This window comes from Mycobacterium sp. pW045 (genome assembly GCF_041287085.1).
GTDB lineage: Bacteria > Actinomycetota > Actinomycetes > Mycobacteriales > Mycobacteriaceae > Mycobacterium > Mycobacterium algericum_A.
On record NZ_JBGGKU010000002.1, the window covers coordinates 341,433 to 399,103 of the forward strand.

A 57,671-nucleotide genomic window follows, 5' to 3' on the forward strand; every position below is an offset into this window, starting at 1 on the left:
CAGGTTGTCCTCGGTGATCACCGGCTGCGGGGGGAACGACACCACCCGCTCACGCAGGTCGATACGGGCGCGCACCCGATCGATGAACGGCACCAGCAGGGTCAACTGGCCGCTGACCGTGCGGCTGTAGCGGCCCAGGCGTTCGATCACCGCCGCCTCCGCCTGGGGAATCAGCGCCACCGATTTGGCGACCACGATCGCCGCGAAGATCACCAGTACCGCCAGCAACACCAGGCCGGTCGTAGCGCCTTCCATGAGCACTCCCCTTTCTCTACAAGACCTTGCTGACCACCGCGGTGGCCCCGTCGATGTGCATCACGGTGACCTGCTCGCCCGGCTCGAAGACCTCGCCGTCGGTCAGCGGGCGCGCCGTCCACACCTCACCGTCGAGCTTCACCTGGCCGCCGTGTTGTTCGACGCGGTCGAGCACCAGCGCGGTCCTGCCCTGCAGGGCCCGCACCCCGGTTTCAGCGCCCGCACCGGCCCACAGTCGCCGCCGCAAGGCGGGGCGCACCAGCACCAGCAGCAGCACCGAGACCACCAGGAAGACCGCGCCGTCGGTCCACAGCGGCCAGCCCGTCAACCAGCTGGCGCCGGCCGCCGACAGTGCCCCGCCGGACAGCATCAGCAGGAACATGTCGCCGGTGAGCGCCTCGGCACCGGCGAGTCCGAGTGCGAAGACCAACCAGACCAGCGCAGCCGACATGCGGCCAGGATAGCTTGAGAATCACTCGTGGCCGTGCGGACCGGGGCAGCCGGTTCCGGCAATTACACTGCCTTGCATCATGTGGTGCCCGAGTGTCTCGCTATCGGTGTGGGCCAACGCCTGGCTGGCCGGCCAGGCGGCGCCCGACGATCTGTTGGACGCACTATCGGCTTGGGCGCCAGTGCAATCGGTGGCCGCTTATGACGCGATCAGCATCGGTGAATCCGGGTGGGCCTGGTCCGGCGGGCACGAGGCAGGCGCGGTCTCCTTGCTGCAGCTGGTGCGCGGGGCCGCCGCCCCGGCGGCCGGGTCGGCCATCCAGCCGGTGTTTCCGGTCCCCGGCGACGTGCGCGGGCTGCCGGTCGGAACCGTGTTCGCCCGTGAGGCTGTGGTCGCCGGCGAGGGAGTGCTGATCGGAGGCCCGGATTCCGCAACTGCGGTCGGACTGGTGCCGCTCTACATCGAAGACGGCGACTCCCCCGGCGAACCCGTGACCGAACTGTCCTGGACCGCCTACCCGCTGACCGGGATACCGGTGCCTGAGCACCACGAGCTCGGCGAGGCCGAGTATGCGTTGCGGTCGGCGGTCCGAACGGCCGCCGAGGCGTTGGGGTCGACCGGTTCGCGCTGGGCCGACTACGGCGTCGAAGACCCCCGCCTCCGGGTCGAACAGATGCTGGAAGCCGCTGCGCTGCACCGCGTTCCAGATCACGCGCCGACGCGCGCGGTGCGGGTGCTGCAAAGCGCCGCCCATGTCGAGGCGATCATCACCGTCAGCGCCGATCTGCTCACCGCCACCGCGCACTCCTCGAGCGCGGTACTGAGCGCGGTCGACGCCGTGCGGCCGCTGGCCGCGGTGGTGCGCTCGGCGCGCAGCGCCGCGGTGACCGCGATCCTGCAGTCGGCCTGGCGGTAGCTCCGCGGCGGCGACCCGCTAGCGAACCGGGGGTGCCACGGCCACGGCGCAGTGCGCCGCCCCGCACGGCGCCCCATTGACACCGAACCCGCAGCCCAGCCCGGCCGGGCCGGCAAGGCGCTGGGGTGCGCCGCCGTCGCGCAGTTCGTCGATGAGCCCGCGCACCAGCCGGGCCAACCGTGGATTCGCGTTCGGGGTGACCGCGCGGGCGTAGGCGATGCCGGCCGCCTGCGCCTGCTCTTGCACCTCGGTGTCGAGATCCCAGAGCACCTCGATGTTGTCGCTGAGAAATCCGATGGGGCACACGATCACCGCGCGGATCCCCGATTCGGCGAGCACGGCGACATGCGCCTCGACGTCGGGCTCCAGCCAGGGCACCTGCGGCGGCCCGGAGCGTGACTGCCACACCTGGTCATAGTCGGTGTATCCGGCCGCCGCCGCCACCAGGGCGGTCGCGTGAGCGACCTGGCGGCTGTAGAGCCGCCGCCCGTAGCGTTCGTCGGCGGCCACCGGTATCGAGTGCGCGGTGAACACCAGCCGGGCAGTGTCTCGCAGGCCGGCCGGCAGCGTGGCGGCGGCGGCGGCGATCGCCTCGGCGAACATCGCCACGAACAACGGATGGTCGAAGTACTGGCGCAGTTTGATCAGTTCCGGGGCGCGCTCACCAACGGCGGCCCGTGCCCGGGCGATGTCTTGTGAGTACTGATCGCAGCCGGAATATCCGCCCCAGGCCGAGGTGGCGAACACCGCGGCGCGGCGCACCCCGTCATCGGCCATCGCCGAGACCGTGTCCTCGACGAAGGGCTCCCAGTTGCGGTTACCGAAATAGACCGGCAATTCCGGCAATTCGGCGCGCATTGCGTCGGCCAGCGCTCGGTTGATCGCATTGATCGGCGACACCCCACCGAAGTGCAGATAGTGCTGTGCGACCGCGTCGAGTCGCTCCGCCGGGATGTTTCGTCCGCGGGTGACGTTCTCCAGGAACGGCCGGACCTGCTCGGGTCCCTCGGGTCCGCCGAAGGACAGCAGCAGGACGGCGTCGAGGTCCATCCGGAATCCGTTTAGAGCAGCTGGGTGTGGGCGCCGCCGTCGGCGTAGATGACGGTGCCGGTGGTGGCGGGCAGCCAGTCCGACAGCAGTGCGCAGACGGTCTTGGCCACCGGGGTGGGATCTTTCATGTCCCAGCCGACCGGGGCACGCTGATCCCAGCCCTCTTCGAGCAGCCGGATCTGCTCGCCGGCGCCTTCGCCGAGCGCGCCGCCGACGATGGCGCTCATAGCCAGGGTGCGGATCGGGCCGGCCGCAACCAGATTCGACCGCACGCCGGCCGGCCCGGCCTCCCGCGCGACGAAGCGGTTCACCGACTCCAGCGCGCTCTTGGCCACCGTCATCCAGTTGTAGGCCGGCATCGCCCGGGTCGGGTCGAAGTCCATGCCGACGATCGACCCGCCGGGGTTCATGATCGGCAGCGTCGCCTTGGCCAGTGAGGCATAGGAATACGCCGAGATGTGGATGCCCTTGGCGACATCCTCATACGGGGCGTCGAAGAACGGGTTGACGCCCATGCCGGTCTGCGGCATGAACCCGATCGAGTGCACCACGCCGTCGAGCTTGTTGCCCTCCCCGATCACTTCGGTGACGCGTGCCGCCAGCGTGTCCAGGTGCTCCTGGTTCTGCACGTCGAGTTCCAGCAGCGGCGCCGGCTCCGGGAGCCGATCGATGATGCGCTGGATCAGCCGCAGCCGGTCGAAGCCGGTGCAGACCAGCTGCGCGCCGGCCTCCTGGGCTTGTTTGGCGATGTGGAATGCGATCGAGGAGTCGGTGATGATCCCGGTGACCAGGATCCGCTTGCCTTCGAGAATGCCTGCCATGTCAAGTCCTTTTCACTCGGGGGCGTCAGTGGCCCATGCCCATGCCGCCGTCGACGGGGATCACCGCGCCGGCGATGTAGCCGGCATCCTCCGACGCCAGGAAGCTGACCGCCCCGGCGACCTCTTCGGCGGTGCCGACGCGCTTGGCCGGGATGAACTCCAGCGCACCGGCCTGAATCCGCTCGTCGAGCGCGCGGGTCATCTCGGTGTCGATGTAGCCGGGCGCGACGACGTTGGCGGTGACGCCCGCCTTGGACAGTTCCCGCGAGATCGAGCGGGCCATGCCGATCAGACCGGCCTTCGCGGCGGCATAGTTGGCCTGGTTGCCGATGCCCCACATGCCCGACACGGAACCGATGAAGATGATCCGGCCGAACCGCTTGCGCTGCATGCTGCGGCAGGCGCGCTGGGCCACCCGGAACGCCCCGGTCAGGTTGGCGTCGATGACCTCGGTGAAGCGTTCCTCGGTCATGCGCATCAGGAAGGCGTCCTTGGAGATGCCGGCGTTGGACACCAGCACCTCCACCGGGCCCTGGTGCTCCTCGACCTCTTTGAACGCCCGGTCGACGGCCTCGTTGTCGGTGACATCGCAGACCACCCCGAACAGTCCTTCCGGCGCCCCGGAACCGCGGTGGGTCACCGCCACCTTGTGGCCGTCGGCGGCCAGCCGCTGCGCGATCGCCAATCCGATCCCCCGGTTACCGCCGGTGACCAGGACCGAACGGGACACGAACGGGGGCTTTGCTGCGGGCGTTTGGCTGTCAGTCACCGGCATAACCTATCGAATCGACCCGTTGACGCTGCGCTGAGGGCGCGGCCTACTCGCACTTTGGCGCCATGAGCGCAGCGTGAATGATGGACGACTCAGGCGGGCAGCCGCCGGTTCAGCAGCAGCGCGGCCAGCCCGGCCAGCGCCAGGATGAATGAGCCCAGCCGCAGCCAGCCGGTGCTGGCGTCGCCGCGGATGGTTTCGAAGCCGATCTGGTCCTGCAGGGTCGCGTAGACCTCTTTGAGCTGGGCCAGGCTGGAGGCGGTGTAGGCGGTGCCGCCGGACAGGTCGGCGATCTTCTTCAGCGAGTCGTCGTCGACGGGCACCGGCTGGCGCTGCTCGTTGATCTCGACGTAGCCGTAGGCGGTGCCGAACGAGATGGTCGAGACCGGGACGCCCTGGTCCTTGGCGGTACGCGCCGCGGTGAACGACCCCTTGGGGTTGTCCGGGTTGGACGGCACGGTCTCCTTGCCGTCGGACAGCAGCACGATGCGGGCCGGCGGTGGGGTGTCCCCGCCGCCGATGACCGCTCCCACGGTGGCGATCGCCTGCAGCGCGGTGAAGATGCCCTCCCCGGTCGCGGTCCGGTCGGCCAGCTGCAGCTTGTCGATCGCCGCCTTGGTGGCCTCCCGGTTGGTGGTGGGCGAGGTCAGCACGGTCGCCGTGCCGGCGTAGGCGATCAGGCCCAGGTTGATGCCGGGGGTGAGCTCGTCGGCGAACTGCTTGCCGGCCTCCTGCGCCGCAGCCAGCCGGGTCGGTTCGACGTCGGTGGCCCGCATCGACTGGGACACGTCGATCACCAGCATCACCACCGCGCGGTTGCGCGGGATCTTCACGTCGTGGGTCGGGCCGGCCATGGCGACGGTGAACAGCAGCAGCGAGCAGATCAGCAGTATCGCCGACAGGTGCCGCCAGCGCGTCGGCGATTTGGGGGCCACGCTCTCCAGCAGCTCCATGTTGGCGAACCGCAGGATCCGTCGCTGGCGCGCCACCTGCATCAGGATGTAGAGCGCGACCAGGCCCATGACGACGAACAGGAACAGGAAGAACCATGGGTGAGCGAAGCCGGACAGTGTCATCGGCCCGAGTAGCGGCAATGTCATCGCAGACCTGTCTTTTGGTCGGCGAACAGTCGCGAAAGCCCCCATTCAGTGGCTGAAATCGGGGCTTTCACGTCTGCTCGCCGGGGGAAGGTGAGCATCATGGCGCGCCCGCCAGCGCGCCGCGCCGGCGGGACTCGACGAATCGGACGATGTCGGCGATCCAGTCGCGGTCGGTGCGCAGTGACAACAACGGCGCACCACAGCTGCGCAACGCGTGCGCGACATCGGCGCGGTGGGCGGCGGCGGCCCGCGCGAAGTCGTCGCGCAGTTTGGCGTCGATGGTGAACTCGCGGGTGACGCCCGATTCGGTGTCCTGCAGCACCACGTCGCCGACGTCGGGCAGTTCGACGTCGCGCGGGTCGAGGACCTCGATACCGAGCACCTCGTGGCGGGCGGCGATCGCGCGCAGTGGTCGCATCCAGTTGATCGGCCCCAAAAAGTCGCTGATGATGACCGCCATGCCGCGCCGGCGTTCCGGCCGGCGCAGCGCGTCGATCGCCGCGGCCAGATCGCCGCGTACCCCGGCCGGGGCGCGCGGGGTGGTGGCGATGGTGCGCAGCAGCGTCTGCTCGTGGTTGCGCCCGGAGCGCGCCGGCACCCGCAGCACCTGGTCGCCGTTGGCCACCAGGGCCCCCAGCCGGTTACCGCCGCCGCTGTTGAGGTAGACGATGGCCGCGGCCGCGGCCACCGCCAGGTCGCGCTTCTCGCAGGTGGCGGTGCCGAAATCCATGCTGGCCGACATATCGACGACCAGCCAGGTCTCCAGCTCCCGGTCGGCGATCATCTGCCGGACGTGCGGATGGGTGGTTCGGGCGGTGACCGACCAGTCCATCCGGCGCACGTCGTCGCCCGGCTGGTAGGGCCGCGATTCGCCGGGCTCGGAGCCCGGGCCGGGGATCAACCCGAGGTGATCGCCGTGCAGCACGCCGTCGAGTTTGCGTTTGACGGTCAGCTCGAGGGTTCGCAGCGCGGCCGCCAGCTTGGGATCGCGGATCCCCCCGCGCAGCATCGAGGGCGGTGCGGTGCTGGTTCCCGGGTCTGGTGCTTGCTGCCCGGTGTCGGGGTCGCTCACCGACCGCTGGCCACAGCCGCCGCGGTCGGGGCACCCGGGGACGCCTGGTGCGGCTGCTGCGGAACGGCGTTCACCTGCGGCAGTGGCACCGTCTGCAGCACCCGGTTGATGACGATCTCCGAGGTGATCTCGTCGGCGAGCGCATCGTAGGACAGCACCAGCCGGTGGCGCAGCACGTCGGGGATGACCTCGATGACGTCCTGCGGGATCACGTAGTCGCGGCCGCGCACCAGGGCCAGCGCCCGCGAGGCGGCGATGATGCCCAGCGAGGCGCGCGGTGACGCACCGAAGGACAGCCAGTTCTTCACATCCGGCATGCCGAACTGCTCGGGCACCCGCGTCGCGGTGATCACCCGCACCACGTAGTCGACCAGTGCGTGGTGCACGAAGTTGTTGGCCGCCAGGCCCTGCAACCGCAGCAGGTCACCGGTGCCGAGGATCTGCTTGGGTTCCGGCGGGGTGACACCCATCCGGTAGATGATCTCGCGCTCCTCTTCCGGCGAGGGGTAGCCGACGTTGATCTTGAACAGGAAGCGGTCGCGCTGCGCCTCCGGCAGCGGGTAGACGCCCTCGTGCTCGATCGGGTTCTGGGTGGCCATCACCAGGAACGGGTTGGGCAGCGGGAAGGTCTTGCCGCCGATGGACACCTTGCGCTCCTGCATGACCTCCAGCAGCGCCGACTGCACCTTGGCCGGCGCCCGGTTGATCTCATCGGCCAGCAGGAAGTTGACCATCACCGGGCCGAGTTCGGTGTCGAACTCCTCGCGGCCCTGCCGGTAGATGCGGGTCCCGATGATGTCGGTCGGGACCAGGTCCGGGGTGAACTGGATGCGGGCGAACGACCCGCCGACCACCTTGGCGAAGGTCTCCACGGCCAGCGTCTTGGCCACCCCGGGCACGCCCTCGAGCAGCACGTGGCCCCTGGCCAGCAGTCCGACCAGGATGCGCTCGACGAGCTGATCCTGCCCGACGATGACACGCTTGACCTCGAAGATGGCCCGCTCCAGCGCGTGTACGTCGGCGGCCAGGCCTGCGCCGGCGCTGGAGGCACCCTCCGGGCCGGGGAAACCGCTGGCGCCCGCGGGCGTCCCATCCGATGACGTCATCGAGAAATCCTCCACAAAGGTCGGTCAGACACAACTGCTGGCACGGCACTCCAGCCGAGGGGCAGCGTCGTGCCCGCGTTTCACTATTCCAGGGATCACAGCATCCGTCGACGTACGGTCCCACCCGGGTGCGTCAGTACTCGATGATCCGGGTCAGATACGGCGTCATCCCGGCGGTCCGCACCGGGCTGACGACGACCTTGCCGGCACTGCCGGAGGCCTCCAGCATCTTGCCGCCACCCAGGAAGATGGCGACGTGCTGACCACCGCCGGGACCCCAGAACATCAGGTCGCCGCGGCGGGCCTGGCTAGGTGGAATGTGCCGGCCGGCGTTGTACTGGTCACCGGAGAACCGTGGGATCAGCACCCCGACACCGGCGAAGGCGTAGCGCATCAGTCCCGAGCAGTCGAAGCCGACCGTGCCCGCCCCGGAGTCGATGCCCTTACTGGGCCCGGTCAGCGAGCCGCCGCCCCAGGAGTAGGGCACCCCGCGCTGCGAGCCGGCGCGGCGGATGACGTACTCGATGGCCTGCTGGCCCCGCACCCGCCGGCCGGGTGCGACGTTGCTCACGGCCTCGTCTCCGACGTTGAAGCCGAGGCCGGACAAGAACTTTTTGCCCAGGTCCATCGTGGTCTGGGTGGCCTGGGCGGTGGCCTGTAACGACGCGTTGGCGATCGCCAGCGGGTCACCCGGCGCCCCGGCGCTGATCGTCGCCGGCAGGGTCGGGTCCCACCCGGGTTCGGCCTCGGCCGGCCCGGCCAGACTCAACATCACCGGGATCGCCATGAGCAGCACCCCGGTGACGCGGGCTAGACGTGTTGCCATCTGTCGCATTCGCTCCGCCGTCAGTACTCGATGTATCGGACTACAAAGGGCGTCATGCCGCTCTTACGCACCGGCGACACCTTCACGGGCTGCCCCACGTCGGGGGCCTCCAACATCAGGCCGTTGCCGAGATAGAGCGTCACGTGCTGGCTGCCACCCGGCCCGTAGAAGATGACGTCGCCGCGGCGCGCCATCGCCGTCGGGATCTGGCGGCCCATCTTGTACTGCGAGCCCGAGTAGTGCGGCAGCTTGATGCCCACCCCGGCGAACGCGTACAGGATCAGCCCGGAACAGTCGAATCCCACGGTGCCCGAACCGGATCCGATGCCGCGGCTCGGTCCCGCGGCGTTGCCACCGCCCCACGAGTAGGGCACGCCGCGCTGCGACATCCCGCGCCGGATCACATATTCGGAGGCCTGCCTGCCGTACACCCGCGGGATGCGGCCGTTGTTGATGCCGGAGTCCTCCGGCTTGGCCAGCCCGAGCGACTGCAGGAACTGGCGGCCGAGGTTCGAGGTCACCTGCGCCGACGTCTGGGAGATCCCGAGCACCTGGTTGATGACGGCGATCGGGTCGCCGGGGACGTTGGCACTGGGAATCATCGGCAGCGTCGGGTCCCACGGGCCGTCCCACTGGTCGGCCCGCTTGGCGGGCGCGGGGCCTGCGTCGCCGGGATTGCCCCACCGGTCACCGGACGGGGCGGAGGCGGCCGGGGACGTCTGCTGGCCGCGGGCGGCGGCGAGCTTGGCCTGGGCCTCGTTGCGCTGCGCGGCCAACCGATCGATCTCGGCCTGCTGTTCGCCGAACTTGCGCTGGGTGTCGGTGAGCGTGGCCACCGCGTCGTCCTGGCTGGCCTGCGCGTTGGCGACCGCCTGGTCGGCCTTCTGCTTGGCCAGCCGGGCGGCCGACTCCTTGTTCAGTTGCTCGGTGCGGGCCCGCTTGAGGTTGTCCAGCGCCTGTTGGGAACTGAGCACCAGCGTCTGGCCGGCGGCCGCGGTGGCGATCAGCTCCGACGGGTCGCGCGCGGTCAGGTAACTCTCCGACGGGCCATTGACGTAGGTCGACGCGGCGAAGGTGTTGAACCGCCGCTGGGCGGCGACGATCGCGGCGTCGGCATCGGCGATCGCCTGCCGGCCGGCCTCCACCTCCTGTTGGGCGGCGGTCGCGTCCTCGCGGGCGGTCTGCAGGTCCACCAGCGCCTTGTTGACGCCTTCCTTCTGTTGGGCGATCTGGGCGCCCAGATCCTGCAGCTGCTGGTTGGCCTCGGCGACGTCGGCGATCAGCCGGGCGATTCCGTCCGGGTCGGGGGTGGGTACGGCGGCCGCCAGCCCGGGCGTGCCCAGCAGCATCGCGGTCGTCAGCACCGATGCCGCGGCCGGCCGGAGCTTGACGACCCGCTCGAGGACAGTGCCATCGGAGCCACAGCGGATGCGTCTCATTCGGCTTGGATCTCCTCGGACTCTCGGCAGGCGGCGCCGCGCTTCGACCGGCGGCAAAGCACTGTTGCAACAGCTGCGCCTTTTGAACCATACGTCACATCAGTCACTGGAGAAACGTTAGTAACAAACTACGTTATTGTAATTAAGCCGGTTGTGACCAATTGGTGACCTAGCTATTTGCCGCAGCGCAAATGACAGCCGCCATCCCTCGCCCGAGACGCTGGGTTTTCGCAGCGCAAGCCGCTACTCGGTGACCTCGCCGCTGTCGAAGGCACGTTTGCTGCGCCGCTGCAGAACGCGGGTGCCGACGGCCGCGGCAGCCACCGCGATGAGCAATGCCACCGTCAGCCCCGTCCACGGCAGATCGGGGGTGGTCAATTCATGCAGGAAATTCTGCGCGGAGGTCACCGGGTCGCCGGTTTTGGCGTGGTCCTCGGCGGCCTCCAATTTCGATCGGTGGAACTGGCCGCTGTAGCTGCCGACGTAAGTGGTACTGAGCACCAGCACGGTGGAATCCGGGTAGTCGTAGCCGACCACCGTGGCGACGTCGCGCAGCGCGGTGTCCATCCCGGGGTTGCGGGCGACTTCGACGATCTTGAGGTCGATGCCGTCGCGGGCCGCATCGGCCACCACCTCGCGCAGGGCCGGTACGTCGGCGGCCGGCGCGCTCACCCCGTCGGCGGCCACGGCGACCTTCACCAGCGCCATGCAGGCATCCGGCGGGGTGGACGGGTCGAGACCGACGGCGATGCAAAGCTCGCCGGGAATGTAGGCCGGCGGATGCGGGGTGGTCACGAGCGATGACGGTATCAACCCTCACCAGGTGAGGTGAACCTTACTTTATACAGGACAACCGTACTGTTAGGGTTTGTGACGCCCGTCGGCGCGGACCCGTCGATGGAGGAGAACTCGATCTCGGGGAGTGGAAGTGACCAGCAAAGATTCGCTGAATTCGTTCGGAGCCCGCGACACCCTGACGGTAGGGGATGACGAATATCAGATCTACCGCCTCGACGCCGTCCCCGGCACCGAGAAACTCCCCTACAGCCTCAAGGTGCTGGCCGAGAACCTGCTGCGCACCGAGGACGGCGCCAACATCACCAAAGAGCACATCAACGCGATCGCCAACTGGGACCCGGCCGCCGAGCCCAGCGTCGAGATCCAGTTCACCCCCGCCCGGGTGGTCATGCAGGACTTCACCGGTGTGCCCTGCATCGTCGACCTGGCCACCATGCGCGAAGCCGTCGCGGAGCTGGGCGGTGACCCCGAGAAGGTCAACCCGCTGGCCCCGGCCGAGCTGGTGATCGACCACTCGGTGATCCTGGACGTCTTCGGGCGCGCCGACGCATTCGAGCGCAACGTGGAGCTGGAGTACCAGCGCAACGGCGAGCGCTACCAATTCCTGCGCTGGGGCCAGGGCGCCTTCGACGACTTCAAGGTGGTGCCGCCGGGCACCGGCATCGTCCACCAGGTCAACATCGAGTACCTGGCCCGCACCGTGATGGTGCGCGACGGGGTGGCGTACCCGGACACCTGTGTTGGCACCGACAGCCACACCACCATGGTCAACGGCCTCGGGGTGCTGGGCTGGGGCGTCGGCGGCATCGAGGCCGAGGCCGCCATGCTGGGCCAGCCGGTGTCGATGCTGATCCCCCGGGTGGTCGGGTTCAAGCTGACCGGTGAGATCAAGCCGGGCGTGACCGCCACCGACGTGGTGCTGACCGTCACCGACATGCTGCGCCGCCACGGCGTGGTGGGCAAGTTCGTCGAGTTCTACGGCAAGGGCGTGGCCGAGGTGCCGCTGGCCAACCGCGCCACCCTGGGCAACATGAGCCCCGAATTCGGTTCCACCGCAGCGATTTTCCCGATCGATGCCGAGACGATCAACTACCTGCGGCTGACCGGGCGCAGCGAGCAGCAACTGGCGCTGGTGGAGGCCTACGCCAAGGCGCAGGGCATGTGGCACGACCCGGCTCGCGAGCCGGCCTACTCCGAGTACATCGAGCTGGACCTGGGCACCGTCGTTCCCTCGATCGCCGGGCCGAAGCGCCCGCAGGACCGCATCGAGCTCTCCGACGCGAAAACCGCGTTCCGCAAAGACATTCACAACTACGTCGGTGAGGACAGCGACGCCCCGCACAGCCAGCTCGACGAGGCCGTGGCCGAATCGTTCCCCGCATCCGACCCCGCGGTGCTGTCGTTCGCCGACGACGACGCGGCGGTGCCGTCGGCGGCGCAGAACTGCGACGGCCGGCCCAGCAAGCCGGTCAAGGTGTCCTCGGCCGAGCACGGCGACTTCGTGCTCGACCACGGCGCCGTCGTCGTCGCCGGCATCACCTCGTGCACCAACACCTCCAACCCCGAGGTGATGCTGGGGGCCGCGCTGTTGGCCAAGAAGGCCGTCGAGAAGGGGCTGACCTCCAAGCCGTGGGTCAAGACCAACATGGCGCCGGGCTCGCAGGTGGTGACCGACTACTACAACAAGGCCGGCCTGTGGCCCTACCTGGAGAAGCTCGGCTTCTATCTGGGCGGCTACGGCTGCACCACCTGCATCGGCAACACCGGGCCGCTGCCCGATGAGATCTCGAAGGCCATCAACGACAACGACCTGTCGGTGACGGCGGTGCTGTCGGGTAACCGCAACTTCGAGGGCCGCATCCAGCCGGACGTGAAGATGAACTACCTGGCTTCACCGCCGCTGGTCATCGCCTACGCCATCGCCGGCACCATGGACTTCGACTTCGAGACCCAGCCGCTGGGGCGCGACTCCGAGGGCAACGAGGTCTTCTTGAAGGACATCTGGCCCTCCACCGCCGAGATCCAGGAGACCATCGCCTCCTCGATCGACCGCGACATGTTCACCAAGTCCTACGCCGACGTGTTCAAAGGCGACGAGCGCTGGCGCTCACTGCCGACGCCGGAGGGCAACACCTTCGCCTGGGACGAGAAGTCGACCTACGTGCGCAAGGCACCCTACTTCGACGGTATGCCCGCCGAGCCGGCGCCGGTGGCCGACATCACCGGCGCCCGAGTGCTTGCGCTGCTGGGAGATTCGGTCACCACCGACCACATCTCGCCCGCCGGCGCGATCAAGAAGGGCACCCCGGCGGCCCAGTACCTCGAGGCCAACGGCGTCAGCCCGCGCGACTACAACTCGCTGGGTTCGCGCCGCGGCAACCACGAGGTGATGATCCGCGGCACGTTCGCCAACATCCGGCTACGCAATCAGTTGCTCGACGACGTGTCCGGCGGCTACACCCGCGACTTCACCCAGTCGGATGAAAACGGGGAAAGCCCGCAGGCCTTCATCTTCGATGCCGCGCAGAACTATGCGGCGCAGAATATTCCGCTGGTCGTGCTGGGCGGCAAGGAGTACGGCTCCGGGTCCTCGCGCGACTGGGCCGCCAAGGGCACCGTGCTGTTGGGGGTGCGGGCGGTGATCACCGAGTCGTTCGAGCGCATCCACCGTTCCAACCTGATCGGTATGGGGGTGATCCCGCTGCAGTTCCCCGCCGGTGAGTCCGCGGCGTCGCTGAAGCTGGACGGCACCGAGGTCTTCGATATCACCGGCATCGAGGAGCTCAACAACGGCAAGACGCCGAAAACGGTAAAGGTCACTGCCACCAAGGCTGATGGATCTCGTACGGTGTTTGACGCGGTGGTGCGCATCGACACCCCGGGCGAGGCCGACTACTACCGCAACGGCGGCATCCTGCAGTACGTGCTGCGCAACATGCTCAGGTCGAAGTAACCGGCGTAGGCGACGGGTGAGCTGATGCCCAGGGTCAGCGAGGATCACCTGGCGGCCCGGCGCCGCCAGATCCTCGATGGCGCGCGGCGGTGCTTCGCCGCCTACGGCTACGACGGGGCCACGGTGCGCCGTCTGGAGCAGACGGTCGGGCTGTCGCGGGGGGCGATCTTCCATCACTTCCGCGACAAGGACACGTTGTTCTTCGAGCTGGCCCAAGAGGACGCCGCGCAGATGGCGGAGGTGGCCGCCCGCGAGGGCCTGATCGGCGTGATGCGGGACATGCTGGCCGCCCCCGAGCAGTACGACTGGCTGGCCACCCGGCTGGAGATCGCACGCAAACTGCGCCATGACCCGGAGTTCAGTCGCGGCTGGGCGGAGCGGTCAGCCGAATTGTCCGCTGCCACAACGGATCGGCTGAACCGGCAGAAGCAGGCCGGCCGGCTGCGCGACGACGTTCCCGCCGACGTGCTGCATACCTATCTGGACCTGGTGCTCGACGGCTTGGTGGCACGGCTGGCTTCCGGCGAGGACCCGCAACGGTTGTCCGCGGTCCTCGACCTGGTAGAGGCTTCGGTGCGGCAGCGCTGATGCGCCGCTAGCGCGACCGGGTGCGGTGATTGGGACCGCCGCGGCTGCGCATCGCGACACCCGACTCCCGCAGCATGCTGTGCACGGAGCCGTACGATCGCCCGGTGGACGCCGCCAGGCTACGGATGCTGGCCCCGCCCTCGTAGGCGTTGCGCAACTCGACCAGCTGCCGGTCGCGCAGCTTGTCCGGCTTCGTCGTCGCCACGTCCCCTCACCATCCCCTCGCTGAGTCAACGGCTTCAGCGTAAGAAGGCATCGGCGATACCGGGCGAGTTTTGCTGAAATCCCGGGGATCCGGTGCGGCACGGCCGGCGGTGGTTCAGGCCAGCTCGATCAGATCACGGTAGTCGGCCGACCAGTGGTCCTCGGTGCCGTCGGGCAGCAACACCACCCGCTGCGGGTCGAGCGCCTCGGCCGCCCCCGGATCATGGGTGACCAGCACGACGGCCCCGGTGTAGCTGCGCAGCGCGTCGAGCACCTGTTCCCGCGAGGCGGGGTCGAGGTTGTTGGTCGGCTCGTCGAGCAGCAGCACATTGGCGGCCGACGCCACCAGCCCGGCCAGCGCCAGCCGGGTCTTCTCACCGCCGGACAGCGTGCCGGCCGGCTGGTCCAGCTGCGCGCCGGTGAACATGAACGCGCCCAGCAGTCCGCGCAGATCCTGCTCGGAGGTGTCCGGTGCGGCGTGAACTGTGTTCTCCCACACCGTCGCTGCGTTGTCGATGGTGTCGTGTTCCTGGGCGAAATAGCCGATCTTGCAGCCGTGCCCGGGCTCGAGCTGACCGGCATCGGGGGTTTCCACCCCGGCCAGCACCCGCAGCAGCGTGGTCTTGCCGGCGCCGTTGAGGCCCAGCACGACCACCCGCGATCCCCGGTCGATCGCCAGGTCCACGCCGCTGAACACCTCCAGCGAGCCGTACATCTTGGTCAGCCCACTGGCCATCAGCGGCGTTTTTCCGCACGCGGCCGGCGTCGGGAACTTGATCCGGGCCACCTTGTCGGCGACGCGTTCCTCGTCCAGGGCGGCCAACATCCGATCGGCGCGGCGCAGCATGTTCTGTGCGGCAACGGCTTTGGTGGCCTTGGCGCCCAGCTTCGCCGCCTGGGTGCGCAGCGCGGCGACCTTGCGTTCGGCGTTGGCGCGCTCGCGGCGGCGGCGCTGCTCATCGGTGGCCCGGGCGTCGAGGTACTTCTGCCAGCCCATGTTGTAGATGTCGGCCTCACCGCGCACCGCGTCGAGAAACCACACCCGGTTGACCACGTCGGCCAGCAGATCCACGTCGTGACTGATCAGCACCAGTCCCCCGCTGTGGCCCTTCAAGAAGTCGCGCAGCCAGCCGATCGAATCGGCGTCGAGGTGGTTGGTCGGTTCGTCGAGCAGCAGCGTGGTGTCCGAACCGGCGCCGCCGGAACCACCCTCGCCGGCGGCGAACAGAATGCGGGCCAACTCCACCCGGCGGCGCTGGCCGCCGGACAGGGTGCGCAGCGGCTGGGTCAGCACCCGCTCCGGCAGGCCCAGACTGGTGCAGATCCGGCCCGCCTCGCTCTCGGCGGCATAGCCGCCCAGCGCGGCGAACCGCTCCTCGAGTTGGCCGTAGCGGCGGATGGCACGGTCACGCTCGGCGTCGTCGACGACTTCGGCCATCAACACCTGCTGCTTTTCCAGGTCGACCAGGATGGTGTCGAGACCGCGCGCCGACAGCACCCGATCCCGGGCCAGCACATCGAGATTGCCCTCACGCGGATCCTGCGGCAGGTAACCGACCTCACCGGTGCGGGTGATGGTGCCCGCGTAGGGCTCGCCCTCACCGGCGAGGATGCGCAGCGTGGTCGTCTTGCCGGCGCCGTTGCGGCCGACCAGCCCGATCCGGTCGCCGGGCTGCACCCGCAACACCGAGTCCACCGAGTCGAGCAGCGTGCGCGCGCCGGCGCGGACCTCCAGGCCCGTTGCGGTAATCACGCGCGTACTCCTGTTGCTATTTGTCGTCGGTGAAGACCGGTGGGCGCTTCTCGGCGCGCGCAGCGACGGCTTCCTCGAAGTTGCTGGTCAGCAGGCGCACGTAGAGCTGTCCGAGCCCCTCGGCCTGCATGTGCCCCTCCAGACTACCGGCGTCGAGTCCGCTCCATAACGTCCGCTTGGTCAGTTCGGTGCCCGGCCGGGAGAAACCGGCGATCCGCTCGGCCATGTCATAGCAGGTGTCCAGCAGCGCCGACTGCTCCACCACCTGGGAGACCAAGCCGATTCGCTCCGCCTCCGCGGCGTCGACATCACGGCCGGTGAGCATGATCTCGAAGGCCCGCGACGCCCCGATCGCACGCGGCAGCAGATAACTCAGCCCCAGTTCGCTGGCCGTGAGGCCGTTGTTGATCCCGGCCGCCCGGAAGTAGGCGCCGGTCGCGGCGACCCGGATGTCGGCTGCCAGGGCCAGGCAGAGCCCGCCGCCGATGGCCGCGCCGTTGACCGCCGCGATCACCGGCTGGTGCAGCCGCCGGAACCCCAGGATGATGTCGTCGAGCAGTTCCATCGAGCGCAGCCCGAAACTCGGCCGGGTCAGCCCGGCCACGTGCGGCACCGAACCGGCGGACTTGTGGTCGGCCCCCGAGGAGAACCCCCGGCCCGCGCCGGTGAGCACCACCACGCGCACCGAGTTGTCGTAGCCGATCTGCCCCAGCACCTCGCGCAGCGGCACCATGACGTCGAACGCCATCGAGTTCATCCGCTCCGGGCGGTTCAGCGTGATCAGGGCGACCTGCGGGCGCGGGCGGTCGACGAGGACGAATTCCGAGCCGGACTCAGCGGTAGACACGGATGCACGCTATCGCGTGCCGCGCCTCAGACCTGGTCGGGCTTGTCCTGCTGGGCCTGCGCGGCCAGCGCGGCCTCCACATCGAGGTCCTTCACCTGCTGAACCAGGTGCTCAAGTGCCGCCGGGGGCAGCGCGCCGGCCTGGTTGAACACCAGCGTGCCCTTCTTGAACGCCATCAGGGTGGGGATGGACCGGATCTGGGCGGCGGCGGCCAATTGCTGTTCGGCCTCGGTGTCCACCTTGGCGAACACCACGTCGGGGTGGTTCTCCGAGGCCGACTCGAACGTCGGCGCGAAGGCCTTGCACGGCCCGCACCAGGAGGCCCAGAAATCGACCAGCACGATGTCGTTGTCGGCGATGGTTTCTTCGAATTTCGCTGCGGTCAGGTCTTGAGTTGCCATGATGGGGCCAACGCCCGGGCCTCCCGCGGTGTTCCCGGCCACCGCCGGGAAATGGAGCACCGCTTCACAGCGGGCTCACAGCACAGAGCTAGCTTCGCGCTAACTCGACCATTGACGGTGGTAGCACGTGTCCGGCGGCACCCCGCCGCCGACGTCGACGATCGGAGAAATACTGATGCCCGCCCGCCCCAGCACTTCCGCACCGGCGATCCGCACGCTCACCGGCGCCGCCGCGCTCTTCGCCGCCGCACTGGTCCTCCCGTCCCCGGCACACGCCCAGGGCGATCGCGTCATCGGCCCGGTCACCTCGGTGTCGGGTAACACCTTCGAGGTGGGCCAGCCGGCCGGCACGGCCAAGGTCAGCTGGACCGAGGCCACCCAGGTCTTCGAGTCGGTGCCCGCGCAGCTCGGCGAGATCACCGCCGGCACCTGCGTCAAGGCCGGCGCCGCAACCGACAGCAGCCCCGCCGACAGCGGTGCGATCACCGCGAAGTTCGTGTCGATCAGCACCGCGGTCGACGGCAAGTGCCCGCAGCGGCCCGCCGCGGCGGCCGACGCCCCGGCGCCGCCGAAGCCGCACCGTGGCGTCCGCGGTGCCGTCGAGTCCGTCGCGGGCAACACGCTGACCGTCGCCGGCCCGGAGGGGCCGGTCACCGTCACCGTCACCGACGACACCGCCGTCCGGCGGAAGGTCGCGGTCAGCGCGCCGTCGATCAGCAGCGGAAAGTGTGTCGCTGCTCGCGGCGACAAGGACGCCGAGGGCGTGCTGCAGGCGACCAAGGTCACGGTGTGGAACAGCAACGGTGGTGACTGCCCGCAGCCGGGAGCGTAACGGCCGAAGCGGCGGATCAGCGATCCCCGGACGGGCAGTGCCGGTCTCGGCCAAAGCCGTGCGGGCACCTGCTCGGCCAACCGCTGTCAGCGGGGGCGGGCTACCCGGATTTTCTTCGGGCAGCCCGCCCCCTCCCAATTACCGCCTCCGGAGCGGTGCCGAAGCTCATTCACCGGCACTATGGGGAGAACGTCAACCGCTGTTGAAGACGACATCCCCCGCGAGGTGAGGCAATGATGGTCCCGGGTGTAGCCGCCGTCGTCGGTGGCATCACCGGTGGCGCGGTGCAGGTGCTGCGGGCCGGCGTGAACAGTGCCGCCGAAAGCACCTCCTGGTTACGCGACAGCGCCACCGACACGATGCAGACGATCCTCGGCCCGGTGGTCGAGACGGTCAGCCAGACCGCCGGGCGGTTGCTGGGCGACTCCGGCACCGGGACAGCGCTGCCGGTGCGCTGGCGCAGCGGGCGCCGCGTGCACCTGGACCTGGATCGGCTGCTGCCGTTCTCGCGCTGGTACGAGCACGCCGACACCGTCGAGCAGCCGGTCCGCAACATTCCCGGCGTGGCCAGCGCCCACATCGAGGGTGCGCTGGGCCGGTTGGTGGTCGACCTGGCCCCAGGCGCCGACAGCGACCGGGTGCTGGGCGCCGTCTGCGACACCGTGACCGAGGTAACCCGGGAGCTGGGCCGCCCGCGTGCGCAATCGGCACCGCGCACCGCGCCGTTCGCCGATCCGGGAAACCCGCTGGCGCTGCTGGTGCCGCTGACCGCGGCCGCGATGGACGTGGTGGCCATCGGCGCCGCGGTGACCGGCTGGGTGGGCAGGCTACCGGTCGCGCCGCTGGCGGCCCGCGGCGCCGCCGCCGTCGTCAGCAACCAGCCGCGCATCGTGTCGATGCTGGAATCGCGGCTCGGCCGGGTCGGCACCGATCTGGCGCTGGCCGCCTCCACCGCCGTCACCAATGGGCTCACCCAGGCGGTCGGCACCCCGCTGGTGGATCTGGCCCAGCGCGGCCTGCAGATCTCCGAGGCCGCCGCCCACCGCCGCCGCTGGGAGAACCGGGAACGGCAGCTGGCGTCGCCGCGGCGACCGCAGGCCGCGGTGGTTCCGATCATCTCCTCGGCCGGGGCCGGCTCGCAGGCCGCCCGGCACAACTCGGCGGCCACCGCGGCCGGGGAGGCCTCACACGTGGTGGTCGACGGCGCCATCGACTCGGCCATCGACACCGCCAAGGGGTCGATGTCGGGGCCGGTGGAGGAATACGCCGACCAGGCCGCCAACGCCTCGCTGATCGCCGCCGCGGGCGCGCTGCTGGCCGGCGGGGGCGCCGACGAGGCCGCCGGCGCGGTGCTGGCCGGGGTCCCGAAGGGCGCCTACCTAGGCCGGCAGGCGTTCGGCGCGGTGCTCGGGCGTGGCCTGGCCGACGCCGGGCAGCTGGTGTTGGATCCGGGCGCGCTGCGCCGGCTGGACCGGGTGAAGGTGATCGTCATCGACGGGGCGGCGCTGCGCGGGGACGTCCGCGCGGTGCTGCACGCCCGCGGCGACCTGCCCGGCTGGGACGAGGACCGCGTCTACGAGGTCGCCGACGCCCTGCTCCACGGCGAGCAGGCCCCCGACCCCGACCCCGACGAGCTGCCGGCCACCGGCGCCCGGCTGCGCTGGGTCCGCGCCCAGCCGTCGGCGGCGCCGGTACAGGGGCTGGAGCGCGCCGATCTGGTCGTCGACGGCGAGACCGTCGGCCGGGTCAAGGTCGGCTGGGAGGTCGACCCGTTCGCGGTGCCACTGCTGCAGACCGCGCACCGCACCGGGGCGCGGGTGGTGCTGCGCCATGTGGCCGGAACCCAGGATCTGACCGGCAGCGTCGCGGCCAGCCATCCCCCCGGCACGCCGTTGTTGAAGCTGGTCCGGGAGCTGCGCGCCGACCGCGGGCCGGTGCTGCTGATCACCGCGCTGCACCGCGACTTCGCCTCCACCGACACGCTGGCCGCGCTGGCCATCGCCGACGTCGGGGTGGCGCTCGACGACCCGCAGGCGGCCACCCCGTGGAGCGCCGACATCATCACCGGCACCGACCTGGCCGCCGCGGTGCGGATCCTGTCGGCGCTGCCGGTGGCCCGGCACGCCAGCCAATCCGCGGTGCGGCTCGCCCAGGGCGGCAGCACCCTAGCCGGGCTGCTGCTGGTCGCCGGCGACCCGCGCGGCACACCCGGTCCGTTGGCGCTGCGGCGCTGGCTCAACCCGGTCAACGCCGCCGGGGCAGCCGCCCTGGTCACCGGCACCCTGTCGGCGCGCAAGGTGCTGCGCCAGCCCGACCCCACTCCGCAGCCGTTGACCGCCTGGCATGCGCTGGACCCCGAGATCGTCTACTCCCGGCTGACCGGCTCGGCGCGGCCGCTGGCCGTCGAGATCGGTGCCCCGATCTGGCGCCGCACCCTGGAGGACATCGTCGATCACCCGGTGTTGGCACCGCTGCGCGGCCCGGCCACCCGGGTGGGCAAGCTGCTGATCGCCACTCGCGAAGAGCTCGCCGATCCGCTGACCCCGATCCTGGCGGTCGGCGCGGCGGCGTCGGCGATCTTCGGCAGCAACATCGATGCTCTGCTGGTCGCCGGCGTGATGGCCGCCAACGCCCTGGTCGGCGGGGCGCAGCGGCTACGCGCCGAAGCGGCGGTCGCCGAACTCTTCGCCGAGCAGGACACGCTGGCCCGCCGAGTGGTGCTGCCGCCGGTCGCAACGACCCAGCGCCGCCTGGATGCGGCCCGCCATGGCCGGCGCACGGTCACACTGACCGCGAAATCACTTCGCCCGGGCGACGTCATCGACCTGGCCGCCCCCGATGTGGTGCCTGCTGATGCGCGGCTGCTGACCGCCGAGGACCTCGAGGTCGACGAGTCGCTGCTCACCGGTGAGTCGCTGCCGGTGGACAAGCAGGTCGACGCGGTCGCCGTCGGCGACCCCGAACGGGCCAGCATGCTGTTCGAGGGCTCCGCGATCGTCGCCGGCCACGCCCGGGCGATCGTGGTCGCCACCGGTGCGGGCACCGCTGCGCGCCGGGCGCTTTCGGCGATCGCCGACGTCGACACCGCTGCCGGGGTGCAGGCCCGGCTGCGCGAGCTGACCGCCAAGGTGCTGCCGCTGACGCTGGCGGGCGGCGCCGCGGTGACCGGCTTGGCGCTGCTGCACCGCGCATCGCTGCGCCAGGCGGTCGCCGACGGGGTGGCGATCGCGGTGGCGGCCGTTCCCGAGGGTCTGCCGCTGGTGGCGACCCTGGCCCAGCTGGCCGCCGCCCAGCGGCTGTCCAAACACGGGGTGCTGGTGCGCACGCCGCGCGCCGTGGAGGCGCTGGGCCGCATCGACACGGTATGTTTCGACAAAACCGGCACCCTGACCGAGAACCGCCTCAAGGTGGTGCGTTCCGTGCCGCCGACGGCCACCGCCGACGACACCGGCCGCCTGGACACCCGGACGCTGCGGGCCGCAGCGCGGGCGTGCACGCAGCCGCGCGACGGCCAGGGCCACGCCCACGCCACCGATGAGGCCATTCTCACCGCGGCGGCCTCCGTAGCCGAAGAGGCTGATTCGGCATGGACGGTGCTGGCCGAGGTGCCCTTCGAGTCCAGCCGCGGCTACGCCGCCACCATCGGGCGAACCGATACCGATCGCCCGATGCTGCTGCTCAAGGGCGCCCCGGAGGTCATCTTGCCGCGCTGTCGGTTCGCCGACCCCGACGGCGACTACGAACGGGCCGAGGCGCTGGTGTCGCACCTGGCCGAGCAGGGGTTGCGTGTGCTCGCGGTGGCTCAGCGCCGCTGGGACCTACCGACCGCCGAGGAGTCCACCGACGCCGACGCCGTCGACGCCGCCGCGCACGAGTTGGAGCTGCTCGGCTTCGTCGGGCTGGCCGACACACTGCGGCCCTCGGCGCGGCCGCTGATCGAGGCGCTGGTCGAGGTCAACCACAAGGTGGTGCTGATCACCGGCGACCATCCGGTCACCGCACGGGCGATCGCCCGGCAGTTGGGCCTGCCGCCGGACGCCCCGGAGGTCACCGGGGCCGAGCTGGCGGTGCTCGACGAGGAGGGGTTCACCAACCTGGCCGCCGGCGCGCAGATCTTCGCCCGGGTCACCCCCGAGCAGAAAGTGCAGATCGTCGCCGCGCTGCAGCGCAGCGGGCAGGTCACCGCGATGGTCGGCGACGGCGCCAACGACGCCGCGGCGATCCGGATGGCCGACGTGGGGGTCGGCGTCAGCGGCCGCGGCTCGTCGGCGGCGCGCGGCGCGGCCGACATCGTGCTCACCGAGGATGATCTGGGGGTGCTGCTCGACGCTCTGGTGGAGGGCCGCGGCATGTGGACCGGGGTGCGCGATGCGGTCGGCGTCCTGGTCGGCGGCAACGTCGGCGAGGTGCTGTTCACGATCATCGGGACCGCGCTGGGATCCGGGCGGGCGCCCGTGGGCACCCGGCAGCTGCTACTGGTCAACCTGCTCACCGACATGTTCCCAGCGTTGGCGGTGGCCGTCACCCCGCAGTACCCGCAACCCGACGAAGATGAGGAACCCGACCGGGCGGAGGAGGAGGCCGAACGCGCCCACCAGCGGGCGATCCTGTCCGCGCCGGCGCCGTCGCTGGACACCTCGCTGATGCGCCACATCATCACCCGCGGCGCGATCACCGCCGCCGGCGCGACCGGCGCCTGGGCGATCGGGCGGTGGACGCCGGGCACGCAGCGACGCACGGCGACAATGGGATTGACCGCACTGGTGGGAACGCAGCTGGTGCAGACGCTGTTGACGCGGCGGCACAGCCCACTGGTGGTGGCGACCGCACTGGGCAGCGCGGTGGTGCTGGTCGGAATCGTCCAGACCCCGGGTGTCAGCCAGTTCTTCGGATGCACACCGCTGGGTCCGGTGGCCTGGGCCGGAGTGGGCGCCGCCACCGGCGCGGCCACCGTCCTGTCGGTGTTGGCGCCGACCGTGGTGGCGAACACGATCGGGATCGCCGACACCGATCCGCGTTAGCGCGGGTCATCCCGGGCGCCGGGCCGACGGATATACAGTCGCAGCGGCGTTATCGACGAGCTTCCGTCGGCAGCGGTGCGGCCCGTCTTCGGGAATACGGTCCTGAGAACCGTTGACCGGTATCCATCTTTAGGCAACTTAGCCACAAAAATTGAACTAGCGTTCCACTTGTCGGACGCGGCCAGTATGGTCGGCTCAATCGTGGGTCCGGTGTTTTCGCGGGAGGTCTGGTGGACGCGTTCGGCGTTCTGGGCGAGGTTCTGGATGACTACCAAAACTTCGTCGCGGGCTTTCTGGAGATCCAGGACGCCCAGATCCGGACGAAGGTCGAATCAGAGATCGCCGATGGGCTGCTCTGGCCGGAACCATGGCTGGCACTGAACCCAGCATTCGAATCGGGCGGCACCGTGGGTGATCTGATCGATCGCCAAGTCCTGCACCCCGACGCCGAGGGCATCTTTCGAACTCCGACCGGCCAACCCATCACCTTCCACCGCCACCAAGCCGACGCCTTCGAAATCGCCAACCGGGGCGAGTCCTATGTACTGACCACCGGTACCGGGTCGGGCAAGTCGATGGCCTACATCGTGCCGATCGTGGATCGGGTGCTGCGGGAAGGCTCGGGCAAGGGCGTGCGCGCCATCATCGTCTATCCGATGAACGCGCTGGCGAATAGCCAGTTCAACGAGTTGGAGAAGTTCCTCGGCGAGACCAACCCGAAGGTGACCTTCGCCCGCTACACCGGGCAGGAAGGCAGGGCTGAGCGAGAGGAGACGCTGAAGTCTCCACCGGACATCCTGCTGACCAACTACGTCATGCTCGAGCTGATGCTCACCCGCCCGCGGGAGCGTCAGGCGTTGATCGCAAGCGCTGAGAATCTGTCGTTCCTGGTGCTCGACGAGTTGCACACCTACCGCGGCCGCCAAGGCGCCGATGTGGCGATGTTAGTGCGCCGGCTGCGCGGGGCGATCACCCGCTCGAGCATCCAATGCATCGGCACCAGTGCGACACTCGCCGGCCCGGGCACCAAAGCCGAACAGCGGCAAGAGGTCGCGGAGCTGGCGACCCGGATCTTCGGCGTGCAGATCCCCGCCGTCAATATCGTCGGCGAGACCCTGCGCCGCGCGACAACCGGAGACGCTGAAACGACGGCGCTGCAAGACAGGCTCAGCGCGCCCACCCCATCAGCATGGGAACAGCTGCGGGCCGACCCACTGGCGGTCTGGACCGAGCAGCACTTCGGCCTGCGATACGACGACGAAGGCAACCTCACCCGCCGCCATCCGTCCAAACTCACCGACGCCGCCAAGCAGCTGAGTACCGACACCGGGGTCGATCAGCAGATCTGCCACGCGAAGCTGCAGGAGCTGCTGCTCGCCGGATCCCGGGCCCGCGACAGCCAGGGCCGCACCCTGTTCGCGTTCAAATTGCACCAGTTCATCGGCAAGGGCGACACCGTCTACACCACACTGGAGCCGCCCGCCGCCCGGCACCTGACCACGCAGTATCAGCGCAGCGCACCGGGCCGCCCGCTGGGACAGCCGCTGTTCCCGCTGGCATTCTGCCGCGAATGCGGCCAAGACTTCCTGGTTGTCAATCTGGAGCGCGGGCGGGAGAGCTTCAGCCCGCGCACCCTTCGATCTGATCTGGCCGAGGAGCCCGACGCCGAGGGACTGCTGTTCATCACCGAGACTCGGTGGCCCGATGCGCGCGACCCCGCGCTGCTTGACCTGGTGCCCGACGACTGGGTCGTCGACACCGGATCGGGCCGGGCCCTCGACAAGGCCAGGGAATCAAAGCTTCCCGCCTCGCTGCGGGTCGATGAATACGGCACGATCACCGACGACGGCATGCCGGTCGCGTTCTTCGAACAGCTGCACTTCTGCCCGTCGTGCAAGACCAGCTATGAAAGCGTCCGCCAGTCGGAGTTCTCCCGGGTCGCCAGTCTGGGCACCGAGGGGCGCGCCAGCGCGGTCACGGTGTTGTCACAGTCGGTGGTTCGCGCCCTGCGCCAGGAAACCGACCTCGACGACGTCGCCCGTAAGTTCCTGGCATTCAGCGACAATCGACAGGACGCCAGCCTGCAGGCCGGCCATTTCAATGACTTCGTGCTGGTTGGACTCATCCGGTCGGCGTTGTACCGCGCCGCCCGTGATCACGGGGGTCCGCTCACCGACGAGGATCTCGGCCCGAAGGTGGTCACCGCGCTCGGCGGCACCGGTCTGAAGTTTTTCGCCCGCGACGAGGACACCGCCGACGAACCGGTCCCGCGTAAGAAGATCGCCCGAGCCCTGCGCGATGTGGTCAGCTACCGGCTGTGGGCCGACCTTAAACGCGGTTGGCGCATCACCATGCCCAACCTGGAGCAGACCGGTCAACTCCGGCTGGCCTACGACGGCCTGGACGCACTGGCCGCCGACGAATCCAAGTGGTCGAGCCGCGGTGAGCCGCTGGCAAGTTCCGACCCCGCGGTGCGCCGCGATCTGATGCATGTGCTGCTCGACGAGCTGCGGCGAAACCTGTGCATCGAAACCGAGTTCCTCACCGAGGACAAGTTCGACGGCATGCGCCGTACCAGCCGGGAGTGGCTGAAGGATCCGTGGGCGATCTCCGAGGAGACCGGCACCTACAGCGGCACCGCCTACCCGGGCGGCCGGCCGAAGACGGCGGGAACGGGGGCCGACCTCTACCTGTCCGGGCTGGGTGCCTACGGACGCTGGCTGCGACGCCCCAACCGCTTCCCCGGGCACCCGCATCCGATCAAGACCGACGACGCCCAGTTGATCATCGAAGCGCTGATGGAGACCCTGGCCACGGCCGGAATCCTGGCGCGCGTCAAAGTCCCGAAACGCCCGACCGGATATCGGGTCCGCGCCGATCTCATCGAATGGCATCCAGGTACCGGCGAGCGCCGCGCACCGGATCCGCTGCGCGGCAACCAGGCTCAAGGCCGGGTCAATCCGTACTTCCGCGACCTGTACGCCGAAACCGCGCAGGCGCTGGTCGGGTTGGAAGCCCGCGAGCATACCGCCCAGGTGGAACCGGCCAAGCGGCAGAAGCGCGAGGACGAGTTCAGCGCCGCCCGGCTTCCCGTGCTGTACTGCTCGCCCACCATGGAACTCGGTGTCGACATCAACAGCCTCAATGTGGTCGGCATGCGCAACGTCCCGCCCACCCCGGCCAACTACGCCCAGCGCTCGGGTCGCGCCGGACGGTCGGGGCAACCGGCGATCGCGCTGACCTACTGTGCCACCGGAAACGCCCACGACGCCTACTACTTCCGGCGCAGCCAGGACATGGTCGCCGGGGCCGTCGCACCGCCTCGGCTGGAGTTGGGCAACCAAGATCTGGTGCGCGCCCACGCGCACGCCATCTGGCTGGTGAAATGCGGGCTGGACCTCAAGGTCAGCATGGTCGACCTACTCGACATCGACCAGCCCGGCCAGCCGCTGCGCCCCGAAGTGCTGGCGACCATCGAGTCCGCCGCCAGCCGCACCGCAGCCATCGCGGCGATCACGCAGGTGCTGTCCGCCACTACCGAGGTCACGACCGCGCAGTGGTGGTCGCCCAGCTGGGTCACCGAGACCGTCGAGCGTGCCCCCGCACGGTTCAACAGCGCCGCGGACCGCTGGCGCGGCTTGTACCGCGACGCGCAGACCGAACTGGACAACGCCAACACCACCCTGAAGACCATCGGCGCCTCGGAGGCCTCGAAACAGCGTGCGCGCGGCCGGATTTCGGAGGCTCGCGCCGCGCTCGACCTGCTCAAAGGCCAGGTCGACGACATCATGCAGGGCGACTTCTACACCTACCGGTATTTCGCCTCTGAAGGGTTCCTGCCCGGCTATTCGTTCCCGCGACTGCCGCTGTCGGCGTTTATCCCCGCCGAGCGGCGCACCCGCAACGGTGAGGGCGACTTCATCCAGCGTCCGCGGTTCATCGCGATCAGCGAATTCGGGCCCGGCGCGTTCATCTACCACGAGGGCGCCCGCTACCAGGTGACCCGGGTCAGCCTGCCCGCCCGCGAGGACGGCACCGGGGTCTCCATCACCGAGATCAAACGCTGCGGAGCCTGCGGCTATCTGCACGACTCGACCACGGTGGACCTATGCCAGCACTGCGGCAGTGCGTCGCTGGACACCATGTCCAACATGATGCGGCTGCTGTCGGTCAAGACCCGCCGCCGAGACCGGATCAGCGCCGACGAGGAAGAGCGCCAGCGTGCCGGGCATGAGATCGTCACCAGCATCCGGTTCGTGCCGCACGGCGAGCGTGCCGGGCAGCTCACCAGCACGATCAGCGCAGACGGCAGCCAACTGGGCACGATGACCTATGGTGACACCGCCCTGATCCGGCGGATGAACGTCGGGCTGCGTCGCCGCAAGGACAAGGACGTTCGGGGCCACGTCCTGGACACCGTGGACGGCCGCTGGTGCAGCGAGGCGGACCTGGCCCGCAACGTCCACGGGGAAGCGCCGCGCTACCAGCGGGTGATCCCGCACGTCGAGGACCACCGCAACGCCCTGCTGCTGCACCTGGATCCGTCGATCCCGACCGAGCAGCGCATGGCCGCCGCCTACGCCCTCAAACGCGGCATCGAGACCGTGTACCAACTGGAGGACAGCGAGCTGGCGGCTGAGGCCTTGCCAAGCAACACCGGCGATGACGCCTGGTCACGGCTGTTGTTCTTCGAGGCCGCCGAAGGTGGTGCCGGGGTCCTGCGCCGGCTGGCCACCGAGGACGGCCAGTTGCGCCAGGTGGCCCGAAAAGCATTGGAGATCCTGCACTTCGACCCCGACACCGGCGAAGACCGCAAACGCGCACCGCACGCCACCGAGGATTGTGCGCAGGCCTGCTACGACTGCCTGCTGTCGTATGCCAACCAGTGGGATCACCAGCACCTGGACCGGCACTGTGTCACCGAACTGCTGCGGCAGCTCGCCACGGCGACCATCGCCGTCGGAGCCGGCGGCGAGGAACGCTCCGAGCACTTGGCAAAGCTCACGCAAGCCTGCGACAGCGAACTGGAGCGCAGGTTCCTCACCCTGCTCGACGAGCACGGCTATCGGCTGCCCGACGATGCCCAGCAGATCGTCGACGGCTACTACGTGCGGCCCGATTTCGCCTACCACAACGCCGGAATGGATGTGGCGGTCTTCATCGACGGGCCCGTTCATGATTCCGCATACCAACACCAGAAGGACGAGCAGGCGCGGATGAAGCTCGAAGACGAAGCGGGTTGGCTGGTATTGCGATTCGGCTATCAGGACGCCGATGCGGGCTGGCTCAAGACCTTCGCCGAGAAGACCGACATCTTCGGTTCCCCGAAAGCGATCTGATGACGACCCTGGACTTCCCTGCCGGCGCGTTGGTCACGGCGCGCGGCCGTGACTGGCTGGTGCTGCCGGGCTCCCCCGATGGGGCACTGCTGGTCCGTCCCCTCGGCGGTCACGAGGACGAGACAACCGTGCTGTTGCCCGGGATCGACGACTTCGCAGCGGCAACCTTCGATCCACCCACCGTCGAGGACCGCGGTGACGCCACCCGGGCCCGGCTGCTGCGAGACGCGCTGCGGCTGTCGTTTTCCGCCGGCGGCGGCCCGTTCCGCTCGTTCGCCCGGCTGGCGGTCACCCCCCGCAACTATCAGTTGGTGCCGCTGCTGATGGCGGCCCGTCAGGACACGGTGCGGCTGTTGATCGCCGACGCGGTCGGCATCGGCAAAACGGTGGAGGCCGGACTGATCGCCGCGGAGCTGCTGGCCACCGGTGACGCGCAGCGGATGGTGGTGCTCTGCTCGCCGCAACTGGCGCCGCAGTGGCAGAGCGAGCTGCGACACAAGTTCGGCATCGACGCCCACCTGTTGCTGCCGTCGACGGTCAACCGGCTATCCCGCAGCGTCCCGTTCGGCTCGAATCTCTACCAGCACTATCCGCACCTGGTGATCTCCACCGACTTCATCAAACAGAAGACCCGCCGCGACGAATTCGCGCTGCACTGCCCGGAATTGGTGATCGTGGATGAGGCCCACACCTGCGTGCCCTCTGCCGGGACAGGCCACGGCACCCAGGCGCATCTGCGCAACATGCTGCTGCGCAGGCTCGCCGACGACCCGGCTCGCCATTTGCTGCTGCTGACCGCGACTCCACACAGCGGCGATGACACCGCCTGGCAGTCCCTGATCGGGCTGCTCGACAACCGCCTGGGTGAGCTGCCGGCGGACCTGTCCGGCAAGGACCGCGAGGACGACCGGAAGCTGCTGGCGCAGTTCATGATCCAGCGTCGACGCGCCGATATCCGCGAATACCTGGACGAGGACACCCCGTTCCCGCAGCGAGAGACCGGTGAAACCGCCTACAAGCTCACCGCCGGCTACCGCGCACTGTTCGACGACGTGATGGACTACGTCCGCGAACAGGTCACCGACCCGAAGCTGTCCGCGGTTCGCCAGCGGGTCCGCTGGTGGTCGGCCATCGCACTGTTGCGCTGCCTGGCCTCCAGCCCGGCCGCCGCCCAACAGACTTTGCTCAACCGATCTGCGGTGGCCGCCACCGCAGCCGAATCCGACGACGCGAGCCTCGTCGACGCCTACGCCGAACCCCGCGTGTTGGACTCCGATCTCGATGACACGACCGAGGCCGAAGACGTCACCGTCGGCTCGGACACCAGTGCCACCGACGACAGCCCCGACGCCGGCGCCCGAAAGCGGCTGCGGGAGTTGGCTGCCGCAGCGGACGCCCTCAAGGGACCGCGCAGCGACGCCAAACTCAAACGGGCCATTTCGCTGCTCAAAGACCTGCTCGCCGACGGGTTTCACCCGATCGTGTTCTGCCGCTTCATCCCCACCGCCGACTATCTCGGTGAGCACCTGGGTGCCGCCCTGGCCAAGGTGGGCGGGCTTAGGATCGAGGTGGTGAGCGGCACGCTGCCGCCGGAGGAGCGCGAGGACCGGGTCACGGCGCTGACGGCCCATGATGGCCCGCGGCTGCTGATCGCCACCGACTGCCTGTCGGAAGGCGTCAACCTGCAAGACGGATTCACCGCCGTCGTGCACTACGACCTGGCCTGGAACCCGACCCGCCACGAACAGCGGGAGGGCCGCGTCGACCGGTTCGGTCAGCAGGCCCCGGTGGTGCGCACCGTCACCTACTACGGCGAGGACAACGGCATCGACGGCATCGTGCTGCAGGTGTTGATCCGCCGCCACGAGCACATCAAACGCAGCATCGGGGTGTCGGTGCCGATCCCGGTCGACTCGGCCACCGTGATGAAGGCGATCTGGGAGTCGCTGTTGCTGCGCGGCAAGGACGCCGAACAGCTCACCTTGGACTTCGCTGCGGCCACCTCCGCCTCGCTGGCCGAGCAGGTCGAGGTCGCCTGGACCGATGCCGCCGAACGGGAGAAGGCATCCCGGTCACGGTTCCGCCAGGCCGGGCTCAAACCCGACACCGTCGAGCAGGCGCTGGTCGAGGTCCGCCGCGCACTCGGCGGGCCGGCCGACGTGGAGTCGTTCACCCGCACCGCGTTGTCGCTGCTGGGGGCGCCGATCAGCGACACCACCGACGGGTTCACCGCCCGCATCGACACCCTGCCCGCCGCGGTGCGAGACCAATTGCCGCCCACCAAGAATGCGACACTGGCCTTTCACCGGTCCCTGCCGGTGCCGCCCGGCCACCACGTGTTGACCCGCACCGACACCGCGGTGGAGGCGCTGTCGCGCTACGTGCTGGACGCCGCATTGGATGCCCGGTTGGATACGGCGGCCCGCCCGGCCCGACGCGCCGGGGTGATGCGCACCGGCGGCGTCGCCAAGGTGACCACCCTGCTGATGGTGCGCCACCGGTTGGAGATCACCCTGCCCGGCGCGGCGGCCACCATCACCCAGGTCGCCGAGGAAGCGCGGTTCGTGGCGTTCACCGCCAGCGGGGAGACGCTGACCTGGCTGCCGCAACCCGAGGTCGACGCCCTGCTGACGCTGAGCCCGTCCGGCAACGTCGACGACACCCTGGCCCGCCACCAGTTGGGACGTGCCCTGGACCGGCTGCCCGCCCTGGCTGAGCATCTCGCCACGACCGGCACCGACGCCGCGGCAGCACTGGTGTCCGAGCATCAGGCGGTGCGAGCCGCCGCAAAGGCCGGCGGCAAAACCCCCCGGGTGAAGTTCCTGCCACCCGCCGATGTGCTCGGTGTGTACGTCTTTCTGCCCGACGGGAGTTCGAGATGAGTCCGCCGGCGACGATGCAGAGCGCAGCGATGAGGAGGAGCGGCGCATGAGTACCGCATCGGTGTTCCGCGCGGTCCGCACCGTCGGCACCGCTTTGCCTGCCGAGGCGATCCCGCGGGCCAACGAGCTGCGACTACCCGGACAAAGCGCCGACGCCTACCAGCTGCCACCGGGCATGGCGATCAACGCCGCGATCGCCCGCGCGTGGGAGGCCATGCTGGGCGCCCACGCCAATTGGCATGCCGCGCTGGCGAAACTGCCCGACAATGACCCGGCCACCAAACTCACCCGCGACAAGTGGCTGCTGCCGCTGCTCTACGAGCTCGGCTGGGGCCGCCCCGAGGCGGTGAGCGGCGGGCTGGCGGTGCCGCCGGGGCTGGGCGAGACCGAGGCCCCGCACTTCCCGATCTCCCACCGGGTGTCGTGGCCGGATGCCGCCAATGCGGCGGCGTGGGCCCCGCTGCACCTGCTGGGTGCCGGCGTCGACTTGGACACCAAGACCCCGTCGGTGACCGCCCGCGCCCCGCAGGCCATGCTGCAGGACTACCTCAACCGCGAAGACCGCGCCCTGTGGGGGGTGCTGTCCAACGGGCGGGTGCTGCGGCTGCTGCGCGACGCCTCGGCGCTCACCCGCCAGTCGTTCGTCGAGTTCGACCTGGACGCGATCTTCACCGACCAGCTCTACGCGGATTTCCGGGTGCTGTTTTTGACCCTGCACGCCAGCCGGTTCGCACCCCGGCTCGACGAGAAGACCGCCAAGGCAGCACGGCAGGCCGCTGAGGAGCCCGACGACGGCGAGGACGCCGAGCTTGAGCAGGCCGATCCCAAGCTGGACAACTGCCTGCTGGAACGGTGGCGCACCACGGCCATCGACGACGGCGCCCGCGCCCTGCTGAACCTGCGCGACGGCGTGGCGCTCGCCCTGCAGGAGTTAGGCACCGGCTTCGTCTCCCATCCCGCCAACACCGCGCTGCGCGACACCCTGGCCGCCGCGGCCGACGCCGATAAGGATCTGCACCGCGCCCTGCTACACATCGCCTACCGGCTGATCGTGCTGTTCGTCGTCGAAGACCGCGACCTGCTGCACCCCGCCGACGCCTCAGAGCCGGCCCGCCGGCTCTACACCGACTACTTCTCCACCGCCCGGCTGCGCCGCCTGGCCGGCGAGCCGATCGGCGGCTGGCACACCGACCTGTGGGAGGCCCACCGGATCGTCACCGACGCCCTGGCCGGTGACGGCCTGCCGCAACTGGGGTTGCCTGGCTTGGGCGCGAGTATGTTCAGCCGCGACGCACTGGCCGTCCTGCACGGCGCGGTGCTGCCCAACCGCAACCTGCTGGCCGCGGTGCGCGCCCTGGCGCAGATCGACGACCCGGTCACCGGGACGCCCCGCCGGGTGGACTACCGCAACCTCGACAGCGAGGAACTCGGCGGCATGTACGAAGGCCTGCTGGCCTACACCCCGCGGTACCACGCCGACGACCGCACCTTCACCCTGGACATCGCGACCGGCAGCGACCGCAAGAAGTCCGGCTCCTACTACACCCCCTCCGCGCTGATCGCGCTGGTTCTCGACGAAGCCCTCGACCCGCTGATCGCCGAGGCGGTAACCAGCCCCGACCCGCAGCAGGCCCTGCTGGAGCTGACCGTGGTCGACCCGGCGTGCGGCAGCGGGCATTTCGTCGTCGCCGCGGCCCGGCGCATCGCCGCCGCGCTGGCCACGGTGCGCACCGAGGAGACCGAGCCGAGCCCGGCCGAGCTGCGCGCGGCCACCGCCGACGTCATCGAACGCTGCGTGTACGGGGTGGACCTCAACGACCTGGCCATCGAGATCACCAAGGTCGCGCTCTGGCTGGAGGCCTTCGACCCGGACCGGCCGTTCCCCTTCCTCGACGCGCATTTCCGGGTCGGCAACACGCTGCTGGGCACCACCCCCGAGCTGCTGCGCCACAACATCCCCGACACCGCATTCGTCGCACTCGGCGACGACGACCCCAACTGGAGCAAGAAACTCAAGGCCCGCAACAAGTCCGAACGCCAATCCGACGACCAGCTCACCCTGGCGTTGGGCACCGACACCCTCGATGTGGCCACCGGCCGGCTGACCAAGGCCGCGCTGGACGCCGACGCGGGCCACGCCGCCTCGGTCGCGGCGATGCGGGCCCGCGCCGACGCCTGGCGCCGGCTCGAAGAAGACCCCGAACTGATTGCCGCCAAACGCGTCGCCGACGCCTGGTGCGCGGCGTTCGTGCAACCCAAGACCGGGGCCATGACCTCGGGGCCGGGTATCACGCACGCGACTTTGCGGGCGCTGGCGGAGAATCCGGAATCGGTGCCGGACATCGTTACCCGGATGGTCGATGATCTGGCCCGCCAATACCGGTTCTTTCACTGGCATCTGGAGTTCCCCGGCATCTTCACCGTGTCCGACGATGGTGGTGCCGAAGCTGCCACAGGGTGGAGTGGCGGCTTCTCATGTGTGGTGGGCAACCCGCCGTGGGAGCGGGTGAAGATCCAGGACAAGGAGTTCTTCGGTAGCGCCGGGCGTTCCGACATCGAAGGTGCGGCGACCGCGGCGATCCGCAAGAAGATGATCGAGCAGCTCGCCGACATCGACCCCGGTCTGTACCGCAGCTACCGAGCGGCGCTGCGCCAATCCGACGGCACCGCACACCTGTTACTCAAAAGCGGCCGCTATCCCCTGACCGGGTGTGGCGATGTCAACACCTACAGCGTGTTCGCCGAGAACATGCGCACCGCCACCGGCCCGCAAGGCGCGGCAGGCATCATCACCCCGACCGGGCTGGCGACCGACAAGACCACCTCCGACTTCTTCCGAGACACCCTCAGCAGCCACCGGCTGTACGCGTTCTACGACTTCGACAATGAGGCCAAAATCTTCCGTGACGTCCACCACGCGTACCGGTTCGCAGTCACCGCCATGACGGGAACCCAACGGCCGACACAGCGCACCAAGTTCGCCTTCCTCAACCGCCACATTTCCGACGTTCCCGACAAGCGATTCGAGCTGGCGGCCGCTGAAGTTCTCGCCCTCAACCCGAACACCGGAACTCTGCCGATGTTTCGCACCCGGGTCGACGCCGACATCACCCTCGGCATCTACTCCCGCCACCCCGTACTAATCCGCGACAACGACTCCCACGGCAACCCCTGGGACCTGTCGTTCATGCGAATGTTCGACATGGCGAACGATGCCGGACTGTTCCACCAGCCCGACGACCTCACCGACGCCACCTTCAACGGCTGGTCCTACGAGCGGGACGGCGTCGAATACGTGCCGCTGTACGAGGCGAAGATGCTCAGCCACTTCGACCACCGCTTCTCCACCTACAAGGACGCAACCCAAGCCCAGTTGAATCTTCGTGCGCTGCCACGGTTGACTGATCACCAACATGACGACTCAGATCTCGAACCCCTCGCACGGTATTGGGTCAAGCGGTCAGAAGTAGACGCTGCACTCGAAGACCGTTGGGATAGGTCGTGGCTACTCGGATGGCGCGACGTCACAAAAGCCGAGCAGATGCGAACGATGATCCCCTGCGTTTTCCCGCTCTCCGCAGTCGGGCACGTGTTCCCCGTTGCCTGCGTTCCCGCAATAACAGATGCCGCGAATCTGCATGCAACATGGTCGAGCCTGACGTTCGATTACGTTGCCCGGCAGAAGCTCGCAGGCACCCACATGACGTACAACATCCTCAACCAAGTTGCGGTGCCCAGACCCAGCGACTTCAACCAACCGACAACCTGGGACCACAACACCGCCCTCGCCGACTGGCTCCTCCCCTACATTCTGGAACTCTCCTACACCTCATGGCGTTTACAGCCCTACGCCCAAGACCTCGGCGATAGCGGCCCGCCGTTTCGCTGGGACTCCGAGCGCCGCGCCCTGCTGCGCGCCGACCTCGACGCCGCCTTCCTCCACATCTACGGCTTGCGCCGCGACGAGGCCGAGCACGTCCTCGACTCGTTCTTCGTCGTCCGCAAATACGAGGAGCGCGACTTCGGCGAGTACCGCACCCGCCGCCTGGTGCTGGACGCCTATGACCGCATGGGCGCCGCAATCGCCAACGGCGGCGTCGGCTGGAAACCGCTGGCAGATGTCCCCGCCGGCCACGGACCTCGGCACTCGAACCGGATCCGGAGGTGATGGCCTTGAAAACGCCAGCCAAGGGACGACTTCATCGGCCACCGACTCGAGATGCCTTGACGCCTACCACGTCTGCGAGGGCGGCTGATGCTGATTCGTCAGCATGAACGAGACGTTGAAGAACTCCATGTCCAACTGGGGTTCCGGGAGACGATCACCAGCAGCGGGGCCGTTATGACGCTGCCCGCCGCAACCGCCGATCTTAAGAGCTGGGTGGCCGACCGACGCAAGTTCCTGTCCGTGCAGTACACCGACTGGATGCAGGTAATCGCCGATTTCCACGACAGCGCGGCTGCAACCGGGCCGAAACTGACTGGCGTCGTTACGCCGATTACTACCTGCATCGAACCAGCTCTACGAACGTTGCTGCATTCCAGCATCGCTGCCGATGGAACCCCCACCTACGGCATCGACAACGCCAAACGTGCTGATCTACTCACCCTTCTGGAACAGCTTGTGACCGAGTTGGGTAGCGACGCAGCGATTATCGCGGCGTGGCGAGACCTGGTGAAGTCGGCGCAGCGGTTGAGCCGGGCCGTCGATGAGGTCTCGTTCCGTCGTGACACCCTCTTCGCGGTGGCGCAGGGCCGAAACCTCGATGTCATTGGTAGCTTCGGCCTATTCAGCAGCCTGAGAGAGGTTCTCACTGATACCCCCAGCGCGGTGCAGCGAGAGCTGGACGACGAAGCTGGGGTCGAACACAAGCCGGTCTTTCCGCCAAACTGGGAACCCACCGGGGTCCCGACCTGGCGGCGTCTGCAGCTTTGTGAGCGGATCCTCACGCGTGAGCCGTACCGAGGAGACTGCATCGTCTGGCTGCGGCTTGCACCGACTTCGCTGCCCCACCACGAGGTCACGCACGGTCAGGTAGCGTTTTACAACGCCTCCTACCTGAGCGCCTGCGTCGGGCATCCCGAATTCGCCGACAACTTCAGGACTCCACCGACCGAACTCCTCAACCCTGTCCTTCCAGGACACGAACCTATCTTGCGCGCGGGTGAGGTTGAGTGGGAGAACGACTGGAACATGGCCTATGCACGGGTAGTTCTTCCCGATACCGAGCTGCACACGGCTGAAGCGAAGGCGCGAACCCTCGTCGAAGCGCTGAAATCAGTCAACCATGCTGCAAAAGACACCTGGAAAATCTTGAATGGCTCGATCCTGTTTGTCGACGGAGAACGTCGATCAAGACTTTCTTGGGGCCCCAAGCACGACATTGCTGAACGGTACTATCCGGAGAACGATTGGATGGGCCGCGACATCGAAAACATGTCTCGCTTCGACCGCCCGCTAGATACCCAATCCATGCAGGATCTCCAAGCCGCAATCCAACTGAGCACAGCCCTCAAAGCGGCGGCCGACGAAAGTCCCCACGCCGTCGTCATGACTGCGGTCCGCGCCATCGAGCACGCAAACGCCTGGGCCACCAGCGGGGTCAAGAACTGGGCCGACTTCGCTTCCAGCTACCTCAAGAAGGATCAGGCCCGGATTCGGTTTGTCGAGTTCATCAGCTACTTCATCCGGAGCGCGATTGACAGCGTGCCCGATCGACGGCCAGGCGCTCCCGCCCAGAGCGAACTCTTCGAAATTCGGTCTCGGTTAGAACGATTCGTGTGGCCGCACGATGTCTTCCACGTCCGGGGCGCCGTCGATGAAGTCAGTGCCCTGCGAAGGATCTATGCAGACCATTGGCTGGCACGCGGGCTTGGGGAGCTTGAAACTGCGCTAGCCACACCGGCAGGCATGTATGCAAGACTTGAGGAATACGGTCAGCGATTCGACCGGCATTTGAAACGCCTTAGGCGGCTGCGCAACTCTGCGATCCACGGCGGGCCCGTTTCCGATGCGGGTTGTGAATCTGTCGCGACGTTCGCCTTCAACTTGGGCCATCAGTGCCTCAATGAAGTCATGCGAGCGTTACTGACCGGCCACGAGATTTCGTCGCACATGGATGAATACCGAGCGAACCACATCGAAAGATTCGAACGCATCAGAACCGTGGGCGATGTCGACGCGCTGTTCGTCCGAAGCAAATATGACGCAGACCCAACACCAACTGAAGCAGGCGGTGAATGAGCAGACAGTGTTACCGGGCGGATCACTTCACCGTCGGACGCGACGAAACCATTGAAGCAGGCAAGGCCGGCGGAACGGCAGCCGTTTCGACCGTGTACCGGATCATCGCCCCGACAGCTTCGGCATAGCGGTTGATCGTGGCCATCGTCGGATTCGTTCCCCCAGACTCGAAGCGCGTCACCGCACTGCGGTCGACTCCCATCGTCCGGGCGACGTCGGCCGGCTTGAGCCCGCGCCGTTGGCGCACGGCGATCAACTCACGGATCAGGTGGTTCTCCGACCGCGCGAGGTCGACGCTGAGCCGGTCAGCAACGGGCACCCCGTCTGCGACACCCATCGCCTTCACCTCCTTCCCACACGACGGTATGTTGACATATAAATCAACGTTACGCCGTCCGGGCCCGCTCGCGCCAGCCGGTTTTCGGCGAACGGGATTCGCACCAACGGATCAGTTTCCACATCGCGTCGATCATCTGACGCGTCTGCTTGCGGCCGGCGTCGCGGTCTCGGCCCCGCTTATGCCCGATCGACAACCCCAACACCAGGTCGGGTGGTTCGTCTGGCTCGCCGAAGTACAGCCGATAGTGCGCCGCGTCGCCGAGCCGGCTCGCGTGTTTCGGGGTGCGCTCCTCGACCCGCAGCTCGCCGAGCCAGGGCACGGGTCGCCCGCGGAACTCAGCCGGCTTGATCCGCTCGCCGACCGGTGCGCTGTAGTCGTAGCCGTCCGCGTCAAAAGGCAGGCCGTGTTGCTCGGAATCCGCAATCAGTGCAATCAGCTTCGCCCACGCACCGCGATCTGCCACGCGAAGGTCGTCCAAGTCAGGCTGCACAAGAGAGATGTCCCACCGGCATCCAGCCACGTTGACCCGCCCCCGCTTTGCCGCCTCGGGGATGCCCATAGGCAATGCTCCCTCCGCTGTGCTGAACCTTTCTCGCCGCCGGCCATGGGCGAACATGCCGCCAGCATCGCAGGAGGGACCGACATGGCAGATCCCTAATGGCGCGACACTCGCGCAACCCTGTCAGCCTGTCCTGCGATGGTGGCGATACGCCGCCCTCCGCGATGACACACCAAGGAAGCCATGCCAACCCTCGCCATCGACAAGGGATTCCTGACCGACCTGGCCAAACTGGACAAGCCCGTCGTCAAGCGGGTCACCGAGGTCTTCGACGAGTTCGACGCCGCCACCCACACCGGTCTGCATCTGGAAAAGATCGCCAAGGCCCGCAACCCGCGGTTCCGGTCGATCCGCATCGACCAGTCCTGGCGCGGCATCGTGCTGGCACCCGAGCGCGGCGACGTCTACACCCTGCTCAAGGTGCTCCCTCACGACGACGCCTACGCCTGGGCCGAGCGCAGCAATATCTCGGTCAACGCCGCCACCGGCGGCATCGAGATCCGCGACGAAGCCGAACTGGACCGGCACCTGCCCCAACGGGACGAATCAACACCTGCAGCGGCGGCCCCGCTGTTCGCCGAGATCAGCGACGGCACATTGACCAAACTCGGCATTGACGCGCAGGTGCTGTCGTTCGCCCGCACCGTCACCGACGCCGCCCAGCTCGATGCCGCGAAAGCGTTTCTGCCGCAAACGCAGTGGGAGGTGCTGTTCGGGCTGGCCGCCGGTTACAGCCCCGAGGAGGTCTGGTCCGAGTTGGGCGCGGCGATCCTCGACGAGCCGGTCGACACCGAGGATCTCGACGCCGCGATCCTGCGCAGCCGCGACCGGGTGGTGCTGGTCGACGGCCCGGATGAGCTGATGGACGTCTTCGCCTACCCGTTCGCCACCTGGCGAGTGTATCTGCACCCCACCCAGCGCGCCGTCGTCGACGCCGGGTACGGCGGGCCGGCCCGGGTCACCGGCGGCCCCGGCACCGGCAAAACCGTCGTCGCGCTGCACCGGGCGCACCGGCTCGCCCGGCGCGGCGACGGCAAAGTGCTGGTCACCACGTTCACCTCCACCCTTGCCGAGAGCCTGCAAGACGGCCTGGACATGCTCGTCGACGACGAAGACGCCGAACGGCGCCTGGAGGTCATCCACGTCGACAAACTGGCCCACCGGGTATTTCGTGCAGAACACGGCGCCCCCCACCTGGTGAACTCCCGCGACGAGGAAGCACTGTGGGCGGAGCTGATCGAGCGCCTCGGGCTCAGCTTCACCCCGGTGTTCCTGGCCGAGGAGTGGCGGCAGGTGGTGCTGGCGCAGCGCATCGACAGCGCCGACGCCTATCTAGCCGCCAAGCGAATCGGGCGCGGCCGTGGGCTGGGGTCCGTGCAACGCGCCCATGCCTGGCAGGCGATCACCGAATTCGAGAAGGCATTGACCGATCGAGGAGTGTGGACCCACGAGACCGTGCGTCGTGAGGCAACCCGGCTGCTGGAGTCCACAGTCGACAAGCCCTACCGGCACATCGTCATCGACGAGGCGCAGGACCTCAGCCCCGACCAGTGGCGGCTGCTGCGCGCCGCGGTGCCCGAGGCTACCGACGACATGTTCATCGCCGGCGACACCCATCAGCGCATCTACCACAACCGGGCCAGCTTCCGGGAGGTCGGCATCAACATCGCCGGCCGCTCCGCCCGTCTCAACCTGAACTACCGCACCACCGCGGATATACTCGGCTGGAGCATGGGGCTGCTGCGCGGACAGCCGATCGACGACATGGACGGCGGACTGGACTCGATCGCCGGATGCCAGTCCCACGTGCACGGGCCACCGCCACGCCTGGAAGGCGCAGCCGACATCGATGCGGAGGCCAAGCTCGTCGCCGCCACCGTCGCCGACTGGCTCGAGGCCGGAGTCGCACCCGCCGAGATCGGAATCGCGGTGCGGGCCAAATGGTTCGCCACCAAGGTCGAACACGCGCTATCCAAGGCCGGTATCGAGTCCGTGCGGCTGGCCGACGCCGCCGATTCTGACGACGACGCGGTGCGGGTGGGCATTATGCACCGGATGAAGGGCCTGGAGTTCCGCTGCGTCTGCGTTGCCGGAGTCAGCGCCAAGCAGGTGCCCGAACCCAACGCCGTCACCCCGATCGAGGACGACCAGCAGACCCACACCCAGGACCTGGAGCGGGAACGCTGCCTGCTGTTCGTCGCCTGCACCCGGGCCCGCGAGGAACTCGTCGTCACCTGGCACGGCGAGCCCAGTCCGTTTCTGGCCGCCCTGACGTCCCACTGAGATGAGGAGACACCGATGACCCGACTGTCGACGCTGCTCGACGAGATCGACTCCGGCGCGGTGCTATTGCCGGAGTTCCAACGAGGGTATGTGTGGAACCGCGACCAGGTCCGCGGCCTGATGCGCTCGCTGTACCGCGGCTACCCGGTCGGCGGGCTGCTGATGTGGGAGACCACCTCCGAGGACGTCACCGTGCGGGGGGCCGCCGGCGCCAGCGGCACCCGGCAGCTGCTGCTCGACGGCCAACAGCGGGTCACGTCCATGTACGGGGTCATCCGCGGCACGCCTCCCCCGTTCTTCGAAGGCGACCCGAACGCGTTCACCGGACTGCACTTCAACGTCGCGACCGAGACGTTCGAGTTCTACGCGCCGATGAAAATGGCCGACGACCCGACCTGGGTGAACGTCACCGAGCTGTTCCGCCGTGGCCCGTTCGAGTACCTCACCGCGTTCCCCGATGTCGAACGCGAGGTGCTCAATACCTACCTGGAGCGGCTCAACCGGATCAAGGAGATCGAGAACCGCGACTTCAACCAAGAGAAGATCACCGGCTCCGGCAAGACAGTCGATGAAGTGGTCGACATCTTCAACAAGGTCAACTCCGGCGGCACCAAACTCACCAAAGGTGATCTCGCACTGGCCAAGCTCTGCGCCGATTGGCCCGATGCACGCAAGGAGATGCGCGATGATCTAGACCGCTGGCGTAGCGCCGGCTTCAAATTCTCGCTGGACTGGCTGCTGCGCAATGCGACCGCGGTGGCAACCGGCCGAGCGCTGTTCTCCTCACTGAGCGACGTCCCTGCCACCGACTTCCAGGTCGCGTTGAAGCAATCGGTCAACCACATCGGCAGCTTTCTTGACGCGGTCTCGGGCCGGCTCGGGCTCGACCACGACCGAGTGCTGATGGGCCGCTACGCGGCGCCGGTGATCACCCGGCTTCTGCACCTCAACGGTGGAAGGTTCACGGACAGCACGCACCGAGACAAGGTGCTCTACTGGTATGTCCACTCCGCCTTGTGGGGCCGGTTCAGCGGTTCCACCGAGACCGTGCTGCAGCAGGATTACGAAACAGCGGAACGCGGCGGTGTCGACGCTCTGATCGCAACACTGGAGCGCGTGCGGGGCGGCCGACTGGTCGTCGGACCCGACGACTTCGCCGGAGCGACCCGCGGGGCGCGCTTCTACCCCCTGCTGTACCTGCTGACCCGTGTCGACGGTGCCCGCGACTTCGGCAGCGGACTGGAACTGCGCGCCGAGCAGCTGGGCAAGCTGACATCACTGCAGGTACACCACATCTTCCCCAAGGCACTACTACGCAAGCACGGCTTCGACCGCGGCGACATCAACGCGCTGGCGAACTTCTGCTTTCTCACTCAGGCCACCAACATCGCGATCGGGATGCGCGACCCCGCGGAGTACCTGCCCGAGGTCGCCGCCAAGCACCCGGGTGTCCTTGAATCGCAGTGGATTCCCACCGACCCTGAGCTGTGGCGGGTCGAGCGTTACCACGATTTTCTGGCTGCCAGGCGTGAGCTTCTGGCCGAATCCGCACAACGATTTCTCACGAGCTTGCTGAACTCCGAAAGCCCCGACGACGGTGCGGTGTTGGAGCCACTGCAGGTCGCTGACGAGACCGTCGATGACCCACGCGCCGAGCAGGTGCAGGCCGTGATCGCAGAGCTGGCCGAGCGCGGCTTCGCCACACCCACCGTCGACGCCGAGATCGCCGACCCGGTGAGCGGCGTTCAGTTGGCGGTAGCCGAGGCGTACTGGCCCGACGGATTGCAAACGGGCGTCGGCGCGCCCGTCATCCTCGAACTCGACCCCGACGACGCCGATCTGCCCCGGCTGGAAGAACTCGGCTACAAAGTGTTCACCTCAGTCGACGCCTTGCGTGGTTTCGTCGACAAGGAGAGCACCGACGCCGCCGGCGAGCAGGCCGAGGTGGTCGAATACCCGGAGACCGCCGACGACGACGTGCAACGAGCGTTCGCCAGCCGCATGACCGACTTGTACCGGCGCGGGCTTGCCGAGGCCGACTACAACGCCACTTATTTCCGCAGCATGCTCGCCGAGCTCGGCCCGCTCGCCACCGCGCACAAGTTGCTGGCGGCGCCGGCGGTATCCGACGGCTTCGCCGCATTGTGGGAACGCGGCCGGATGGACCTCACCGTGGAAGCCGTCGTGGTGGAGCCACAGTTCGCCGAACTGTTCAACGCCGATGAAATCGCGGCGGCGCGGCGACGACTGGAGCAGTTCGGGTATGTGCCCGAAGGGTGAGGTGGCTTGCCGTGGAAGCGAGGTCGAGACGAAAGCCGTCATACTAGCTTGACCTGGTCGCAGTAGTCCGAATGCCCCTGAACCACTCGAGAGACGTTGCGGTCCCTGATCTTTGGGAACTTACTGCCGAATCCTCGCAGGCCTGCAGCCGCGCTACCCGCTTGAACGACCGCGTAGAGGTGCTTCAACACCTTGTCGTTGGTGGAGTAGTAGTTGTAGACGGCATCGGTCACCGAATCATTGAGGGCGCGCCAGTCCCCCTTTGCGCCCAGTGCTGCACCGAGCAGGTGAACGGTCTGAATCTTCGGCGCTTCAGGGTCGGTGGCAAGCGTCTGCGCAGCAGTCGCCATCACTCGGGCTCCCAGGCTGTGGCCGACCAAGACATAATCTTCGGCATCCGTGCGTGCTAACAGGCCCGCCAGAGCAACTCCGGTCGAGTCGGCCCGTACCTTCGCGGTGTGCCAGGGGTTCATGGCCAGACCGGCCGCCATGAAGGCCGCCCCAGCCCCTGGAATCACCTTGGCCGCCCGCTTGCTCGCTCTGGCGGCCATTCCCTTGACAGCTGCAGCAGCGGCGGCTTGTCCGCCCCCGTAGCCCAGCAATGCCCCGAGCGCCCGAAGCTCCTTGCTTCCCCAATGCACCCGGTAGACCGGTGCGGCCGGGTAGCGCTGTCGGATGATCGGCTCCCAATCCCCCCATGAGTCACCGCCCGCGGTGAGAAAGCCGCTGGAGACGATGACCGGGGTGCCGACGCCGTCACTGAGCTTGTCGATCCGAAACGATTTGTCGGCGCCGATATAGGCGGTAGTCACCCTGGCGCCTAAGCCCCCGCCCAGCACTGCTCCAAGTCCAGCGACAACGGCAGTGCCGCCGGCCATGCCCAAGCCACCCGCGGCGAGCGAACCACCGCCCAGGAGTGCCAGTCCGTAGCTGGTGGCCGCTGCTCCGGTGTAACCGCCGATCAGGCTGCCGACGGCCCCGCCGATCGCCGGGGCCAGTGCCAACCCGCCGCTCCCGATGACCACGCCGGCAGCGGTGACAGCGCCTGCGACCCTGGAGCCGAGCGCCAAGTTCTTCTTGTCGTAGCTCAGGAACTCCCGGTAATTTTCCAGCGCGCCGAACTTACCGTTGATTTTGTCGAAGCTCGGAATCTCATGCCTGTGTTCGGCGCAGAACCTGGGAATGTGCAGGGCGCCGAAGCCTCGGGTTGCCATGTGCTCGCATCCCGGGGCGGCACAGCCAAGCGTGGGAGCACCGCATCCCACGCACAGATGTCCGGGGAGGCTGCGTGCGCCCGTGTGCAGTTCGCGGTGGTCCGTGCGCCTGAAGCATGCTGAGCACCACGCTCGGCGCATGGCCGTGCCTTCGATATCGATCAACTTCGCCATGGCAACGGCGATTTCTTCATGCGCCGCGGCCTGTTTGGCATGGCTGGCACGTTTCTCGGCATTCCGCAGTATTCGCCGCTGCTTCTCGTGCTTGCCGAAAGCCCACAGGTTATTCACCAGGGTTTGGTTACGCACCATCGCAGGATCACCGCCGACATTCGGCGGTTCTGGCTCGGCGAGGTCACCGGACAGGTTCAAGGACCGTCCCTGCGGTGACCTGATGGAACAGGAAAGGCCAGTACCCTTGCTCGAGGCGAATGCCACCCTCTGCGCCACGCGAAACTCTCCTTCGACACCAGGCAAACCGCCGTTTTCACTTGGAGGCTGCGCTCGCCGTCCAGGGCGAAGCGAAGCAAGAGTATCGCCAGCCACCGACCGATTGCCGCCTAGGACTCCACGTCGTCGCTGGCATCCGCCGCTGAACTCGTATGACCTGTCGTCGACGTCAATTAGAATCACCGGCGAGTATTCCAGAAAGGTACAACGTGGGGCGCTCCAAGGATTCATCAGATTGGGACGGCGCCGGGATATTGTTGCTGTTCCTGATCGTCCCGGCTGTGATTGGCGGGATTGCTGCTGTCATTGCGAAAATCGGCGGAATGCTCGCAGCACTCGGCTGGCTCTGGGTGCCGATTCTGTTCCTCAGCGCTGGCACGTTGACGGTCGTGCTGGTGGAAACGGGCCGACGCCGACGCCGAGCAGCATTGGAGGCAGAAGAGCAGCGCCAGCGCGACGCTGCGATCTCGGAGAGTCGAAAAGAGCAGCGACGGGTCAAGGAACGCGAGGCGGCTCGCAAGAAGGCTGAGGCCCAAGAACGGGAGATTGCCCGCAAGAAGGCTGAGGAAGAGCGACGACGAGCGATCACGCGGCAGAAGGCAGAACGCAGAAGGCAAGTCGAAGAACTCGGCGAATCCGCCGTCAAGCTCATCGAACGGGCTGAATCGGCGGCCAGCCGGGTGGTCCAAACCGAGGCCGCCTCGATGGGATGGCTCGGCGACCCACATGAGTTGGATTTCAGCCCCGATTTGCTGATGATTACCACGACTCTGAAGTCTGGGGCACAGCTACGCCAGCTGGCCGATGAGCTTAGGGCTCTGCCCGACCACAGCGACGAGGACCGTGCGCGCCTCGCCGACGCCAAGCGCGCTGCTGAGAAATTGTGGCGGCAGGCATCTGACCGCGCGAATCTTCTGCGGGAATGTGCGACACAAGCATGTCGTATCGATGAGTCGCTCCAAGAGGAACGCGAACGGGCACGGATCGCCGGGTTGCGTGATGACGTTGCCAGCCGCCTGGATGCGGCTTTGTACGGCGCTGCTGCCACACCGGAGAGCCCGCCGTCAGACAGCCCTGACAAGGTGTTCGCCCTTGTCGCGGCCTATCAGGAGATCAAAGGCACCCTTGAGCTCGACCGTCAGGGTCGATGCGATGACAAGGACGACGCAACGGATACGCCGGCCGACAACGGCTCGTCTTGGGGAGTACTCACCCCCGTCAACCGCGCGTGGCACTGGGCTTTCGGATGAGAACGGAACGCCTGCCTGTCGCCAACTGCTACCCCAGCACCTTGCCGTAGGTCTGGCGCCCCATCAGATAGGTCGCCTCGACCGCGACGTCGCGCAGGTCGGCCGGCGGGATACGCCGGGGGTTCTGCGACAGCACAACCAGATCGGCGTACTTGCCGGCCTCCAGGCTGCCGATCTCGGTGTCCAGCCGCAGCTGCCAGGCGGCATTGAGCGTCTGCGCCCGGAGCGCGGCATCGACCGCGATGCGCTGCTCGGGGGCCAGCACCCGGCCGCTGCCCTTGGCGATCCGGTTCACCGCGGTGGCGATGTTGCCGACCGGGTCGGGCGGGGTGACGGTGCCGTCGTTGTGAAACGACAGCCGCAGTCCGGCGTCCAGCGCCGAGCGGGCCGACATCCAATGCGCCCCGTGATCGGGACCGAACAGCTTGTCCACCAGCACATCTCCCCAGAAGTAGATGTGTTCGATGAACATGCTCGGGGTGACACCCAGGCGCGCGGCCCGGGCGAACTGATCGGGCCGCATGGCACCGACGTGTTCGATTCGGGGACGCAGTGCCGGGGGTACTCGCGCCTGCTCGAAGGCGTCCAGCACGACGTCGATGGCGGCGTCGCCCTGCACGTGGCAGGAAACCTGCCAGCGTTGCTCGATGAAGGCCGCCGCCAGCTGCTGGATCTGTTCGGGGGTGTAGTTCATGCCGCCGCGGTGGTCGCGGCCCAACCCCATGCTCGCCGTCGTGGCGTTGGTCAGGTACGGGAACGTGGTGAAGATGTTGCCCTGCCACGGTGATCCGTCGGCCCAGATCTTCATGCCGATCTTGTCGAACAGCACGTCGGCACCGGCCCGCTTGCCGCGCATGTTGTCGGCGTCGTCGGCAAGCTCAGGCGTGCCGATCTCGTAGGCGCGGACCCGGATCGCACAGTCGGGTTGCTGGGCGAGCTTGCCGAACACCTCGGACTGCGTACGCGCATCGTAGGAGTGCTCGGTGGCGGTCGCGATGCCCGCGCGGGCCAGCTGGGCGTAAGCCCAGCGCAGGTTGTCGCCGGCGTTGGCCATGATCGCGCCGGAGAACGGTGCGGTCAGCGCCATCAGCGCCGCCGCCTCGCGCACCTCGCCGGTCAGCTGCCCGTCGGGCCCGCGCAGGTACTGGGCGCCGGGCGGGTTGGGGGTGGTCTTGGTGATTCCGGCCGCGGCGAACGCGGCGGTGTTGCCGTAGCCGGCGTGGCCGCTGTTGGTGATGATCACCACGGGGTTCTGCGGTGCCAGCCGGTCCAGCTCGGTGCGGGTGAACGACTGCAACCCGGTCTGCAGCAGCGGGTCGACACCGTTGAGCAGGATCGGCTGGCCCTTCGGCGTGTCCGCCACGGCCTCGGTCAGCTTCTGGAACACCCCGCCGGCGGTGGAGACCGTGAACGGACGCACATCGATGGCCGGCGGGGCCAGCGTGGTACCCATTTCGAACGGATGGCCATGCGGCTCCACGAACGCCGGCAGCAACGCCCGCCCGCGCAGGTCGACGACGGTGGTCTCCGACCCCCGCAGCCGCAGCACGTCCTCGGCGCTGCCGACCATGCTGATCCGGGCGCCGGTGACCGCGAGCGCTTCGGCCTCGGGCGCGCCCGGCGTCACCGTCACCACCGGGCCGCCGATGAAGATGGTGTCGGCCCCGGGCCCCCGCGATCCGCAGCCGGCCAGCCCGCCCACCGCCGTACCGGCCGCCGCAGCCGCCATGCCGACCATGAACCGTCGCCTGCTCGTCGTCACCCTGTCCGCTCTTCCCAGTTGCAGTCGACCGCCGCCAAAGGCCTTACGCGGTTCACGCGACGAGTATGGCAGCGACCGTCACACCACTGTCGTCCAGCCACCCGGGGCCACTGGGCCCCGCTCACGTGAGAGCGTCGTGATCGCCGCGCACCCAGGCGGCATGTCGGTCGGCGGAGAACCGGATCGCTGCCGCGCCGTCGGCGTCGATGACGTTGTCCAACAGGCCGTATATCCGGTCGAACCGCAGCTCGGCCAAGGTGCCGGCCATCCGCTGCACGACGGCGGCCGACAGCGGGATCCGGTTCGGATAGCTTCGCAGGAAGGCCACGGTGCGCCGGTCGGGGTTCGGGAAGACGGTGTCGCCGACCAGCAGCACGCCACGCCCGTCGGCGCCGTCATCCCAGCAGGCCACCGCGCTGCCGGGAAAGTGGCCCCCCACCTGCACCACCGTCAGCCCCGCCACCGGCTGCAACCGGTCCGACCAGTAGTGGATCATCGGGTCGGGCCGCATCACCCATTGCGCGTCGGCGGCGTTGACGTACACCGGCACCCCACCGAGGCGGTGACTCCATTGCACCTGCGCGCCGAACATGTGCGGGTGGCTCGCGACGATCGCGGCGACCGGGCCGTGCTCGGTCACCGCGGCCACCGCGGCATCATCGAGGAAACCGGAGGGATCCCACAACACATTGCCGTCCGAGTCGCCGGCAGTGCACACCAGCTTGCCCAGCTGGCCGATGCCGAACGGCGGCGTGCTGCCGATCCCGATCAGGCCGGGCTCGAGGACGGCGACGGTGGACCGAAACCCCTCGCCGGCCAACTCGTCGAGCGTCGCCCACCGCTGACCGTCGGCCGGTACCCACTGGCGCTCGTCGGCGCAGATCGCGCAGACCTCCGGCGTGGCGTCGTGCTCGACGCCGCATGTCCTGCACAACCAGAACACGCAGCCGGCTCCGCTTTAGACCGTGAAGCCGACGGCGCGCATCATCTCGCGGCCCTCGTCGGTGATCTTGTCCGGACCCCAGGCCGGCTCCCAGACCCAGCTGAGGTCCAGCTTCTTGACCAGTCCCGCACCGACGGTCGCGTTCTCGACCTGCTCGGCGATCATGTCCTGCAGCGGACAGGCCGGCGAGGTGAGCGTCATGGTCACCACCGCGGCGGCACCTTCCTCGTCCTGCCGGATCGCCAGGTCGTAGACCAGCCCGAGGTCCATGACGTTGATGCCGATCTCGGGGTCGATGACGTCGTGCATCGACTCCTCGACCTCGGCGAGTAGCTCGTCGGGTCCGGTTTCGCTCATTGCTTCATCTCCTGGGTTGTCGCCACTGACTCATGCCAGCGTGTTTTCTTCCGTCTTGGCGAGCGCCTGCGCCAACGCGTCTTTGAACGCCATCCAGCCCAGCAGCGCGCATTTGACCCGCGCCGGGTACTTGGCCACCCCGGCGAACGCGACCCCGTCGCCGAGCACCTCTTCGTCACCCTCGACGGTCCCCCGCGACGAGATCATCTCGTGGAACGCATCGAACTTCGTCAAGGCTTCGGGCACTGTCAATCCGATCACCTCAGCGGCCAGCACCGACGTCGCCGCCTGCGAGATCGAACAGCCCTGCCCGTCGTAGGAGACGTCGGCGATCCGCTCGCCGTCATCGGAAACCGCCACCCGCAAGGTCAATTCGTCGCCGCACGTCGGGTTGACGTGGTGGACCTGCGCGCCGTAGGGCTCCCGCAGCCCGCGATGCTGCGGGTGCTTGTAGTGATCGAGGATCACTTCCTGGTAGAACTGCTCGAGGCGCACGTCTCACGCCCTCCCGAAGAATTTCACGGCGCGCTGAATCCCCGCCAGCAGCCGCTCGACCTCGTCGTGGGTGTTGTACACCGCGAACGACGCGCGGGCGGTGGCGGCCACATTGAACTTGCGGTGCAACGGCATTGCGCAATGATGGCCCACCCGCACCGCGACACCGTCGTCGTCGAGCACCTGGCCGACATCGTGGGCGTGCACGCCGTCGATCACGAACGAGACGGGCGACCCGCGGTCGGTCATCGTCGTGGGCCCGACGATGCGCACCCCGTCGATATCGGCGAGGCCGTCGAGGGTCGCGGCCACCAGTTCGCGTTCGTGAGCTTCCACGACCTCCATCCCGATCGCCTCCAGGTAGCGGGCGGCCGCGGCCAGCCCGACCACCTGCGAGGTCATCGGCGTGCCGGCCTCGAACCGTTGCGGTGGCGGCGCATACGTACTCACCGACATCGTCACGGCCTCGATCATCGATCCGCCGGTGAGGAACGGCGGCAGCGCCGCCAACAGTTCACGCCGGCCGTACAGCACGCCGATTCCGGTGGGGCCCAGCATCTTGTGACCGGAGAATGCGGCGAAGTCGACGTCGAGGCTGTGCAGGTCGACCGGCTGGTGCGGCACCGACTGGCAGGCGTCCAGCACCGTGATGGCACCCACCGCGCGGGCTCGCGATACCAGCTCGGCGACCGGCGCCAGCGCGCCGGTCACATTCGAATGATGAGTGAAGGCAACGACTTTGACCCGCTCATCGAGCTTGAGCGAATCCAGGTCGATCCGCCCGTCGGGCGTCACCTCGTACCACTGCAGCGTCGCCCCGGTGCGCCGCGCCAGTTCCTGCCACGGAATCAGGTTGGCGTGGTGCTCCAGTTCGGTGGTGACGATGACGTCGCCCGGGCCGACGGCGGACTCGAACCGGTCATCGCCGAGCGCATAGGACACCAGGTTCAGCGACTCGGTGGCGTTCTTGGTCAGCACCAGCTCGTCCGGGTCGGCGCCGACGAATTGCGCGATGGCCGCCCGGCCGTCCTCGTAGGCGTCGGTGGCCTCCTCCATGAGCTGGTGCGCCCCGCGGTGCACCGCGCCGTTGGAGTGCAGCACAAACTCCCGCTCGGCATCGAGCACCGGCAGCGGACGCTGCGAGGTCGCGCCGGAATCGAGGTAAGCCAGCCGGCTGCCGCCACGCATGACGCGGCTCAGGATCGGGAAATCCGCCCGAATCGCATCCAGGTCCGGCACCGCCGGACGACTGGGCGACAACGTCGTGTCGGACACCGTCATGCTCAGGCTCCCGCCGCTCCCGCCGCCGCCGCGTCGGAGAAGCGTTCGTAGCCCTTCTCCTCCAGCTCGTCGGCCAGCTCCGGACCGCCCGACTCCGCGATGCGCCCACCGGAGAACACGTGCACGAACTGCGGCTGGATGTAGCGCAGGATCCGGGTGTAGTGGGTGATCAGCAGAATGCCGCCGTTCTCGGTCTCCTGATAGCGCTGCACCCCTTCGCTGACCACCCGCAGGGCGTCGACATCGAGGCCGGAGTCGGTCTCGTCGAGGATCGCGATCTTGGGCTTGAGCAGGCTCAGCTGCAGGATCTCGTGGCGTTTCTTCTCGCCGCCGGAGAAGCCCTCGTTGACGTTGCGCTCGGCGAAGCCGGCATCGATACCGAGTTCGGCGAACGCCGCACGCTGCTCCTTGATCCAGGCGCGCAGCTTCGGCGCCTCGCCGCGCACCGCGGTCACCGCGGTGCGCAGGAAGTTCGACATCGACACCCCGGGCACCTCGACCGGATACTGCATGGCCAGGAACAGACCCGCGCGGGCCCGTTCATCAACAGTCATCTCCAGCACGTCCTGGCCGTCGAGGGTGATCGACCCGGAGGTCACGGTGTACTTGGGGTGACCGGCGATCGCGTACGACAGGGTCGACTTGCCCGAGCCGTTCGGACCCATCAGGGCATGTGTCTCACCGGAGTTCACCGTCAGGTCGACTCCGTGCAGGATCGGGATCGCCGCCGCACCGTCGTCGCCGGCACCGCCCGGCGACACACTCACGTGCAGATCCTTGATTTCCAGTGTGCTCATTGCTGTTTCGTGTCCTTTAAGTCGTTTACTTGTTCTCGGTGACGGCGAGTTCGCGCTCGACGGCCTCGGTGAGGCGTTCTTGGACGAACGGCACCGGGATCTTGGAGATGATCTCGCCGAAGAAACCGCGCACGATCAGGCGTCGGGCCTGATCCTCCGGGATGCCGCGCGCCTGCAGATAGAACAGCTGCAGGTCGTCGAACCGGCCCGTGGCGCTGGCATGGCCGGCCTGCACGATCTCGCCGGTCTCGATCTCCAGGTTCGGGATCGAATCCGCCCGCGCACCGTCGGCCAGCACCAGGTTGCGGTTCACCTCGAAGGTATCGGTGCCGACACCCGTCGCGCGGATCAGCACGTCGCCGACCCACACGGTGTGGGCGTCGGGCAGACCCGAATCGGGGTCGCCCTGCAGTGCGCCCTTGTAGAGCACGTTCGAGCGGCAATTGGGCTGGCTGTGGTCGACCAGCAGCCGCGATTCGAGGTGCTGGCCGTCGTCGGCGAAGTACAGGCCGAGCAACTCGGCGTCACCGCCCGGTCCGTCGAACCGCACCCGGCCGGTCAGCCGCACCAGTTCACCGCCCAGCAGCACGGCGCTGTGGCGCAGCACCGCGTCCTTGCCCAGCGCCCCGTGGTGCATGGTCACGTAGACCAGATCGGCGGCGGCCTCGGCGAGCCACACCACGGTCAGCTTCGCCGCATCGCCGACGACGAACTCCACGTTGTCGGCGTAGGTTCCGCTGCCCCGCACGTCGATCACGACGGTGGCCTGCGACAGTTCCTCGGCGCGCAGCTGCAGATGGCCGTAGGCCGTCGACCCCTCACCGGGACCGGTGATGGTGATCGTGATCGGCTCCTCGACGACGGCTTCCTTGGGAACGGTAACGACCGTCGCCTCCTGGAACGCTGAGAAAGCCTGGGCGGCAACGCGATCAGCCGGAACACCCGCGGCGCCCAGCCGGTCGTCGCCGCGCGCGACGGTCTCGACCCGCACCGCCGCGTCCGCGGTGACCGCGATGGCCGCCGATGCGTCGGCCACCGCCGAGCCGTCGTGCAGGCCGCGCAGCCGGCGCAGCGGGGTGAACCGCCAGATCTCGTCGCGGCCGTGCGGCACCTCGAAGGCGTCCACGTCGAACGAGGTGAACTGCTCGCCTTTGTTGATGCCTTCGGCGGCCTCGGTCAGGTTGGTCGGCGAGGCGGGCCGCAGCTCAGTCGACGCCACTAGCCCACCGAGCCTTCCATCTGCAGCTGGATCAGCTTGTTGAGCTCCAGCGCGTACTCCATCGGCAGTTCCTTGGCGATCGGCTCGACGAAGCCGCGCACCACCATCGCCATCGCCTCGTCCTCGGTCAGGCCGCGACTCATCAGGTAGAACAACTGGTTCTCACTGACCTTCGACACGGTGGCCTCGTGGCCCACGGTGACGTCGTCCTCACGGATGTCGACGTAGGGGTAGGTGTCGCTGCGGCTGACGTCGTCGACCAGCAGCGCGTCGCACTTCACGCTCGACTTCGCCCCGTGAGCGCCCTTGTGGATCCCCACCAGGCCCCGGTAGGAGGAGCGGCCGCCGCCGCGCGCCACCGACTTGGAGACGATGTTGGACGAGGTGTGGGGTGCCAGGTGCAGCATCTTGGCCCCGGTGTCCTGGTGCTGGTCCTCGCCGGCGAACGCCACCGAGAGCACCTCGCCCTTGGCGTGCTCACCGGTCATCCACACCGCCGGGTACTTCATGGTGACCTTGGAGCCGATGTTGCCGTCGACCCACTCCATGGTGGCGCCCGCTTCGGCTCGCGCCCGCTTGGTGACCAGGTTGTAGACGTTGACCGACCAGTTCTGGATGGTGGTGTAGCGGCATCGGCCGCGCGGCTTGACGATGATCTCCACCACCGCCGAGTGCAGCGAGTCGCTCGAGTACACCGGCGCGGTGCAGCCCTCGATGTAGTGCACGTAGGCGTCCTCGTCGACGATGATCAGGGTGCGCTCGAACTGGCCCATGTTCTCGGTGTTGATCCGGAAGTAGGCCTGCAGCGGGATGTCGACGTGCACACCCTTGGGCACGTAGATAAACGATCCACCGCTCCACACCGCGGTGTTCAGCGCCGAGAACTTGTTGTCGCCGGCCGGGATCACGGTGGCGAAATACTCCCGGAACAGCTCCTCGTGCTCTTTCAGCGCGGTGTCGGTGTCCAGGAAGACCACGCCCTGGGCTTCCAGGTCCTCGCGGATCTTGTGGTAGACCACCTCGGATTCGTACTGGGCCGCGACCCCGCCGATGTAGCGCTGCTTCTCGGCCTCCGGGATGCCCAGCCGGTCGTAGGTGTTGCGGATGTCCTCGGGCAGGTCATCCCAGGTCTGGGCCTGCTTCTCGGTGGACCGGACGAAGTACTTGATGTTGTCGAAGTCGATGCCGGACAGATCCGAGCCCCAGTTGGGCATCGGCTTCTTCATGAATGTGCGGTAGGCGCGCAACCGGGCCTCGAGCATCCACTCCGGCTCGTTCTTCTTCGCCGAGATGTCGCGGACCACATCCTCGGACAGGCCACGCTGCGCGGCGGCACCCGCGGCATCGGTGTCGGCCCAACCGTATTCGTACCGGCCCAGCGACGCGATCGTCTCTTCCTGGGTGGGCTCGGCCGCTGCTGCGGTGGCCTCCGGTGTGAGTGTCATGGTGACGCCCCTTCAGTGCTCGTGATGGCTTCGGCGCAGGCTCCGCGCCGAAGGTCGATCGGTGTTGTTATTGCTTTTTTGCGGCGGTGCCGGCCCGGCCGGCTTTGGTGGTTTTGCCGACCCTGGCGGACTTGGCGCTCTTGATGGTCAGCGGTACGTGGGTGGTGCAGACGTACCCGCCGTCGGCGATGGTCGCCAACCGCTGCACGTGGGTGCCCAGCACCTCGGCCATCGCCTGCCGCTCGGCGCGGCACAGCTCCGGGAACTCTTTGGCGACGTTGGCCACCGGGCAATGATGCTGCAGGATCTGCACCCCCGGGACACCGCCGTCCACCCGCGCGGTGCTGGCGGCGTAGCCGGCCTCGGTCAGCGCCGCGGCGATGCGTTCGGCGGTCGCCTCGAGATCCCCGTCGGTGGCGGAGTCGCCCTCGGCGGCCACGGCCGCGACCTCGGACAGAATGCTGTCGATGCGCTGCCGGGCGAAGGCCACCACCGCGTCCTCGCCGCCGATCTCGCGCAGCTGACGCATCGCCGCCACGGCGAGGTCGTCATAGCGGTGCCCGAGCTTGCCCCGGCCGGCGTCGGTGAGCTGGTACCGCTTGGCCGGCCTGCCGCGACCCACCTGCTGCCAGGCCGCCGGCGCATGCGCCTCGGCGTCGCCCAGCTCGATCAGCGCGTCGAGGTGGCGCCGCACGCCGGCTGCCGACAAGCCCAGCCGGGCGCCGATGTCACCGGCGGTGATCGAACCGGACTCCATCAGCAGGCGCACCACCGCCTGGCGGGTGCGGCCCTCGGACGAATCATGGCTGCCGGCGAGCTCGGCGGCCGGTTGAGGCGCAGCCGAAACCGCACCGCCGGGGCGCTGCCCGGCGGTTTGGGATGCGGCGTTGGCCTCAGCCTTGAATTTCACAACACCAGTGTGACGCAATTCGGCGGCCAGGTCCAGAAAGGGTTACCTCAGTTCGGCACGAATCGATGGTAACGCTGGTCACAGCGCGCTCCTGCCGGTCGCCGCACAGTGGGCCGTTACGCTGCTGGGATGGCAGCCCGCCGGCACTCGCTGAGCAGCTCGATCGCCCACCTGCACGGCGACGAGCGCACCGTCGGCGCCCCCCTCAACGCTGCCGAACTGGTCGCGCTGCGGCGCACCCGGCTGTTCGGGGCCACCGGCACGGTGTTGATGGGCATCGGTGCGCTCGGGGCGGGCGCCCGGCCGGTGGTCCAGGACCCGACCTTCGGGGTACGACTGCTGAACCTGCCGTCACGGCTGCAGACGGTGGCGCTGACCATGACCACCACCGGCGCGGTGATGATGGCCCTGGCCTGGCTGATGCTGGGCCGCTTCGCGCTGTCCTCGGGCGGGCCGGGCCGCCGGATGTCCCGCAGCCAACTCGACCGCACGCTGTTGCTGTGGATGCTGCCGTTGCTGGTCGCCCCGCCGATGTACAGCAAGGACGTCTACTCCTACCTGGCGCAGAGCCAGATCTCCCGGCTGGGGCTGGACCCCTACCGGGTGGGCCCGGCGCCGGCCCTCGGCCTCGACCACGTGTTCACCCTGTCGGTGCCGAGCCTGTGGCGCGAGACACCGGCCCCCTATGGCCCGCTCTTCTTGTGGATCGGCCGGGGAATATCGGCGCTGACCGGCGAGAACATCGTCACCGCGGTGCTGTGCCACCGGGTGGTGGTGCTGGCCGGCGTGGGGCTGATCGTGTGGGCGGTGCCGCGGCTGGCGGCACGGTGCGGGGTGGCCGAGGTCAGCGCCCTGTGGCTGGGTGCGGCCAACCCGCTGCTGTTGATGCACCTGGTCGCCGGTATCCACAACGAGGCGCTGATGCTCGGCCTGATGCTGACCGGCACCGAGTTCGCGCTGCGCGGGATCACCGCGGCCAAACCGCTGCTGCCGAGCCGGTGGCGCCAGCCGCAGGACTGGGCGCCGTTGGCCGAACTGCTCACCGGGGCGGTCCTGATCGCGATGTCGTCGCAGGTCAAGCTGCCGTCGCTGCTGGCGCTCGGATTCGTGGCGATGGCCCTGGGCTGGCGCTGGGGCGGCGACCTGCGGGCATTCCTGCTCGCCGGCGTCGGCACCGGTGCCCTGGCGGCGGCCGTGATGGGGCTGATCGGCTGGGCCAGCGGGCTGGGCTTCGGCTGGGTCCACACCCTGGGCACCGCCAACGTGGTCCGCAGCTGGATGTCGCCGCCGACCCTGATCGCCCTCGGCACCGGCCAGGTCGGGACCCTGCTGGGCCTGGGCGATCACACCACCGCCGTGTTGTCGCTGACCCGTGGCATCGGCGTGCTGATCATCGCGGTCATGGTCATCTGGCTGCTGCTGGTGGTCTTCCAGGGCCGGCTGCATCCGGTCGGCGGGCTCGGCGTCGCACTCGGCATCACGGTGCTGCTGTTCCCGGTGGTGCAGCCCTGGTACCTGCTGTGGGCGATCATCCCGCTCGCCGCCTGGGCGACCCGGCCGAGCTTCCGGATCGCGGTGATCGCGGTGACGCTGGTGGTCGGCATCTTCGGCCCGACCGCCAACGGTGACCGTTTCGCGCTGTTCCAGATCGTGGACGCCACGCTGGCCAGCGCCGTGGTGGTGCTGGCATTGTTCCTGCTGACCTACCGGCACCTGCCGTGGCGGGAGTTGCCCGCCGAGGGCGGCCGACCCGATGGTGAGCCGCTGGCGGGGCCGACCCCGCGGTCCGCCCCCGTCGCCGACGCTTACGCTGATTCTCCGTGAGCTCAGCTGTGGCGGTGCGGTTGCGGGGCGTGCGTAAGCGCTACGGGGCCGGTCCGACGGCGACCGAGGCGGTCGCCGGCCTCGATCTGGAGGTCCACACCGCCGAAGTGTTCGCGCTGCTGGGCCCCAACGGCGCCGGCAAGACCACGACGGTCGAGATGTGCGAGGGCTTCGTGCGCCCCGACGCCGGCACCATCGAGGTCCTGGGGCTGGACCCGATCGCCGACAACGACCGGCTGCGCGAACGCATCGGGGTGATGCTGCAGGGCGGCGGCGGCTACCCCGCGGCGCGCGCCGGCGAGATGCTCCAGCTGGTGGCGTCGTACTCGGCCAACCCGCTGGACCCGCAGTGGCTGCTGGAGACCCTGGGCCTCACCGACGCGGCCCGTACCACCTACCGCAGGCTCTCGGGCGGGCAGCAACAGCGGCTCGCGCTGGCCTGCGCGCTGGTCGGTCGCCCGGAGCTGGTGTTTCTCGACGAGCCGACGGCCGGCATGGACGCCCATGCGCGGCTGCTGGTGTGGGAACTGATCGACGCGCTGCGTCGCGACGGCGTGACCGTGGTGCTGACCACACACCACCTGCGGGAGGC

40 protein-coding genes and 1 pseudogene (2 of these 41 cut by a window edge) are annotated in these 57,671 nt (G+C 68.4%); 14 read left to right on the forward strand and 27 right to left on the reverse strand.

The annotated features are described in order from the left end of the window. Both ACAG20_RS04040 and ACAG20_RS04045 read right to left on the reverse strand, forming a co-directional pair. Nucleotides 1-255, reverse strand: the 5' end (the start) of a protein-coding gene (locus ACAG20_RS04040) for an SPFH domain-containing protein (protein WP_112689104.1). Its footprint begins 894 nt before the window's first position; only the first 255 of its 1,149 coding nucleotides appear in the window; it begins with the start codon at nt 253-255; the stop codon falls past the left edge of the window. A gap of 16 nt (nt 256-271) precedes the next feature. Continuing rightward, nucleotides 272-706 carry an NfeD family protein gene (locus ACAG20_RS04045; RefSeq protein ID WP_083039495.1) on the reverse strand — a complete coding sequence of 145 codons (435 nt, stop codon included), beginning with the start codon at nt 704-706 and terminating at the stop codon, nt 272-274. 79 nt (nt 707-785) lie between these two features. Here ACAG20_RS04045 and ACAG20_RS04050 point away from each other — a divergent pair, with 79 nt between their 5' ends. Next, nucleotides 786-1,622, forward strand: a complete 837-nt coding sequence (locus ACAG20_RS04050; protein ID WP_370491611.1) for a hypothetical protein — start codon at nt 786-788, stop codon at nt 1,620-1,622. Between the two features lie 18 nt (nt 1,623-1,640). On the opposite strand, the gene ACAG20_RS04055 is transcribed toward ACAG20_RS04050, so the two are convergent. The 9 genes from ACAG20_RS04055 to ACAG20_RS04095 all read right to left on the reverse strand — a co-directional run bounded on the left by ACAG20_RS04055 (nt 1,641) and on the right by ACAG20_RS04095 (nt 10,558). Further along, nucleotides 1,641-2,672, reverse strand: a complete 1,032-nt coding sequence (locus ACAG20_RS04055) for a ferrochelatase (RefSeq protein WP_370491612.1) — start codon at nt 2,670-2,672, stop codon at nt 1,641-1,643. Nucleotides 2,673-2,683: 11 nt separating this feature from the next. Next, entirely contained in the window at nt 2,684-3,493 is an 810-nt protein-coding gene (gene inhA, locus ACAG20_RS04060) for an NADH-dependent enoyl-ACP reductase InhA (RefSeq protein WP_083039501.1), read from the reverse strand. Between the two features lie 25 nt (nt 3,494-3,518). Continuing rightward, nucleotides 3,519-4,262 carry a 3-oxoacyl-ACP reductase FabG1 gene (fabG1, locus tag ACAG20_RS04065; RefSeq protein WP_205868905.1) on the reverse strand — a complete coding sequence of 248 codons (744 nt, stop codon included), beginning with the start codon at nt 4,260-4,262 and terminating at the stop codon, nt 3,519-3,521. 95 nt (nt 4,263-4,357) lie between these two features. Then, nucleotides 4,358-5,365 carry a VWA domain-containing protein gene (locus ACAG20_RS04070; protein WP_112687442.1) on the reverse strand — a complete coding sequence of 336 codons (1,008 nt, stop codon included), beginning with the start codon at nt 5,363-5,365 and terminating at the stop codon, nt 4,358-4,360. Nucleotides 5,366-5,462: 97 nt separating this feature from the next. Continuing rightward, nucleotides 5,463-6,374, reverse strand: a complete 912-nt coding sequence (locus ACAG20_RS04075; protein WP_370491738.1) for a DUF58 domain-containing protein — start codon at nt 6,372-6,374, stop codon at nt 5,463-5,465. Nucleotides 6,375-6,433: 59 nt separating this feature from the next. Next, nucleotides 6,434-7,543 carry an AAA family ATPase gene (locus ACAG20_RS04080; RefSeq protein ID WP_370491613.1) on the reverse strand — a complete coding sequence of 370 codons (1,110 nt, stop codon included), beginning with the start codon at nt 7,541-7,543 and terminating at the stop codon, nt 6,434-6,436. A 133-nt stretch (nt 7,544-7,676) separates the two neighbouring features. Continuing rightward, nucleotides 7,677-8,330: an NlpC/P60 family peptidoglycan endopeptidase RipB gene (gene ripB, locus ACAG20_RS04085; RefSeq protein ID WP_370491739.1), complete on the reverse strand. Its 654-nt coding sequence runs from the start codon at nt 8,328-8,330 to the stop codon at nt 7,677-7,679. 59 nt (nt 8,331-8,389) lie between these two features. Further along, nucleotides 8,390-9,808 carry an NlpC/P60 family peptidoglycan endopeptidase RipA gene (ripA, locus tag ACAG20_RS04090; RefSeq protein ID WP_370491614.1) on the reverse strand — a complete coding sequence of 473 codons (1,419 nt, stop codon included), beginning with the start codon at nt 9,806-9,808 and terminating at the stop codon, nt 8,390-8,392. Between the two features lie 243 nt (nt 9,809-10,051). Further along, complete coding sequence (locus tag ACAG20_RS04095; protein WP_353617178.1) at nt 10,052-10,558, reverse strand: DUF6676 family protein; 507 nt, start codon at nt 10,556-10,558, stop codon at nt 10,052-10,054. 178 nt (nt 10,559-10,736) lie between these two features. Between ACAG20_RS04095 and ACAG20_RS04100 the strand changes: the two genes are divergently transcribed. Together ACAG20_RS04100 and ACAG20_RS04105 are read left to right on the forward strand one after the other, a co-directional pair. Continuing rightward, nucleotides 10,737-13,559 carry an aconitate hydratase gene (locus ACAG20_RS04100; protein WP_370491615.1) on the forward strand — a complete coding sequence of 941 codons (2,823 nt, stop codon included), beginning with the start codon at nt 10,737-10,739 and terminating at the stop codon, nt 13,557-13,559. Nucleotides 13,560-13,583: 24 nt separating this feature from the next. Then, complete coding sequence (locus ACAG20_RS04105) at nt 13,584-14,147, forward strand: TetR/AcrR family transcriptional regulator (protein ID WP_083039527.1); 564 nt, start codon at nt 13,584-13,586, stop codon at nt 14,145-14,147. Nucleotides 14,148-14,154: 7 nt separating this feature from the next. On the opposite strand, the gene ACAG20_RS04110 is transcribed toward ACAG20_RS04105, so the two are convergent. The 4 genes from ACAG20_RS04110 to trxA form a co-directional block, all read right to left on the reverse strand. Continuing rightward, nucleotides 14,155-14,352: a helix-turn-helix domain-containing protein gene (locus ACAG20_RS04110; protein WP_112687450.1), complete on the reverse strand. Its 198-nt coding sequence runs from the start codon at nt 14,350-14,352 to the stop codon at nt 14,155-14,157. Between the two features lie 114 nt (nt 14,353-14,466). Further along, nucleotides 14,467-16,104 (reverse strand): ABC-F family ATP-binding cassette domain-containing protein, encoded by a 1,638-nt coding sequence (locus ACAG20_RS04115; RefSeq protein WP_370491616.1) that lies wholly within the window; start codon nt 16,102-16,104, stop codon nt 14,467-14,469. A 16-nt stretch (nt 16,105-16,120) separates the two neighbouring features. Further along, nucleotides 16,121-16,951: an enoyl-CoA hydratase gene (locus tag ACAG20_RS04120; protein ID WP_112687454.1), complete on the reverse strand. Its 831-nt coding sequence runs from the start codon at nt 16,949-16,951 to the stop codon at nt 16,121-16,123. Nucleotides 16,952-16,977: 26 nt separating this feature from the next. Then, on the reverse strand, nt 16,978-17,352 hold the full coding sequence (trxA, locus tag ACAG20_RS04125) for a thioredoxin (protein ID WP_112687456.1): 375 nt from the start codon (nt 17,350-17,352) through the stop codon (nt 16,978-16,980). Nucleotides 17,353-17,479: 127 nt separating this feature from the next. On the opposite strand from trxA, the gene ACAG20_RS04130 reads away from it, so the two are divergent. From ACAG20_RS04130 to ACAG20_RS04155, 6 genes and pseudogenes are all read left to right on the forward strand, one after another. Further along, on the forward strand, nt 17,480-18,184 hold the full coding sequence (locus ACAG20_RS04130) for a DUF5666 domain-containing protein (protein ID WP_370491617.1): 705 nt from the start codon (nt 17,480-17,482) through the stop codon (nt 18,182-18,184). 710 nt (nt 18,185-18,894) lie between these two features. Beyond that, nucleotides 18,895-23,205, forward strand: a pseudogene (locus ACAG20_RS04135) (HAD-IC family P-type ATPase); the annotation flags it as partial. A 230-nt stretch (nt 23,206-23,435) separates the two neighbouring features. Beyond that, nucleotides 23,436-28,544: a DEAD/DEAH box helicase gene (locus ACAG20_RS04140; protein ID WP_370491618.1), complete on the forward strand. Its 5,109-nt coding sequence runs from the start codon at nt 23,436-23,438 to the stop codon at nt 28,542-28,544. After that, on the forward strand, nt 28,544-31,426 hold the full coding sequence (locus ACAG20_RS04145; RefSeq protein ID WP_370491619.1) for a helicase-related protein: 2,883 nt from the start codon (nt 28,544-28,546) through the stop codon (nt 31,424-31,426). Before ACAG20_RS04140 ends, ACAG20_RS04145 begins: the two co-directional genes overlap by 1 nt. Nucleotides 31,427-31,472: 46 nt before the next feature. Beyond that, entirely contained in the window at nt 31,473-35,594 is a 4,122-nt protein-coding gene (locus ACAG20_RS04150) for a DNA methyltransferase (RefSeq protein ID WP_370491620.1), read from the forward strand. Between the two features lie 87 nt (nt 35,595-35,681). Continuing rightward, nucleotides 35,682-37,670, forward strand: coding sequence for a hypothetical protein (locus tag ACAG20_RS04155; RefSeq protein ID WP_370491621.1), 1,989 nt, complete (start codon nt 35,682-35,684; stop codon nt 37,668-37,670). Nucleotides 37,671-37,692: 22 nt separating this feature from the next. On the opposite strand, the gene ACAG20_RS04160 is transcribed toward ACAG20_RS04155, so the two are convergent. Both ACAG20_RS04160 and ACAG20_RS04165 read right to left on the reverse strand, forming a co-directional pair. Further along, a complete protein-coding gene (locus ACAG20_RS04160) occupies nt 37,693-38,007 on the reverse strand; it encodes a helix-turn-helix domain-containing protein (RefSeq protein ID WP_370491740.1) in 315 nt (104 codons plus the stop codon). Nucleotides 38,008-38,056: 49 nt separating this feature from the next. Continuing rightward, nucleotides 38,057-38,569, reverse strand: a complete 513-nt coding sequence (locus ACAG20_RS04165; protein WP_370491622.1) for a hypothetical protein — start codon at nt 38,567-38,569, stop codon at nt 38,057-38,059. A 183-nt stretch (nt 38,570-38,752) separates the two neighbouring features. Between ACAG20_RS04165 and ACAG20_RS04170 the strand changes: the two genes are divergently transcribed. Both ACAG20_RS04170 and ACAG20_RS04175 read left to right on the forward strand, forming a co-directional pair. Continuing rightward, nucleotides 38,753-40,852: a UvrD-helicase domain-containing protein gene (locus ACAG20_RS04170; RefSeq protein WP_370491623.1), complete on the forward strand. Its 2,100-nt coding sequence runs from the start codon at nt 38,753-38,755 to the stop codon at nt 40,850-40,852. Nucleotides 40,853-40,867: 15 nt separating this feature from the next. Beyond that, nucleotides 40,868-43,132 carry a DUF262 domain-containing protein gene (locus ACAG20_RS04175; protein WP_370491624.1) on the forward strand — a complete coding sequence of 755 codons (2,265 nt, stop codon included), beginning with the start codon at nt 40,868-40,870 and terminating at the stop codon, nt 43,130-43,132. Nucleotides 43,133-43,170: 38 nt separating this feature from the next. Here the strand turns inward: ACAG20_RS04175 and ACAG20_RS04180 are convergent, their stop codons facing one another. Continuing rightward, nucleotides 43,171-44,784, reverse strand: a complete 1,614-nt coding sequence (locus ACAG20_RS04180) for a DUF726 domain-containing protein (RefSeq protein ID WP_234825599.1) — start codon at nt 44,782-44,784, stop codon at nt 43,171-43,173. Nucleotides 44,785-45,005: 221 nt separating this feature from the next. Between ACAG20_RS04180 and ACAG20_RS04185 the strand changes: the two genes are divergently transcribed. After that, a complete protein-coding gene (locus tag ACAG20_RS04185; protein WP_112685092.1) occupies nt 45,006-46,046 on the forward strand; it encodes a hypothetical protein in 1,041 nt (346 codons plus the stop codon). A gap of 28 nt (nt 46,047-46,074) precedes the next feature. Here the strand turns inward: ACAG20_RS04185 and ACAG20_RS04190 are convergent, their stop codons facing one another. The 9 genes from ACAG20_RS04190 to ACAG20_RS04230 form a co-directional block, all read right to left on the reverse strand. Further along, the gene (locus ACAG20_RS04190) at nt 46,075-47,808 is read right to left on the reverse strand and encodes an amidohydrolase (RefSeq protein ID WP_370491625.1); all 1,734 of its coding nucleotides are present in this window, start codon (nt 47,806-47,808) and stop codon (nt 46,075-46,077) included. 121 nt (nt 47,809-47,929) lie between these two features. Next, a complete protein-coding gene (locus tag ACAG20_RS04195; RefSeq protein WP_112685096.1) occupies nt 47,930-48,751 on the reverse strand; it encodes an MBL fold metallo-hydrolase in 822 nt (273 codons plus the stop codon). 15 nt (nt 48,752-48,766) lie between these two features. After that, nucleotides 48,767-49,108: a metal-sulfur cluster assembly factor gene (locus ACAG20_RS04200; RefSeq protein ID WP_112685098.1), complete on the reverse strand. Its 342-nt coding sequence runs from the start codon at nt 49,106-49,108 to the stop codon at nt 48,767-48,769. Nucleotides 49,109-49,138: 30 nt separating this feature from the next. Beyond that, the gene (gene sufU / locus ACAG20_RS04205) at nt 49,139-49,603 is read right to left on the reverse strand and encodes a Fe-S cluster assembly sulfur transfer protein SufU (protein ID WP_112685100.1); all 465 of its coding nucleotides are present in this window, start codon (nt 49,601-49,603) and stop codon (nt 49,139-49,141) included. Nucleotides 49,604-49,606: 3 nt separating this feature from the next. Continuing rightward, entirely contained in the window at nt 49,607-50,884 is a 1,278-nt protein-coding gene (locus tag ACAG20_RS04210; protein WP_370491626.1) for a cysteine desulfurase, read from the reverse strand. Nucleotides 50,885-50,886: 2 nt separating this feature from the next. Further along, the gene (sufC, locus tag ACAG20_RS04215; protein ID WP_370491627.1) at nt 50,887-51,681 is read right to left on the reverse strand and encodes a Fe-S cluster assembly ATPase SufC; all 795 of its coding nucleotides are present in this window, start codon (nt 51,679-51,681) and stop codon (nt 50,887-50,889) included. Between the two features lie 25 nt (nt 51,682-51,706). After that, nucleotides 51,707-52,900 carry a Fe-S cluster assembly protein SufD gene (gene sufD / locus ACAG20_RS04220; RefSeq protein ID WP_370491628.1) on the reverse strand — a complete coding sequence of 398 codons (1,194 nt, stop codon included), beginning with the start codon at nt 52,898-52,900 and terminating at the stop codon, nt 51,707-51,709. Beyond that, nucleotides 52,900-54,345, reverse strand: a complete 1,446-nt coding sequence (gene sufB / locus ACAG20_RS04225; protein WP_370491629.1) for a Fe-S cluster assembly protein SufB — start codon at nt 54,343-54,345, stop codon at nt 52,900-52,902. Before sufB ends, sufD begins: the two co-directional genes overlap by 1 nt. A 67-nt stretch (nt 54,346-54,412) precedes the next feature. Further along, nucleotides 54,413-55,117 carry a metalloregulator ArsR/SmtB family transcription factor gene (locus ACAG20_RS04230; RefSeq protein WP_264079540.1) on the reverse strand — a complete coding sequence of 235 codons (705 nt, stop codon included), beginning with the start codon at nt 55,115-55,117 and terminating at the stop codon, nt 54,413-54,415. 267 nt (nt 55,118-55,384) lie between these two features. Here ACAG20_RS04230 and mptB point away from each other — a divergent pair, with 267 nt between their 5' ends. After that, nucleotides 55,385-57,079 carry a polyprenol phosphomannose-dependent alpha 1,6 mannosyltransferase MptB gene (mptB, locus tag ACAG20_RS04235; RefSeq protein ID WP_083037357.1) on the forward strand — a complete coding sequence of 565 codons (1,695 nt, stop codon included), beginning with the start codon at nt 55,385-55,387 and terminating at the stop codon, nt 57,077-57,079. Then, on the forward strand, nt 57,076-57,671 hold the 5' portion of the coding sequence (locus tag ACAG20_RS04240) for an ABC transporter ATP-binding protein (RefSeq protein WP_370491630.1). 343 nt of this gene lie beyond the right edge of the window; the window shows 596 of its 939 coding nt (coding positions 1-596); its start codon is at nt 57,076-57,078; the stop codon falls past the right edge of the window. Before mptB ends, ACAG20_RS04240 begins: the two co-directional genes overlap by 4 nt.

What these genes read in the sequence shown, in the direction of transcription:
- ACAG20_RS04155 (WP_370491621.1), top strand. Translation starts at nt 35,682, where the DNA reads ATGCTGATTCGTCAGCATGAACGAGACGTTGAAGAACTCCATGTCCAA.
- sufB (WP_370491629.1), bottom strand. Translation starts at nt 54,345, where the DNA reads ATGACACTCACACCGGAGGCCACCGCAGCAGCGGCCGAGCCCACCCAG.
- ACAG20_RS04170 (WP_370491623.1), top strand. Translation starts at nt 38,753, where the DNA reads ATGCCAACCCTCGCCATCGACAAGGGATTCCTGACCGACCTGGCCAAA.
- ACAG20_RS04165 (WP_370491622.1), bottom strand. Translation starts at nt 38,569, where the DNA reads ATGGGCATCCCCGAGGCGGCAAAGCGGGGGCGGGTCAACGTGGCTGGA.
- ripB (WP_370491739.1), bottom strand. Translation starts at nt 8,330, where the DNA reads ATGGCGATCCCGGTGATGTTGAGTCTGGCCGGGCCGGCCGAGGCCGAA.
- mptB (WP_083037357.1), top strand. Translation starts at nt 55,385, where the DNA reads ATGGCAGCCCGCCGGCACTCGCTGAGCAGCTCGATCGCCCACCTGCAC.
- ACAG20_RS04105 (WP_083039527.1), top strand. Translation starts at nt 13,584, where the DNA reads ATGCCCAGGGTCAGCGAGGATCACCTGGCGGCCCGGCGCCGCCAGATC.
- ACAG20_RS04150 (WP_370491620.1), top strand. Translation starts at nt 31,473, where the DNA reads ATGAGTACCGCATCGGTGTTCCGCGCGGTCCGCACCGTCGGCACCGCT.
- inhA (WP_083039501.1), bottom strand. Translation starts at nt 3,493, where the DNA reads ATGGCAGGCATTCTCGAAGGCAAGCGGATCCTGGTCACCGGGATCATC.
- ACAG20_RS04160 (WP_370491740.1), bottom strand. Translation starts at nt 38,007, where the DNA reads ATGGGTGTCGCAGACGGGGTGCCCGTTGCTGACCGGCTCAGCGTCGAC.
- ACAG20_RS04055 (WP_370491612.1), bottom strand. Translation starts at nt 2,672, where the DNA reads ATGGACCTCGACGCCGTCCTGCTGCTGTCCTTCGGCGGACCCGAGGGA.
- ACAG20_RS04210 (WP_370491626.1), bottom strand. Translation starts at nt 50,884, where the DNA reads ATGACGGTGTCCGACACGACGTTGTCGCCCAGTCGTCCGGCGGTGCCG.
- ACAG20_RS04200 (WP_112685098.1), bottom strand. Translation starts at nt 49,108, where the DNA reads ATGAGCGAAACCGGACCCGACGAGCTACTCGCCGAGGTCGAGGAGTCG.
- sufC (WP_370491627.1), bottom strand. Translation starts at nt 51,681, where the DNA reads ATGAGCACACTGGAAATCAAGGATCTGCACGTGAGTGTGTCGCCGGGC.
- ACAG20_RS04045 (WP_083039495.1), bottom strand. Translation starts at nt 706, where the DNA reads ATGTCGGCTGCGCTGGTCTGGTTGGTCTTCGCACTCGGACTCGCCGGT.
- ripA (WP_370491614.1), bottom strand. Translation starts at nt 9,808, where the DNA reads ATGAGACGCATCCGCTGTGGCTCCGATGGCACTGTCCTCGAGCGGGTC.
- ACAG20_RS04145 (WP_370491619.1), top strand. Translation starts at nt 28,544, where the DNA reads ATGACGACCCTGGACTTCCCTGCCGGCGCGTTGGTCACGGCGCGCGGC.
- ACAG20_RS04080 (WP_370491613.1), bottom strand. Translation starts at nt 7,543, where the DNA reads ATGACGTCATCGGATGGGACGCCCGCGGGCGCCAGCGGTTTCCCCGGC.
- trxA (WP_112687456.1), bottom strand. Translation starts at nt 17,352, where the DNA reads ATGGCAACTCAAGACCTGACCGCAGCGAAATTCGAAGAAACCATCGCC.
- ACAG20_RS04075 (WP_370491738.1), bottom strand. Translation starts at nt 6,374, where the DNA reads ATGCTGCGCGGGGGGATCCGCGATCCCAAGCTGGCGGCCGCGCTGCGA.
- ACAG20_RS04175 (WP_370491624.1), top strand. Translation starts at nt 40,868, where the DNA reads ATGACCCGACTGTCGACGCTGCTCGACGAGATCGACTCCGGCGCGGTG.
- ACAG20_RS04070 (WP_112687442.1), bottom strand. Translation starts at nt 5,365, where the DNA reads ATGACATTGCCGCTACTCGGGCCGATGACACTGTCCGGCTTCGCTCAC.
- ACAG20_RS04050 (WP_370491611.1), top strand. Translation starts at nt 786, where the DNA reads ATGTGGTGCCCGAGTGTCTCGCTATCGGTGTGGGCCAACGCCTGGCTG.